39 protein-coding genes and 1 pseudogene (1 of these 40 cut by a window edge) are annotated in these 49,340 nt (G+C 70.2%); 21 read left to right on the top strand and 19 right to left on the bottom strand.

Translation table 11 applies throughout. The features are described 5' to 3' along the window. The 7 genes from AB7F93_RS08440 to AB7F93_RS08410 all read left to right on the top strand — a co-directional run. On the top strand, positions 1-678 hold a 678-nt coding region (locus AB7F93_RS08440), incomplete at its 5' end, for an AMP-binding enzyme (protein WP_428302458.1). Further along, positions 678-1,652: a pyruvate dehydrogenase (acetyl-transferring) E1 component subunit alpha gene (gene pdhA, locus AB7F93_RS08435; protein ID WP_428302457.1), complete on the top strand. Its 975-nt coding sequence runs from the start codon at positions 678-680 to the stop codon at positions 1,650-1,652. The genes AB7F93_RS08440 and pdhA, both read left to right, overlap by 1 nt. Further along, positions 1,649-2,632 carry an alpha-ketoacid dehydrogenase subunit beta gene (locus tag AB7F93_RS08430; RefSeq protein WP_428302456.1) on the top strand — a complete coding sequence of 328 codons (984 nt, stop codon included), beginning with the start codon at positions 1,649-1,651 and terminating at the stop codon, positions 2,630-2,632. Before pdhA ends, AB7F93_RS08430 begins: the two co-directional genes overlap by 4 nt. After that, entirely contained in the window at positions 2,625-3,980 is a 1,356-nt protein-coding gene (locus tag AB7F93_RS08425; protein WP_428302455.1) for a dihydrolipoamide acetyltransferase family protein, read from the top strand. Before AB7F93_RS08430 ends, AB7F93_RS08425 begins: the two co-directional genes overlap by 8 nt. Further along, on the top strand, positions 3,977-4,225 hold the full coding sequence (locus tag AB7F93_RS08420; protein ID WP_428302454.1) for an acyl carrier protein: 249 nt from the start codon (positions 3,977-3,979) through the stop codon (positions 4,223-4,225). Before AB7F93_RS08425 ends, AB7F93_RS08420 begins: the two co-directional genes overlap by 4 nt. Before the next feature lie 79 nt (positions 4,226-4,304). Next, complete coding sequence (locus AB7F93_RS08415) at positions 4,305-5,000, top strand: 2,3-bisphosphoglycerate-dependent phosphoglycerate mutase (RefSeq protein WP_428302453.1); 696 nt, start codon at positions 4,305-4,307, stop codon at positions 4,998-5,000. A 7-nt stretch (positions 5,001-5,007) separates the two neighbouring features. Continuing rightward, positions 5,008-6,177: an MFS transporter gene (locus AB7F93_RS08410; RefSeq protein ID WP_428302452.1), complete on the top strand. Its 1,170-nt coding sequence runs from the start codon at positions 5,008-5,010 to the stop codon at positions 6,175-6,177. 33 nt (positions 6,178-6,210) lie between these two features. On the opposite strand, the gene def is transcribed toward AB7F93_RS08410, so the two are convergent. Further along, entirely contained in the window at positions 6,211-6,750 is a 540-nt protein-coding gene (gene def, locus AB7F93_RS08405; RefSeq protein ID WP_428302451.1) for a peptide deformylase, read from the bottom strand. A gap of 126 nt (positions 6,751-6,876) precedes the next feature. Between def and AB7F93_RS08400 the strand changes: the two genes are divergently transcribed. The 6 genes from AB7F93_RS08400 to AB7F93_RS08375 all read left to right on the top strand — a co-directional run bounded on the left by AB7F93_RS08400 (position 6,877) and on the right by AB7F93_RS08375 (position 12,978). Further along, positions 6,877-7,788, top strand: coding sequence for a DMT family transporter (locus tag AB7F93_RS08400; protein WP_428302450.1), 912 nt, complete (start codon positions 6,877-6,879; stop codon positions 7,786-7,788). A gap of 52 nt (positions 7,789-7,840) precedes the next feature. After that, positions 7,841-9,184: a 23S rRNA (uracil(1939)-C(5))-methyltransferase RlmD gene (rlmD, locus tag AB7F93_RS08395; protein ID WP_428302449.1), complete on the top strand. Its 1,344-nt coding sequence runs from the start codon at positions 7,841-7,843 to the stop codon at positions 9,182-9,184. 3 nt (positions 9,185-9,187) lie between these two features. Then, positions 9,188-9,520, top strand: a complete 333-nt coding sequence (locus AB7F93_RS08390) for a 4a-hydroxytetrahydrobiopterin dehydratase (protein ID WP_428302448.1) — start codon at positions 9,188-9,190, stop codon at positions 9,518-9,520. Next, positions 9,517-10,461 carry an L-threonylcarbamoyladenylate synthase gene (locus AB7F93_RS08385; protein ID WP_428302447.1) on the top strand — a complete coding sequence of 315 codons (945 nt, stop codon included), beginning with the start codon at positions 9,517-9,519 and terminating at the stop codon, positions 10,459-10,461. The genes AB7F93_RS08390 and AB7F93_RS08385 overlap by 4 nt, the downstream gene beginning before the upstream one ends. A 342-nt stretch (positions 10,462-10,803) precedes the next feature. Continuing rightward, positions 10,804-11,610: a PEP-CTERM sorting domain-containing protein gene (locus AB7F93_RS08380; protein WP_428302446.1), complete on the top strand. Its 807-nt coding sequence runs from the start codon at positions 10,804-10,806 to the stop codon at positions 11,608-11,610. A gap of 90 nt (positions 11,611-11,700) precedes the next feature. Further along, positions 11,701-12,978, top strand: a complete 1,278-nt coding sequence (locus AB7F93_RS08375; protein ID WP_428302445.1) for a tetratricopeptide repeat protein — start codon at positions 11,701-11,703, stop codon at positions 12,976-12,978. Positions 12,979-13,017: 39 nt separating this feature from the next. On the opposite strand, the gene rmuC is transcribed toward AB7F93_RS08375, so the two are convergent. After that, positions 13,018-14,433, bottom strand: coding sequence for a DNA recombination protein RmuC (gene rmuC, locus AB7F93_RS08370; protein ID WP_428302444.1), 1,416 nt, complete (start codon positions 14,431-14,433; stop codon positions 13,018-13,020). Positions 14,434-14,568: 135 nt separating this feature from the next. Between rmuC and ald the strand changes: the two are divergent. From ald to AB7F93_RS08345, 5 genes and pseudogenes are all read left to right on the top strand, one after another. Beyond that, positions 14,569-15,685: pseudogene (gene ald, locus AB7F93_RS08365) on the top strand (alanine dehydrogenase). 227 nt (positions 15,686-15,912) lie between these two features. Beyond that, entirely contained in the window at positions 15,913-17,580 is a 1,668-nt protein-coding gene (locus AB7F93_RS08360) for a FecR domain-containing protein (RefSeq protein WP_428302443.1), read from the top strand. Positions 17,581-17,653: 73 nt separating this feature from the next. Continuing rightward, positions 17,654-20,428, top strand: coding sequence for an EAL domain-containing protein (locus AB7F93_RS08355; RefSeq protein ID WP_428302442.1), 2,775 nt, complete (start codon positions 17,654-17,656; stop codon positions 20,426-20,428). A 76-nt stretch (positions 20,429-20,504) separates the two neighbouring features. Continuing rightward, on the top strand, positions 20,505-21,701 hold the full coding sequence (locus AB7F93_RS08350) for a class I SAM-dependent rRNA methyltransferase (RefSeq protein ID WP_428302441.1): 1,197 nt from the start codon (positions 20,505-20,507) through the stop codon (positions 21,699-21,701). Between the two features lie 12 nt (positions 21,702-21,713). Next, positions 21,714-22,595 carry a CHAD domain-containing protein gene (locus AB7F93_RS08345; RefSeq protein ID WP_428302440.1) on the top strand — a complete coding sequence of 294 codons (882 nt, stop codon included), beginning with the start codon at positions 21,714-21,716 and terminating at the stop codon, positions 22,593-22,595. 9 nt (positions 22,596-22,604) lie between these two features. Here AB7F93_RS08345 and AB7F93_RS08340 read toward each other — a convergent pair whose 3' ends face one another. From AB7F93_RS08340 to gltB, 10 genes are all read right to left on the bottom strand, one after another. Next, positions 22,605-23,234, bottom strand: a complete 630-nt coding sequence (locus AB7F93_RS08340; RefSeq protein WP_428302439.1) for a phosphoribosyltransferase — start codon at positions 23,232-23,234, stop codon at positions 22,605-22,607. Between the two features lie 109 nt (positions 23,235-23,343). Next, entirely contained in the window at positions 23,344-26,010 is a 2,667-nt protein-coding gene (locus tag AB7F93_RS08335; RefSeq protein WP_428302438.1) for a molybdopterin-dependent oxidoreductase, read from the bottom strand. Further along, on the bottom strand, positions 26,007-26,366 hold the full coding sequence (nirD, locus tag AB7F93_RS08330) for a nitrite reductase small subunit NirD (protein ID WP_428302437.1): 360 nt from the start codon (positions 26,364-26,366) through the stop codon (positions 26,007-26,009). Before nirD ends, AB7F93_RS08335 begins: the two co-directional genes overlap by 4 nt. Next, positions 26,359-30,189: a nitrite reductase large subunit NirB gene (gene nirB / locus AB7F93_RS08325; RefSeq protein WP_428302436.1), complete on the bottom strand. Its 3,831-nt coding sequence runs from the start codon at positions 30,187-30,189 to the stop codon at positions 26,359-26,361. The genes nirD and nirB overlap by 8 nt, the downstream gene beginning before the upstream one ends. Before the next feature lie 209 nt (positions 30,190-30,398). Then, positions 30,399-31,625, bottom strand: a complete 1,227-nt coding sequence (locus tag AB7F93_RS08320) for a CmpA/NrtA family ABC transporter substrate-binding protein (RefSeq protein ID WP_428302435.1) — start codon at positions 31,623-31,625, stop codon at positions 30,399-30,401. Next, the gene (locus AB7F93_RS08315; protein WP_428302434.1) at positions 31,622-32,209 is read right to left on the bottom strand and encodes an ANTAR domain-containing response regulator; all 588 of its coding nucleotides are present in this window, start codon (positions 32,207-32,209) and stop codon (positions 31,622-31,624) included. Before AB7F93_RS08315 ends, AB7F93_RS08320 begins: the two co-directional genes overlap by 4 nt. A gap of 85 nt (positions 32,210-32,294) precedes the next feature. After that, complete coding sequence (locus AB7F93_RS08310; protein ID WP_428302433.1) at positions 32,295-34,478, bottom strand: primosomal protein N'; 2,184 nt, start codon at positions 34,476-34,478, stop codon at positions 32,295-32,297. A 10-nt stretch (positions 34,479-34,488) separates the two neighbouring features. Next, positions 34,489-35,553 (bottom strand): uroporphyrinogen decarboxylase, encoded by a 1,065-nt coding sequence (gene hemE / locus AB7F93_RS08305; protein WP_428302464.1) that lies wholly within the window; start codon positions 35,551-35,553, stop codon positions 34,489-34,491. Between the two features lie 13 nt (positions 35,554-35,566). Further along, entirely contained in the window at positions 35,567-36,997 is a 1,431-nt protein-coding gene (locus AB7F93_RS08300) for an FAD-dependent oxidoreductase (protein ID WP_428302432.1), read from the bottom strand. Between the two features lie 43 nt (positions 36,998-37,040). Further along, a complete protein-coding gene (gene gltB, locus AB7F93_RS08295; RefSeq protein WP_428302431.1) occupies positions 37,041-41,501 on the bottom strand; it encodes a glutamate synthase large subunit in 4,461 nt (1,486 codons plus the stop codon). 344 nt (positions 41,502-41,845) lie between these two features. Here gltB and AB7F93_RS08290 point away from each other — a divergent pair, with 344 nt between their 5' ends. The 3 genes from AB7F93_RS08290 (at position 41,846) to AB7F93_RS08280 (ending at position 44,031) form a co-directional block, all read left to right on the top strand. Then, the gene (locus AB7F93_RS08290; RefSeq protein WP_428302430.1) at positions 41,846-42,424 is read left to right on the top strand and encodes a superoxide dismutase; all 579 of its coding nucleotides are present in this window, start codon (positions 41,846-41,848) and stop codon (positions 42,422-42,424) included. Between the two features lie 82 nt (positions 42,425-42,506). Further along, complete coding sequence (locus AB7F93_RS08285) at positions 42,507-43,001, top strand: disulfide bond formation protein B (protein ID WP_428302429.1); 495 nt, start codon at positions 42,507-42,509, stop codon at positions 42,999-43,001. A 37-nt stretch (positions 43,002-43,038) separates the two neighbouring features. Beyond that, positions 43,039-44,031 carry an amidohydrolase family protein gene (locus AB7F93_RS08280; protein WP_428302428.1) on the top strand — a complete coding sequence of 331 codons (993 nt, stop codon included), beginning with the start codon at positions 43,039-43,041 and terminating at the stop codon, positions 44,029-44,031. A 45-nt stretch (positions 44,032-44,076) separates the two neighbouring features. On the opposite strand, the gene AB7F93_RS08275 is transcribed toward AB7F93_RS08280, so the two are convergent. From AB7F93_RS08275 to AB7F93_RS08245, 7 genes are all read right to left on the bottom strand, one after another. After that, positions 44,077-45,213, bottom strand: a complete 1,137-nt coding sequence (locus AB7F93_RS08275) for an amidohydrolase family protein (protein ID WP_428302427.1) — start codon at positions 45,211-45,213, stop codon at positions 44,077-44,079. A 30-nt stretch (positions 45,214-45,243) separates the two neighbouring features. After that, positions 45,244-46,113, bottom strand: a complete 870-nt coding sequence (locus AB7F93_RS08270) for an SDR family oxidoreductase (RefSeq protein WP_428302426.1) — start codon at positions 46,111-46,113, stop codon at positions 45,244-45,246. A 130-nt stretch (positions 46,114-46,243) separates the two neighbouring features. After that, entirely contained in the window at positions 46,244-46,858 is a 615-nt protein-coding gene (locus AB7F93_RS08265) for a glutathione S-transferase family protein (RefSeq protein WP_428302425.1), read from the bottom strand. Next, positions 46,855-47,298 carry a universal stress protein gene (locus tag AB7F93_RS08260; RefSeq protein ID WP_428302424.1) on the bottom strand — a complete coding sequence of 148 codons (444 nt, stop codon included), beginning with the start codon at positions 47,296-47,298 and terminating at the stop codon, positions 46,855-46,857. Before AB7F93_RS08260 ends, AB7F93_RS08265 begins: the two co-directional genes overlap by 4 nt. Before the next feature lie 35 nt (positions 47,299-47,333). Next, entirely contained in the window at positions 47,334-48,128 is a 795-nt protein-coding gene (locus AB7F93_RS08255) for an SDR family NAD(P)-dependent oxidoreductase (RefSeq protein ID WP_428302423.1), read from the bottom strand. An 88-nt stretch (positions 48,129-48,216) separates the two neighbouring features. Beyond that, positions 48,217-48,834, bottom strand: coding sequence for a DUF502 domain-containing protein (locus AB7F93_RS08250; protein ID WP_428302422.1), 618 nt, complete (start codon positions 48,832-48,834; stop codon positions 48,217-48,219). A gap of 10 nt (positions 48,835-48,844) precedes the next feature. Further along, positions 48,845-49,340, bottom strand: the 3' portion of a protein-coding gene (locus tag AB7F93_RS08245; RefSeq protein ID WP_428302421.1) for a hypothetical protein. The gene runs 101 nt beyond the window's last position; only the last 496 of its 597 coding nucleotides appear in the window; its start codon lies beyond the right edge, outside the window; it ends in the stop codon at positions 48,845-48,847.

The following is a 49,340-nucleotide window of genomic DNA, read 5'->3' as shown; positions in this document are numbered from 1 at the left end:
CACGACAACTGGTGGCAGACCGAGACCGGCGGCATCATGATCGCCAACTTCGCCGCCATGGACATCAAGCCGGGCTCGATGGGCAGGCCGCTGCCGGGCATCGAGGCGGCCATCGCCAACCCGACCCGCGACGGCCGCCTGGAGTTTGTCGACACCCCCGACGAGCAGGGCCAGCTGGTGCTCAAGGCCGGCTGGCCGTCCATGTTCCGCGGGTATCTGGGCGAGGAGGAGCGCTACCGCAAGTGCTTCGTCGGCGACTGGTACCTGTCGGGCGATCTGGCCCGGCGCGACGCGGACGGTTATTACTGGTTCGTTGGCCGCGCCGACGACGTGATCAAGACCTCCGGCCACCTGATCGGCCCGTTCGAGGTCGAGGACGTGTTCATGCAGCACCCGGCGGTGGCCGAGTGCGGCGTGATCGGCAAGCCGGACCCGGTGGCGGGCGAGATCGTCAAGGCCTTCGTGGCGCTGAAGCCCGGCTTCGAGGCCGGTGAGGCGCTGCACGACGAGCTGATGGCGCACGCCAGAAAGCGCCTCGGCGCCGTGGTGGCGCCCAAGGAGCTCGAATTCGCGCCGAGCCTGCCCAAGACGCGCAGCGGCAAGATCATGCGCCGGCTGCTCAAGGCGCGGGAACTCGGTCTGCCGGAAGGCGACACCTCCACGCTGGAGAACGCCTGATGACGCTGCCGGACGCCGACACCGCGCGCGGCCTGCTGCGGCACATGCTGCGCATCCGCGCCTTCGAGGACGCCTGCGCCGAGCTGTACAGCGCCAGCAAAATCCGCGGCTTCATGCACCTGTACAACGGCGAGGAGGCGATCGCCGCCGGCATCGTGCCGCTGCTGGCACCGGCCGACGCCATCGTCGCCACCTACCGCGAGCACGGCCACGCGCTGGTGCGCGGCGTCGACATGGGCGCCGTGATGGCCGAGATGGTTGGCAAGCAGGAAGGCTGCAGCCGCGGCCGCGGCGGCTCCATGCATTTGTTCGACGCCACCGCGCGCCTGTACGGCGGCAACGCCATCGTCGCCGGCGGGCTGCCGCTGGCGGTGGGTCTCGCGCTGGCCGATGCCCTTCAGCAGCGCGCGCAGGTGAGCGCGTGCTTTTTCGGCGAGGGCGCGGCGGCCGAGGGCGCGTTTCACGAGTCGCTGAATCTGGCCTCCCTGTGGCGATTGCCGGTGCTGTTCGTGTGCGAGAACAACCTGTACGCCATGGGCACGGCGCTGGCGCGCTCGCAGGCCGAGACCGACGTGCACCTCAGGGCCCGCAGCTACGGCCTGGCATCGACCGCCGTGGACGGCATGGACCTGCTGGCCGTGCGCGAGGCGGCGCAGGTGGCCATCGACCACGTGCGCGGCGGCCACGGGCCGTACCTGCTCGAATGCCACACCTACCGCTTTCGGGCGCATTCCATGTTCGACAGCCAGCTGTACCGCGACAAGGCGGAGGTCGAGCGCTGGCGGGCGCGCGATCCGATCGACCTGTTCGAGCGCGAGGCCGTCAACCTTGGCCTGCTGGACGCGGACACGCGCGTGGCCGTGCAGGCGCAGGTGGATGCCGAGGTGCGGGCGGCGATCGACTTCGCCGAGGCCGGCACCTGGGAGCCCGTGGAGCAGCTCACGCGCGACGTGACCACGGACAGCCCGGCATGAGCGCGGCGACCTGCACCTACCGCGAGGCCATGCGGGACGCGCTGCGCGCGGCGCTCGCCGCCGACCCGCGCGTGTTCCTGATGGGCGAGGACGTCGGCCGCTACGGCGGCTGCTATGCTGTCAGCAAGGGCTTGCTGGCGGAGTTCGGCGAGGCGCGCATCCGCGACACGCCGCTGTCGGAATCGGCCTTCACCGGCGCCGGCATCGGCGCGGCACTCGGGGGTCTGCGGCCGATCGTCGAGATCATGACCGTCAACTTCAGCCTGCTGGCGCTGGACCAGATCCTGAACAACGCCGCCACGCTGCGCCACATGTCCGGTGGGCAGGTGTCGGTGCCGCTGGTGATCCGCATGGCGACCGGCGCCGGCCGGCAGCTCGCCGCGCAGCACTCGCACAGCCTGGAGAACGTCTACGCCCACATCCCGGGCCTGAAGGTCATCGCGCCGGCCACCGTCACCGACGCCCGGCACATGCTGGCCGCCGCCCTGGCCGACCCGGACCCGGTGATCGTGTTCGAGCACGTGATGCTCTACAACCTGGAAGGCTCGCTGGAGGCGGTGGATTCGGTGCCGCTCACCGGCGCCGCCGTGCGCCGGCCGGGTCGGGACGTGACGCTCATCACCTACGGCGGCAGCCTGCCGAAAACGCTCGCCGCCGCGCAGCAACTGGCCGGTGACGGCATCGAGGCGGAGGTCATCGACCTTCGCTGCCTGCGCCCGCTCGACGACGCCACCGTCATGGCCTCGGTGCGCAAGACGCGGCGGGCGGTGATCGTGGACGAGGGCTGGCGCAGCGGCAGTCTTGCCGCCGAGATCAGCGCCCGCATCGTGGAGCAGGTGTTTTACGAACTCGACGCCCCGCCGGCGCGGGTGTGCAGCGCCGAGGTGCCGATTCCGTACCCGAAGCACCTGGAGGACGCCGCCCTGCCGCAGGTGGACGGCATCGCCGCCGCCGCGCGCGGGGTGCTCGGCCGTGGCTGAGTTCTGCATGCCGTCGCTCGGCAGCGACATGGAAAGCGGCACGCTGGTCGAGTGGCGCATCAGGCCCGGCGAGCGGGTGCGCCGCGGCGACATCGTGGCGGTGGTGGAAACCCAAAAGGGCGCCATCGACGTCGAGATTTTCGACAGCGGCGTGGTGGACCAATTGGTGGTGCAGCCGGGCACCGAGGTGCCGGTCGGCACCGTGCTGGCCACGCTGCGCAGCGAGGGTGAGGCAGCCGCCGAACCGGCCGCGCCGACACTGGCACCGACACTGGCCGCCGAACCCGCCGCGCCACCGCCGGCGGCCGGGGCTGTGCTCGGCCCCGCACCCACCGTGGCGGAAGCCGCCGCCCCGCCCTGCCCGCCCATATCGGCCGTTGAAACAGTGCGCGCCTCGCCCGCCGCCCGAAAGCGCGCCGCGGAACTCGGCATCGATCTGTCCACGCTCGCCGGCAGCGGCCCCGGCGGCGCCATCACGCTGGCCGACCTGCCGCTCACCGCACCGGCGCCCACCAAGGCGCCGCGCGCCGCGCCCAGCGTGCGCCAGCGGGCGCTCGAACTCGGTGTCGATCTTTCCAGGCTCACCGGCAGCGGCGCTAAGGGCGCGATCACGCTCCAGGACGTGGAACGCGCCGCCGCACTGCCCGTGGCGCCGCCCGCCCCGGCCACCAGGGCGCCGTTCGACCCGGACGCCATGCGCCGCGCCATCGCCGCCGCCATGACCCGCGCCAAGCGCGAGATTCCGCACTACTACCTCGCCACCACGGCCGATTTCGAGCCGGCGCTGCGCTTCGTCGAGGCCATCAACGCCGACCGCGACCCCGACCGGCGCCTGCTGTACGCGGTGCTGCTGCTGAAGGCCACGGCGCTCGCACTGCGCGAGGTGCCGGAGCTGAACGGCGCCTGGCGCGAGGACCGCTTCGAGCCGTCGACGGCGGTGCACATCGGCGTCGCCGTGTCGCTGCGTCGGCGGGGTCTGATCGCCCCGGCCATTCACGACGTGGCGGACAAGGACCTCGATACCCTGATGGGCGAGCTGAAGGACCTGGTGCAGCGCGCTCGCGCCGGCGGCCTGCGCAGCTCGGAACTGACCGACCCCACCATCACGCTGTCCAGCCTTGGCGACAACGGCGTCGAGCGCGTCTACCCCATCATCACCCCGCCGCAGGTGGCGGTGGTGGGCGCGGGCAGCGTGGTGCGCCGGCCGTGGGTGGTCGGCGAGGGCCTCGCCGTGCGGCGCACCCTCACGCTGACACTGGCCGGCGATCACCGCGTCAGCGACGGCCACCGCGGCGCGCTGTTCCTGGCGGCGCTCGACCGCCTGCTGCAAACCCCGGAGGCGTTATGACCGAAGCCGAACTGCGCGCGCGCCTGCTCGCCATCCTGGGCGCCATCGCCCCGGAAGCACGCGACACCGACCTCGACCCCGTCGCGCCGCTGCGCGACCAGATCGACATCGATTCGATGGATTTCCTGAACTTCGTCACCGCCGTGCACAAGCAGTTCGGCGTGCCGATCCCGGAGCTCGACTACCCGCGCCTGAGCAGCCTGGACGGCGCGGTTCATTACGTCATGACGAAGCTCGCGGGCTGACACGGCAATCCGCGGGACGCGGCCGGCGGGACGTTTCCCTAAACTACGCGCCCCCGCCCTAGCCAACCCGGTACCCGCAATGACCGCCACCCTGATCCTGATCCGCCACGGCCGCTCGCTGTGGAACGAGCAGAACCGCTTCACCGGCTGGGTGGACGTGCCGCTCATGGAGCGCGGCTGGCAGGAGGCCGAGGCGGCCGGGCAGGCGCTGGCTGATTACCGTTTCGACGCCGCCTACACCTCGCACCTGCAGCGCGCCATCTGCACCATGCAGGTGGTGCTGCGGGCCAATCGCGGCGGGCGCACGCCGATCTTCATCCCCGCCCCGGACACGGTGCCGCGCGAGAGCTACCAGCCGAACGACAGCGAGTTTCCGGCCTATCTGCACGTGACGGCGCTGGCCGAACGCCACTACGGCGACCTGCAGGGACTGAACAAGGACCAGGTGCTGGCCCAGTACGGCGAGGAGCAGTTCGTGAAGTGGCGCCGCGGCTACGACACGCCGCCGCCGAACGGCGAGAGCCTCAAGGACACCGTGGCGCGTGCCCTGCCCTACTTCAACACCGAAATCCGCCCGCGCCTGTCGCGCGGGCAGACCGTGCTGATTTCCGCCCACGGCAACTCGCTGCGCGCGCTGACCAAGGAACTGGAAGGCATTTCCGACCAGGACATCATCAAGCTGGAGATCCCGACCGGCGTGCCGATCGTGTACCGCCTGGATGTGGACGGCGATCGCCTGCGCATCGTCGACAAGCAGGTGCTTGGCGCCGCCTGAGCCCGCCATGACGCGCCCACGCCTGCCACGCACGGTGTGGGTGCTGGGCCTCGCCTCGCTGCTGAACGACACCGCCAGCGAGATGATCATGCCGCTGCTGCCGGTGTTCCTGACCGCCACGCTCGGTGCCGCGCCGGCGGCCATCGGCCTGATCGAGGGCCTGGCCACGGCGGCGTCGAGCGTGCTGCAGCTCGTGTCGGGGCGCCTCGCGGATCGGGGCATCAGCACGCGCCGGCTGGTGCTCGGCGGCTACGGCACCTCGAACCTGGTGCGCCCGTTGATCGCGCTCGCCTGGGCCTGGCCGGTGGTGCTGCTGCTGCGGTTTGCCGACCGCATCGGCAAGGGCCTGCGCACCGCGCCGCGCGATGCGCTGCTGGCGGCGTCGGTGGCCGAGCAACACCGCGGCGCCGTGTTCGGTTTTCACCGTGCCATGGATCACGGCGGCGCCATGCTGGGGCCGCTGCTGGCCTTCGGCCTGCTGCAGTGGGGTTTCAGCACGCCGCACGTGTTCGCCGCCTCGGTGGTGCCGGGTGTGCTGGTGCTGCTGTGTCTGGGGTTTGGCCTGCGTGAGCCGCAGCCGACACCACCGCAGGCCCCTGCCCCGCTGCGCTGGCGGACGCTCGATAAATCGGTGCGTGGCCTCATCGGCGCCGCGGGCCTGCTCGCGCTCGCCAACGTGCCGGATGCGTTCCTGGTGCTGTGGGCGTTCCAGGGCGGCATCGAGGTCGCCTGGCTACCGCTGCTGTGGGCCGCGGCGCACGCGGTGCGTTCGGCCGTGTCGGTGCCGGCCGGTTGGTTGTCCGACGTGCTCGGCCGCCAGCCGGTCATGACCGGCGGCTGGCTGATCCGCGCCGCGTTGCTCGCGAGCATGGGCGCTGTGGCCAAAGACGGTCCCGTGTTGTGGATTCTGTTCCTGGCCTATGCCGGTGCGACCGCCTGCACCGAGGGTGCCGAGCGGGCCCTTATCGGCGACCACGCGCCGGCGGCGCAAAAGGGCACCGCGTTCGGCGTCTACCACCTGGTGTCCGGTCTGCTTGTTCTGCCGGGCGCGGTGCTGTTCGGTGCCATCTGGCAGACGCTCGGCCAGGGCAGCGCGTTTGTCGCAGCCGCCGCGCTGACGGCGCTGGGTGCAGGAATCTTTACCTGGCGGGTCCGGCGGCCGGGGTTCTCTCGCTGATTCAACGCGGGCGAGTCACCGCCGCGCGCCGCTTCACGCCGCCGGCTGCCCCGCCAGCATGGCGTGATGAATTTCCGGCTCGAAGCCGAACTGGCGCAGGTCGCGCATGCGCTGCGGGTACAGAACGCCGTCCAGGTGATCGCATTCGTGCTGCACCACGCGGGCGTGAAAACCACCCACTTCGCGCTCGATGAGGTGCCCGCGCTCGTCGAAGCCGTGGTAGCGGATGGCGCGCGGCCGCGGCACCAGCCCACGCAGGCCGGGCACGCTAAGACACCCCTCCCAGCCGTCCTCGGGCGTCGGGTCCAGCACCTCGATCACCGGATTGATCAGCACCGTGCGCGGCACCGCCTCGGCCTGCGGATAGCGCGGGTTGTGCGTCACGCCGAACACCACCACGCGCACCGACACGCCGATCTGCGGCGCCGCCAGGCCGGCGCCACTGCACGCGGCCATGGTGTCGAACATGTCCTCCAGCAGCATCGCCACGGCGGGCTCGCGCACATCGGCCACCGGCTGCGCCACCTGCGCGAGCACCGGGTGCCCCATACGTAATACGGTTCGAATTGCCATCGACGTGTCCCCTGCGTCAGGTCCGGATGCTCGCGATTATCGTGTCATCCCGCGGCGCAGTCCGACCAGCGCAAGGCGCCCGCCCCAGGCAATTACACTGCGTAGTCCATACCGATCAGGCACCCCATGCCGCCCTCCAACACCCCACTCGCCGGCACCGTCTACGCGCTGCTGGCGGCGCTCGGCTTCTCGCTGAAGGCCATCTTCGTGAAGCTGGCCTACGCCTGGTACGCGGTGGATGCCATCACGCTGCTGGCGCTGCGCATGCTGTTCGCGCTGCCGTTTTTTCTGGCACTGGCCTGGCACGCACAGTCGGGCAGTGCGCGCCTGACGGCGGGCGACTGGCTGCGCGTCGGCTGGCTTGGCCTGACGGGCTATTACCTCGCCAGCGTTCTCGATTTCTGGGGGCTCGCCCACATCAGCGCCGGGCTCGAACGGCTGATCCTGTTCACCTACCCGACGCTGGTGGTGGTGATCGGCGCCTGGCTCGGCCGGCGCCGGATTGCCCGCCGGGAGGGCGTGGCGCTTGCGCTGTGCTACGCCGGCATTGCGCTCGCTTTCGCGAGCGACCTGCGCCTGGCCAGTGATCGCGGTGCACTGTTGCTGGGCAGCGCGCTGGTGTTCGGGTCGGCGGTGGCGTATGCGCTGTACCTGCTGGCGAGCGGGCGCACCATCGCGCGGCTCGGCACGCGGCGCACGGCGGCCTACGCCATGCTGGTGTCGACCGGTCTCGTGCTGCTGCATTTTCTTGCCGCGCAGCCGGTGTCGGACCTGCGCCAACCCGCGTCGATCTATGGCCTTGCACTGGCGATGGCGGTGTTCTCGACCGTGCTGCCGTCGGTGCTGCTGGCGGAGGCCATCAAGCGCAGCGGCGCCGGGCGCGTGGCGCTGATCGGCTCGGCCGGGCCGATCATCACGATATATCTTGGCGTGGTCGCGCTCGGCGAACCGGCCACCGCCGTGCAGCTTGCCGGGGCGGCGCTGGTGCTGGGCGGCGTGTTTCTGGTGAGCCGCCCGGCGCGGGCGGCGCCTGCGTGAACCGCCAGAGCTCTCCGATAATGCCGCCCCGCTCAGTGCCCCACCCCGCGCCATGAACCGCAGCAACCGTCGCGTCAAACCGCCCGTCGCCCAGCCGCTCGCCGAGCCGCTGCTGATCGAGCGCATGGCCGACAACGGCCACGGCGTGGCGCACGTGGATGGCAAGCTCACGTTCGTGGCGGGCGCGCTGCCCGGCGAGCGCGTGCTGGCCGCGCGCGTGAAGCGGCACGCCAACTACGACGAGGCGACCGCGACCGACATCCAGGCGCCGGCCGCCGAGCGCGTGCGCGCGCCCTGCCCGGCGTACGAGCGCTGCGGCGGCTGCGCCCTGCAGCACCAGGAGCACGCCGCCCAGGTGCGCGACAAGCAGATGCACCTGGCCGACAAGCTGGCCCGCATCGGCGGCGTGCAGCCGGATGCCTGGCTGGCGCCCGTGCTGGGTCCGGCCTGGGCCTACCGGCGCCGGGCGCGCCTTGGCGCACGGCTGGTGCCCCGCAAGGGCACGGTGCTGGTCGGCTTTCGCGAGCGCCAGTCGTCGTTTCTCACCGACATGACCGAATGCCCGGTGCTGGACGCGCGCCTGTCGGCGCTGATCGCGCCGTTGCGGACCCTGCTGGCGGGCCTGTCGGCGCCGGATCAACTGCCGCAGATCGAGGCCACCGCCACGGATGAGGACCTGGCGCTGGTGCTGCGCCACCTCACGCCGCTCACCGACGCGGACCGCGCGGCGCTCACCTCCTTCGCCAGCCAGCACGGCGTGCGCTGGTTCCTTCAGCCGGGTGGCCCGGCGTCGGTGTACCCGCTCACGCCGGGCGACGACCGGGCGCTGAGCTACCGCCTCGATGCGTTCGATCTTCACATCGAATTCGGCCCGCTCGACTTCACGCAGGTCAACTTCGCCATCAACCAACAACTGGTGCCGCTGGCGGTGGACCTGCTGGCGCCGCAGTCCGGCGAACAGGTGGCCGATCTTTTCTGCGGCGTGGGCAATTTCAGCCTGGCGCTCGCCCGGCGCGGTGCCCGCGTGCTGGGCCTGGAGGGCGACGACGCGCTGGTGGCGCGCGCCCGTCACAACGCCCGCCGGGCGGGTCTTGCCGGGCAGTGCAGCTTCGAGCGCGCCAACCTGTACGACGACGCGCCGACCGTGCTGCCGCGGCTTGCCGGCTGCGCCGCCTGGCTGCTGGACCCGCCGCGCTCGGGCGCGCAGGCGCTGTGCAGCGCGGTGCCCAAGACCGGCCCGGCGCGCATCGTGTACGTGTCGTGCAACCCCGCCACGCTGGCGCGCGACGCCGGCCTGCTGGCGGGGCAGGGTTACCGGCTCGCCAGCGCCGGCATCGTGGACATGTTTCCGCACACCGCGCACGTGGAGTCCATCGCCGTGTTCGAGCGGGCCTGAGCCATGCCGACGCTGGTCGATGAGCATTGCGCGCCGCTACCGGCGGGCACGCCCTGCCTGGCTGAGGCGCAGTGGCAGGTGCTGCTCGGACAGCTCGACCCGGCCTGGCGCGTGATGGACGGCCACCACCTCGAACGCCGCTGGCGTCTGGCGGACTTCGCCAGCGGCCTGGCGCTGGTGAACCGCATCGGCGCCCTGGCCGAGGCACACGATCACCACCCGGACCTGCTGCTAGGCTGGGGCCGGGTCGAGATCACGCTGTGGACGCATTCGGTCGGCGGCCTGAGCCGCAACGACTTCATCCTCGCCGCGCACATCGACCGGCTGACGCCATGACCGACGCCGGCATCGCCAAAGCCGTCGAGCTGCTGCGCGCCGGCGAGCTGGTGGCGCTGCCCACGGAAACCGTCTACGGACTCGGCGCGGACGCGCTGAACCCGGCCGCCGTGGCGCGCATCTTTGCCCTCAAGGGCCGCCCGACCGACCACCCGCTGATCATCCACCTGCCGCCGGAGGCCCGGCTCGACGACTGGGCCGCCGAGGTTCCGCCCGCCGCGCGCGACCTCGCCGCCGCCTTCTGGCCGGGGCCGCTCACGCTCATCCTCGCCCGCGGGCCGCGGGTGCCGACCGCCGTCACCGGCGGCCAGGACACCATGGCGCTGCGCGTGCCGGACCACCCGCTCGCGCTGGCCCTGCTGCGCGCGTTCGGCAGCGGCATCGCGGCGCCGTCCGCCAATCGCTACGGCCACATCAGCCCGACCACCGCCGCCCACGTGCAGGCCGAATTCGGCGATGCCGTGCCGCTGATCCTGGACGGCGGACCCTGCCGCGTCGGCATCGAATCCACCATCGTCGACCTCAGCCGCGGCGCGCCGGTGGTGCTGCGCCCCGGCGCCATCACCGAGCGCGACCTGCGCCGCGTGCTCGGCGACACCGGCGAGCGGCCGGCCGACGGCGCAGCGCCGCGGGCGCCGGGTCTGGTCAAGCGCCACTACGCCCCGCGCACCCCGGCCGAACTGGTCGACAGCGCCGCCCTGCCCGCCCGGCTGGCCGAGCTGACGCGGGGCGGACGCCGCGTCGGCCTGCTCGTGCTCGGCACCGCGCCGCCCACGCACGGCATTGCCCTGCCCGCCGATCCCGCCGCCTACGGCCGCGGCCTGTACGCGGCCCTGCGCGAGCTCGACCGGCGCGGCTACGCGGTGCTGCTGATCGAAACTCCGCCCGGGGACGCGGCCTGGCGTGCCATTACCGACCGCCTGCGGCGGGCAGTGGCCTGAGGCGGGCTATCACGCAGACGGGGCGGGCTGCGAATCTGCCCCATCGCGAGAGCAACAAAGTCCTGTCAGTTTTTTTTACGATTCCAGAGTTGAAAACAATTAATTGTTTTTAAGAGAGTTTTGTTAAAAAAAGGGGGCGGGACGCGAATGCTGAGTAGCGGAACGGCACAGTATTCACCCGTACTGTCAGGTTTTTTTACACTTCTGTGGCGTTTGGCGGCTCGCTGACATCTTTATCTATATGTTTTTAAATAAATTATTCTATCTGGCATCGCGATTGCAATCGGATAGGCTAGGCGCACCTATCTCGACGCCTCGCCCATGTAAACCTGGAGACAATCGATGAAGCACAAACTCAAGACTCTTGCCTCGGCGCTGGTCCTCTCCGCGCTCGGCAGCACGGCAGCGCAGGCCGGTGTTGTTACCGTCTGGGGTGAGGCACTGTCCGGCTTCAGCCTGAGCACGATCAACAATTTTTATAACGGCTTGCCAGGCCACTCCTCGTCGATCGCGGCCGGTACCTTGGATACCGTCAATCTGTCAGGCGTGAATCTTCTATGGGCCACCCAACCTGCGGATGCCTACACAGCCGCCGAGCTGACGACCATGGCGAACTTCCTGGGCGGCGGCGGCCGCATAGCCTTCATGGGCGAGCACGGAACTTTCGCCCCTGCACAGAACACGCGTATTAACGCGGCCCTTGTCGCATTGGGCAGCACGATCAGTATCAACAACGTCATTCTCGACTCGGGATTTCGAAGCGCCAGCGTGGTGGATGGTCAGATTTTGAGTCACCCGCTGACTACGGGGGTGAGCACGTATGAATACGCGGCTTTCGCTCCGCTGACCGTGAGTGGCACGGCCCAGACGCTGATGCTTGGCGAAGACCTCTTCGGCGGTAATCCGAGCGTCATGATGGCCTACCAGAACATCGGGCCGGGCAGCATCTTCCTGATCACCGACCAGAACGTGTGGGACAACAGCCCGACCTGGGGTTCTTTCGACAACGAGCGTATGTTCGAGAACCTGCTGAGCGGCAACACGGGCGCGCCGCCGGTCGGTGGCACTGTCCCGGCGCCCGCCACGCTAGGCCTGCTCGGCGCGGGTCTGGTCGGCCTGTCGGCGCTGCGGCGACGCGAAAAGGCCTGATCGCCGTGACGGCGCGCCGCTGATCGCGGGTGGCACAATCAAACCCCTGTCGGGTGACCGGCAGGGGTTTTTTGTTGGTCCGGAGCTGCCATGAATCGACTGCTTTTCGCGTCTCTCGTGCTGTGTCTGTCTGGCGCGCAGGCGGCCTTCCTGTTCCCGAGCCAGCCTGAACCGGCCGCGACCTCGGCCGCCGATCCCGGCATGCAGAGCTACGCCGAGGGCGTGCAGGCGCTGGGTAACAACCACCTCCTGACCGCCGAGGACGCCTTCAAGGCGGCGCTCAAGGTCAACCCGCGCATGGTCCGGGCGCTGATCGGCCTTGCCGACGTGGCGCTGCGGCGCGACGATCGCGAGCAGGCCAAGGCGTCCCTGGACAAGGCCGTCGAGATCGCCCCGAACGATGATACCGTGCAGCACGCGCTCGGTTTGTTTGCGGCCTCCGGCAGGGACTATCCCGCGGCCGAGGCGGCGCTGAGGAAAGCCATCGAGGTCAATCCCGCCAACCTTGCCGCGCGAAATGCGCTGGGTGGTCTGTACGCTGGCGCCATGCAGCGCCCGGCCGACGCGGTTGGCGTCTACCGGGCGGCGATCGAGGTCGACTCCAAGCAGCTCGAAGCCCGCCTGGGGCTGGCACAGGCGCTGGCCGCGACTGGCCAGTTCGGCGCGGCCGAAACGGAACTCACCGCGGCCACCAAGGCGCATCCGGATTCGCCGTTTCCACCGCACCTGCTAGGCCGCATGCAGCTGGCGCGCGGCAACACCGCGGCGGCCGCGGCGGCGACGGATGCGGCGCTCAAGATCGCGCCCGATTTTGTGCCGGCCCTGCTCGACAAGGGCGATGTGCTGCTCGGCGCGGGCAAGGTCGAGGAAGCGCTGGCGCTTTATGACCGCGCCATCGCCACGGACAACCGCAACGCCACCGCCCAATTCAAGCGCGGCGTGCTGCTCCAGCAGCAGCGGCGCGACGCGCAGGCGCGGCAGGCCTACCTCAACGTGATCAACATCGCCCCGGACTTTGCGCCCGCCTACAACAATCTGGCCTGGATGCAGGCCGAGTCGGGCCAGCAGCTGGACCAGGCCGGCCAGTGGGCGGCCACGGCCGTCAAGCTGGAGCCGAACAACCCGGCGTTTCGCGACACGCAGGGCTGGGTGTACCGCGCCCAGCGCCAGTTCGCGGAGGCCGAAACGGTGCTCGAAAAGGCGGCCACCATGCCGCCGCCCATCGCGGACGTGCACTACCACCTGGGCGTGGTGTACGTGGACCAGAAAAAGACCGACCCGGCGCGGCGGGCGTTCAAGGACGCCCTGGCCATCGACCCCAAGCACGCCGCTGCGGCGGCGTCGCTCGAAAAGCTCGGTAGCCAGTAACAACGGCCTTCCCCACCGGTCATCGCCGGCGGGGTGGGTTCAAAAGCCGTCGTTGGCGGGTGCTGGCAGCTCCGCCTTGCCTTGATCGATCAGTTCCGCGGGCAGCGATTTGGACGCCTCGATGCCGAGCGCCTTCAGCTCCTCCGCGCGCTTGACCACGTTGCCACGGCCGGCGATGAGCTTGTTGCGGGCGCCATCGAAGGCCGTCTGAGTGCTTTTGAGGCGACTGCCGACCAGCTCCAGGTCCTGCACGAAGCCGACGAACTTGTCGTACAGATCCCCGGCGCGGCGGGCGATTTCCTGCGCATTGCGGCTCTGGTGCTCGAAGCGCCACACGTTCTGCACCATGCGCAGCGTGGTCAGCAACGTGGTCGGGTTCACGAGGCCGATGTTGCGGTCGAGGGCGTCCGTGAACAGCCCGGGCTCTGCCCGCAGCGCCTCCATGTAGGCCGGCTCCACCGGCACGAACAACAGCACGAAGTCCAGCGAGCGCACGCCGGCGAGCTGGTGGTAGGCCTTGTCGCCGAGCTGGCGGATGTGGGTGCGCAGCGAGGCGACGTGCTCGCGCAGCGCCTGCGCGCGGGTGGCGTCGTCCTCGGCGCTCGCGTAGCGCTCGTAGGCGATCAGCGACACCTTGGCGTCGATCACCACGTCCTTGCCGTCCGGCAGGTGCACGATGGCGTCCGGGCGCTGGCGGCCGTCCTCGCCGCTGATGCTGACCTGAAGCTCATACTCGCGGCCCTTCGCTAGACCCGACTGTTCCAGCACGCGTTCCAGCACCAGCTCGCCCCAGGCGCCCTGCGTGCGGGTGCTGCCCTTGAGCGCCCGGGTGAGGTTCACGGCGTCCTCGGCCACGCGCTGATTGAGATCCCGCAGCGTGTGGATTTCCTTCAAAAGCGACACCCGGTCGCGCGATTCCTTGTCGTAAACGTCCTCCACGCGCTTCTGAAAGCCGCCGATCTGCTCGCGCAGCGGGTTCAACAGCGCCTCCAGGTTGGTCTTGTTCTGCTCGGTAAAGCGCTTGGACTTGTCCTCCAGGATGTCCTGCGCCAGCGTCTTGAACTGCTCGGCAAGCCGCGCGCGGGCGTCTTCGAGCAGGGCGAGCTTCTCCTCGCTGCGGCGGCGCTCCTCGGCCAGCTCCGTGCTGGCGCGCTCCAGGCGTACGGCAAGCGCCTGCACCTCGTCGGCCCGGGCGCGCAGCGCGAGCTCGCGCTCGGCGAGCGTCGCCTCCAGCGCGGGCAAGCGTGCGCACTCGGCGTCCAGACGCGCGCGCGACTCCGCGAGTGTCCGGTGTTCCCCTTGCAGCGCGGCGAGCTGGTCGGCCAGCGCCGCCACCTGCCGTTGCGCCGCCTCAAGGCGCCCGCGCGTCTGGGCGAGAAAAATAGCCAGCGTGACGGCCAGCAGCCCGGCCACCCCGGCAAGCAGCGCGACCACGGCGAGAGCGGAAAACTCCATGTCGAAGCGGGGTCAAAGTGTCTGGTACAAGGCTTGCACGATAACCGATCAAACCGATGGGCTGGCTCGCGCGCGCCGCGCGAACGGCCCACACCCCGCGGAGACACTGGTTTGGATACTGGTTTGGGTACTGGCATGGACATCGGCATCCCCACCGAGATCAAGGACAACGAAAGCCGCGTGGCGCTCACACCCGCCGGCGCGGCGGCGCTGGTGGCGCAAGGCCACCGCGTGCACGTGCAGCGCGGCGCCGGCGTGGGCTCGGGCTTCACCGACGCGGAATACGCGCGCGCCGGCGCCACGCTGACCGACGCTGCCGGCGCCTGGGACCGAGCACTGGTGGTCAAGGTCAAGGAGCCGCTACCCACCGAGTACGCGTTCTTGCGGGGCCAGATGCTGTTCACGTATCTGCACCTCGCCGGTGTGGACCGGACGCTCACCGACGCGTTGCTCGCGACCCGCACCACCGGCATTGGCTACGAGACCGTTCGCGACGACACCGGCCACCTGCCATTGCTGGCGCCGATGAGCGCCATCGCCGGCAACATGGCGATCGCCGTCGGCGCCTGGTACCTGGCACGGCCGCACGGCGGCATCGGCGTGCAGCTCGGCCGCGTGCTCGGCGAAGCCCACGGCCGGGTGCTGGTGATCGGCGACGGTGTGGTGGGGTCGCACGCCGCGGCCAGTGCGGCCGCGCTCGGCGCGGACGTGGTCGTGCTTGGCATCGATCCGGCGCGCGGCGCGGCGCTGCGGGCGGACATCCCCGGTATCGACTGGCGGCAGTCAACGCCGGACGCGATCACGGCCGAACTGCCACATGCGGATCTGCTGATCGGCGCCGTCCTGCTGCCGGGCGCGCGCGCCGCATCTGGTCAGCGCCGGCATGGTCCGCCGCATGCGCGCGGGCACCGTCATCGTGGACGTCAGCATCGACCAGGGCGGGTGCATCGAAACCGCCCGACCGACTCGCCACTCGGACCCCATCTACACGGTGGACGGCGTCATCCATTACTGCGTCACCAACATGCCGGGCGCCTACCCGCGCACCGCCACGCTGTCGCTGACGCAGGCCACCCTGCCCTACCTGCAGCAGCTGGCCGCGGGCGGCCACGAGGCGCTGCGAGCCAATCCGGCGCTGGCCGCCGGCGTCAACACGCTGGATGGCCACCTCACCCACCGCGCGTGCGCCGAAGACTTGGGCCTGACAGCGCGCTTTCGTCCTCTTGAGCAGGTGCTCGCCAATCACCCGTGATGCGCCACGCGCCCGCCTGTGGGCACCCAGCGGCATCCCGGAACTGTGTCTTTGTACCGTCTTTGGGCACGGTGGCGCGCGCATACTCGGCCGCCGTAACCCCTACCGTCGCGCGGGCGGCCGGGGAGTGGCGCCTGGCAACAGTCTTGTGTTGGGCGCGCACTCGGCAGGCTCCGCGCGCAATGCGGTAGGGCCCCACAGGCAAGACAGTCACGGTCAAACCCGCCATGGCCAAGCCTCACCTCGGCGCTGTACCGCGCCAGCCGGGCCGCTCTCGCCGCCGGCGTGGCGTGCTGGCCGCGTTGCTCGGCAGCGTTCTCGCCTGTTGCGCCGCGGTGAATGCAGACGAGTGGATCTACGTGGTGCGGCCGGGTGACACCCTGTGGACACTGACCGAACGCCACCTGAAGCACTTCGGTTACGTGACGCGCCTGCAGGCGGCGAACGGCGTAGACAACCCCTACGCGCTGCCACCGGGCATGCGCCTGCGGATACCGCTCGACTGGTCCCGGCGGCGGCCTGGCGTGGCGCGCGTGGTCGGTCACGGCGGGACTTGCACTCTGGCCCGCGATGGCGGGGCGGCGCCGGTCGGGATCGCCATGGGCGCGGAGCTGTCCGTCGGCGACGAAGTCACCTGTGCCGCCAACAGCTACGTCACGCTGGAGTTCGAGGACGGGTCCCAGCTGCGTGTGCAGCCCGACAGTCAGATACACCTCGACGCCGCGTGGGTGTATGGCGACGCTGGGTATTTCGTGCACGACGTCGCCCTGCAGCGGGGGCGCACCGAGAGCAGCGTTCCGCAGCAGCAGCCGGCGGCAACGCGGCTGCGCATCGTGACCCCGGCATCGACCACCTCGGTCCGCGGAACGCGGTTTCGTGTGGCAGCCGACGAATCGGATGCGGCCTCGCGCAGTGAGGTGGAACACGGGCGGGTAAGCGTGGACGCCCAGCGGCGTTCAGTGTCGGTCGATGCCGGGTTTGGCAGCGTCACGCGTGCGGGCGCCGCACCGTCTCCGCCCGTGCCGCTCTTGCCGGCACCGGACCTCAGTGACGTGCCTGCGGTGCTGGAGCGGGTTCCGTTGCGTTTTTCGCTGGCCGGGCTGCCCGGGGCAACCGGCTATCGCGGCGGGGTTGCCGCGGACGCCAAGTTCACCCGGCTCATCGCCGAGTTCAGCTCGGACTCGACCACCCTGCGTGGCCCGGACATCCCGGATGGCGACTACTGGCTGCGCGTGCGCGGGCGCGACGCCGAGGGCCTGGAGGGCCGGCACGCGGTGCGGCGCTTTACGCTCAACGCGCGCCCGGAGCCACCGTTCGTGTTGCAGCCGCAGGCTGGCGGCAATGCCGGGGTCACCCCCGAATTCGCCTGGACAGCGCACCCGCAAGCGGACCACTACGAGATCGAGGTGGCCGGCACGGGCGGCTTCGAAGCGCCGCTGATTGCCGAGCGCGACCTGCGCGACACCCGGTTTCGGGCACCCGCTGCGATGCCGCCTGGCCAGTACACCTGGCGCATCGCGACCGTGTCGTCCACCGAGGGCCGCGGGCCGAACAGCGACGCCATGCCGTTTCGCGTGCCGTACCCGGGGCCGAGCGCCGATCCGCCAGCGCTGTCGCGCGACCGCCTGGTCATTCAATGGGCCCGGCCTGCCCCCGGGCAGACGTTCTGGTTTCAACTCGCCAGCGACGCGGAGTTCAAGAAGCTGCGCGTCGATCAGGCGGTCGCGCAGCCGCGTGTCGACCTGCCGCGGCCCGGCGGCGGGCGTTACTTCCTGCGCATTCGCACGATCGAGGCCGACGGCTTCGCCGGTCCGTTCGGCGAGCCGCAGCAGATCACCGTGCCGCACTCGCGCTGGTGGCTGCTTATCCTGGCGCCGCTGGCGCTGCTCGCATGAGCCGGTCACGCCGGGCCCACGATTCGTTCTCCGGTCCGGCGACCCGGTGGAGCCTGCGCGACCTGGTCGGGATTTGCGTCCTGGTGGCCGTGTTGATCGGCGGTCTGATGTTGTCGGGCGTGCCGCGGCGGATAGATGCGGCCGTTTACGACTTGTTGGCGCAGACACTCAAGCCCCCCCGGACCCCCGGATTCTCATCGTCACCATCGACGAGAAGAGTCTGCAGTCGATCGGCCGCTGGCCGTGGTCGCGACGCACCCACGCCGCCTTTCTCGACCGGCTGGCTGCCGCCGGCAATACCACGGTCGCGCTAGACCTGCTGCTGGTTGAGCGCGACCCGGATGCCGCCGCCGACGCGGCGCTGGCCGATTCCATCCGCAACCACGGGCGGGTGATCCTGCCGGTGGTACCGGCGTCGCTGGTCGACGCGCCTGGCCTGACCGCCGCTACCAGCCTGCCGCCGATTACCCAGCCAGCCGTACTGGCCCACGCGGATGTCGACCCTGATGCCGACGGCGTGGTGCGGCGCATTCATCTGCGCGCGGGGCTCGGCGCGCCCAGCCTGCCGACGCTGGGGCTTGCCCTGATACAGGCGCGCGCAGGGGTGGCAGACGAACAGAACGCACCCTCGGGTCCGGCCGACGCCCAGGCGTGGATCCGCGCCGACGAGGTGCTGATTCCGTTTGCCGGGCCGGCCGGCACGTATGCGCGTGTCTCGTACATCGACGTGCTCGACGGGCGGGTACCCAGCGCGCAGCTGCGCGGCAAGTACATCATCGCGGGCGCCACGGCGGCGGGCCTTGGCGCCCGCTTTGCCACGCCCACGACCCTCGCGAGCCGCCTGCCGCTAACCGGCGCCGAGCTGCACGCCAACGTGTTGCAAACCTTGCTCGACGGCCGCGCCATCACGGCCGTGGCGACGCCCTGGGCGTTGGCAGCGGCCATGCTGTGGCTTGTTGCCGGGGTTGCCCTGCTGCGCCGGCCGCGCGCCCACCAGGTGCTGACCGGCAGCGTCATCCTGCTTGGCCTGCTGGGACTATGCACCTGGCTTGGGGCGCAGTTTGGCCACATCTGGGTGGCGCCAGCGCCGGCGCTTCTTGCCCTGTCGGCGGTTTATCCCATCTGGTCCTGGCGGCAGCTGAGCTGGCACATGGGCGCGCTCTTTCGGGAGCGCGGGCAGTCCCAGGCCACGCTCGAACTGGTACACGACGGCATCATCACGCTGGACGGCGCCGGCCGCGCCCGCTACCTCAACAGCGCGGCGGAGGCCATCACCGGACGCCCGCTGGCGCAGGCCCTGGGTCGGCCACTCGATGAAATCACCGGCCTCAAGCCGGTCGATGCCGGCAACACGTTGCCGCAATCGTCCGACGGCGACCTGTTGCAGATCGCCACCCACACGCTGACCGCACCTGACGGCACCGAACGGGCCGTGCGCATCGCGCGCCATCCCTTGCCGCAGGACGGCGGCTCGGTGGTCGCGATCACCGACGTCACGGCCAACCTCACGCTCACGCGGCAGATCCGCTTCCAGGCCACGCACGACAGCCTCACCGGCCTGCCCAACCGGGCCATTCTCGCCGACCGCCTGGGGCAGACGCTCGCCGCCGCGCGCCGCCGCAGGCAGTCCGCCGCGGTGCTGTTCATCGATCTTGACGGCTTCAAGAAGGTCAACGACGCGCTCGGGCACCGCGCCGGTGACCTCATGCTGCGCGAGGTTGGCAAACGTCTTGAATCGCGCATTCGCGCCGAAGACACCGCCGCGCGCTGGGGCGGCGACGAGTTTGTGCTGGTGCTGAGCCAACTCGACGACGAGCACGCGGCCATCGGCCTCGCCGACGGCGTGGTCGAACTGCTGGAGCAACCGTTCGACCTGGACGGCCAGCCGGCCTTCATCTCGGCCAGCATCGGGATCAGCCTGTTCCCGCGCGACGGCGACGATGGCGACGCGCTGCTGCTGCGCGCCGACACGGCCATGTATCGCGCAAAGCGAAATGGCGGCCGGGGCGTTGGGGTGTTCTCGCACGAGGTGGGCGCCTGGAACAAGGCGCGCCTGAACCTCGAAAACGACCTGCGCGCCACCCTGCAACGCGGCCCACTGGATGTCTGGTACCAGCCGATTGTCGACCTGCATCAGGGGCGTCTCGCGCACATCGAGGCACTGATCCGGTGGCAACACCCGCAAAACGGCATGCAGACGCCGGCCCAGTTCCTGGCACTGGCCGAAAGCAGCGGCCTCATCCACGACATCGGCACCGCGACGCTATTCACCGCGTGCGCCGATGCGCAGCAGTTGGCGCGCCAGGGCTTCCCGGTGGGCGTATCGGTCAACGTCTCGCCGCAGCAGTTGAGTCGCGGCGAACTGCCGACCCGGCTCGAAGAGGCGCTCGCGGCATCCGGCCTGCCGGCCGACCGACTGACGCTTGAAGTAACCGAGAACGGCATCGTCAGCGACTCCGAGCGCGCCGCGCAGTGCATCGCGACGCTGCGCGGCCTGGGCGTGCGGATCGCGCTCGACGATTTCGGCACGGGTTACTCGTCGCTCAGCCTGCTGCGCGATTTCCCGATCGACATCCTGAAGATCGACCGCTCCTTCGTGCCCAATCCGCAGCACCGCGCGGGTGACCTCACCATCGCGCACGCCATCATCGGCATGGCGCGCAACCTCGACAAGACGGTCATCGCCGAGGGCGTCGAGACGGCCTGGCAAAGCCGCGCCCTGCTGATTGGCGGCTGTCATTTGCAACAGGGCTTTCTGCACAGCCCGCCGGTCCCCGTGGGTGACATCCCGGCCATTGCCCGGCGGGTTGCCCTCGCTGGCGCCCCGACGCTCATCGCAGGCTACTGACGCGCGCCCCTGCATCCGGTGCCGTTGCGGCGGCAGACCCGGATAATGCGCGCCCCGCCCCGGCCTGGATGTCCCCGTGAGCCTGCCCCCGCTGCGCCTGAAACGAAACGAAGAACGCCGCCTGCGTGCCGGGCACCTGTGGGTGTTCAGCAACGAGGTGGACATCGCCGCCACGCCGCTGACGGCCTGCACGCCGGGCCAGCTGGTGGTGATCGAAAACGCCCGCGGTGGCCCGCTCGGTACGGCGTATGTCAACCCGCGTTCGTTGATCTGCGCCCGCCTGCTGTCGCGGCGGGTGCTGCACGACGAGGCCGCCGTCACCGGCCTGCTACACCGCCGCCTCGCCGACGCGCTCGCGCTGCGCGAGCACCTGTACCCGACGCCGCACTACCGGCTGGTGCATTCCGAGGGCGACGGCCTGCCGGGCCTGGTGGTGGATCGCTACGGCGAGCATCTGGTGATGCAGGTGAGCACCGCCGGCATGGAAGCCCGGCGCGACGCCATCGTCGCCGCGCTGGTGGAATTGCTCCGGCCAGCCGGCATCCTGGCCCACAACGACGGCTTTGGTCGCGAGCTGGAGGGCCTGCCCGTCGGGGAGGCCGAGGTCGTGCACGGCGACGTGCCCGAGTTCGGGGAGGTGCGGGAAGGCGGGCTCGATTTTCGGGTGCCGCTGCACGGCGGGCAGAAATCCGGCTGGTACTTCGACCAGCGGCCAAACCGCGAGCGGTTGCGCGCCTACGTGCGTGGCGGGCGGGTGCTGGACGCCTTCAGCTACGTCGGCGCCTGGGGCCTGCAGGCTGCCGCGGCCGGTGCGGCTGAGGTGCTGTGCGTGGACGCGTCCGCGCCGGCGCTGGCGGTGCTCACCGAAAACGCGCAGCGCGCCGGCTTCGGCGACGTGGTCGACACCCGCCAGGGCGACGCCTTCGACGTGCTGGCCGCGCTGCTGGATGCCGGCGAGCGCTTCGACGTGGTCGCCATCGACCCACCCGCGTTCATCAAGCGCAAGCGCGACGCCGAGGCCGGCATGGAGGCGTATCTGCGCCTGAATCGCCTGGCCATGCAGCTGGTGGCGCCGGGCGGTTATCTCGTGAGCGCCTCGTGCTCGCACCATCTTGCCGAGGCGGATTTCCGCGACCTGCTGCGCCGCGCCGTGCTGCCGCTGAACCGCCGCCTGCAACTGCTCGAACGCGGCCACCAGGGCGCCGACCACCCGCAGGCGCCGGCCATGGCGGAGGCGGATTACCTCAAGGTCGCGTTCTGCCGCGTGCTTTAGTACGCCAACGGCATGGCCTTCGAGCTCGACCTCCAGACCCCGCCGGCGCAGGACGTGCCGCGCCTGCTGGACGAGCAGATCGCCGCCGCCGAAAACGCTTTGCAGGGCACGCCAGACGCTGACGCCACCCACGCCGCCCGCCGGCACCTGAAGCGCGCCCGGGCCATGCTGCGCCTGCTGGATGCGGACCTCGGCGGCCGCGCGGCGACCGTGGACGCGGCTCTGCGCACCGCCGGTCGGCACTTGTCGGAAAGCCGCGACGCCACGGTGCTGGTCGCCACCATCGACGCGCTGCTTGATCTTCGCCCGCGGCCGGCGACCGCCAAGGCACTGCGGTCGTGGCAAGCGGCGCTGCGCAGCGCGGGCGAGACCGTCGTCGAGCCAGACGCACTCGCGGCGGCTCGCGACGCCCTGCAACAGGCTCGGCAGGCAGCGACCGGACTCGGCGCCAACGGCGATACCGCCGTCTGGACAGGCTTCGAGGCCAGCTACCGCGAGGGCCGTCGCGCGCTGCGCCGCGCCCAGGCGAAGCCGACCGCCCGGCGCCTGCACACGCTGCGCAAGGCGCTCAAGCACCACGTCTATCAACTGCGCGTGCTGCGCCCGCTGTGGCCGGCGGTGCTGGGCGCGGTGCACGACGAGGCCGACCGCGCCGCCGAGCTGCTCGGCCTGCACCACGACTGCGAGGTACTGCGCGAGCGGCTCGCCGGCAGCGGCCTCAGCGCCGCACGGCAAACCCGCGTCGACGCGCTCGCCGCCGTGCGGCAAGGCACGCTTGCCGAAGGCGCGCTCGCCCGCTGCGCGTTGCTGTACGCCGAACGCGGCGGCCGTTACGCCCGGCGGATCGCGGCCTGGGCCGCGCATCCGCTGACCGCGTCCGAACACGGCCGCTGACGCGCGCCCTCAGCCCGGTTTCGCCTGCCAGTCGGCCAGCAGCGCGGTGACCTCGTCGTCGCTGACCTGCCCGAAGTCCCGGAAAAACTGCCCGACCGAGCCGAAATCGCGCGCCACGCGCAGGCACACCACCTCGTCCGCGTGCGCCCGCAGGCGCGCGACGGCATCCGGCGGCGCCACCGCCACGGCGGCGATGAGCCGCGCGGGGCGGCTCGCGCGCAACGCATCGAGCGCGGCGATCAAGGTGGCGCCGGTGGCCACGCCATCGTCGACCACCACCACCGTGCGTCCGGCGGGGTCGACACGCCGGGCGCCATACAGCGCCCGGCGGCGGCGCAGCACCTCGCGCTGGCGGGCGACTTCGGCCGCGACATAGGCTTCATCTACATAGGCCTCCGCGCCGGGGTTGAGGCTGACTTGGCCGCCCTCATCCACGGCGCCGACGGCAAACTCTGGATTCCCGGGCGAGCCGAGCTTGCGCACCAGCACCAGGTCGAGATCGCCGCCGAGCGCCTGCGCCAGGATCACGCCCATCGGCACCGCGCCGCGCGGCACGGCCAGAATCAACGGATGCTTGTCTTGCAAATGGGCGAGCCGGTCCGCCAACTGGCGGGCGGCATCCGCGCGATCGTCGAACATGCTGACCTCCGGCCGTGGCGCCCGGTGCGCCGGCAGCCTCATGCTGCCGCTAGCGGCGCCATCGGTCAGGCAATGGTCCGGACGAGGCGCCCCGCCGCCATGACTGCCGTCACGCCGCCTGCCCTGCCGCCGCCAGAATCTGCCGCAATTCCGGCACGCAGGAGCCGCAGTTGGTGCCGGCCTTGAGCGCGGCGCCGATGGCGTGCGGGCTGTCGAGACCCTGCTCGGCGATGGCCCGCACGAGGGTGTTGATACCCACCTGAAAACACGCGCACACGGTGCGCCCGGGGTCGGCGCCCGCCACGCCCGGCACGCCCGCCAGCAGCGCGCGCCGCGCGGCGGCGTCGAGCGGCGCATCGAAGCGCGCCGTCAGCCAGTCGTCAGCCAGCCAGTCGAGGTCGTCGCCCGCGAACAGCGCGACCTGCGCCCGCTCGCCCGTCACCGCCAGCACGCGCTGCTCGCCGGTCGGGTCGGCATAGTCGAGCCATTGCCAATCCCCGGCTGGCGTGCCGACCAGGGCACTTAGCCAGGCCGCCGCATCGGCCGGCGCTTGCCGGGCGGCGATGCGATACCGCCAGCCACCCGCGATGCGGGCGCGGGCGTAGTAGTCGACTCCGGTCGGCGCCAACACGACGCGCGATAACAACAGCGCCCGCCAGGGCAGCGCGGCCGGCGCCACACGGACCGGCGTCAGCTTGAACTGCGGCTGGCCGGACACCGGATCGCGAACGGAATCCACCAGCGCGTCGGCCGGCCCGGTGCTGGCGAACGCCCGCCCCCAGTGCATGGGCAGGAACACCTCGCCCACGCGCAGCCCCGCATCCACCGCCACGCGGGTGACGAGACGGCCGTGCCGGCTCTCGACGTCGGCAAAACCGCCATCGCCCAGGCCAAGACGGGCCGCATCGGTCGGGTGTACGTCGAGCCGCGGCTCGGCAATGTGCCCGGACAGGCGCGCCGATTTGCCGGTACGCGTCAGCGTGTGCCAGTGGTCGCGCACGCGGCCGGTGTTGAGAATCAGCGGGTAGTCGGCGTCCGGCGCGGTGCCCGGCAGGCGGCTGGCGCAGGCCAGCATGCGGGCGCGCCCGCTCGGCGTGTAAAACCGCCCGTCGCCGAACACACGTGCCGTGCCCGCGCCCGTCGCCGGCACCGGCCACTGAACGGGTTCGAGCGCGTCGTAGCCCGTGCGGCCGAGCCCGGCAAGACCGCCGATGTCGAAGTCCCGCCCGGCCGCACCGGCCAGCGCCGACAGCCGTGCGTACTCGTCGAATACATCGGCCTCGCTGGCGTACTCGAAGCCGCTGAAACCGAGGCGCTGCGCCACGCTGGCCAGCGCCCACCAGTCGGCGCGCGCCCTGCCGGGCGGCGGCAGAAACGGGCGCTGGCGCGAAATGCGCCGCTCGCTGTTGGTGACGGTGCCGGATTTCTCGCCCCAGGCCAGCGCCGGCAGCAGGATGTGCGCGAACGCCGTGGTGTCCGTGTCGCGCACGCAGTCGCTGACGATCACCCGCTGGCACTTCGCCAGCGCGGCGCGGAAGCGGTCCGCCTGCGGCAGGCTGACCAGCGGGTTGGTGCCCATGATCCACAGCCAGCGCACCTGGCCGGCCTCGATGGCTTCGAACAGGTCGACCGCCTTCAGGCCCGGCAAGGCGCTGATCGGCCCACCGCCCCAGAAGTCCTGCACCAGGGCGCGGTGCCCGGCGTCGGCGTAGTCGAGGTGGCAGGCCAGCGTCGAGGCGAGGCCGCCGACCTCGCGCCCGCCCATGGCGTTCGGCTGGCCGGTAAACGATAGCGGCCCCATGCCCGGCCGGCCGATCCGGCCGGTTGCGAGATGGCAGTTGATCAGCGCGTTCACCTTGTCGGTGCCGGCGGCGGACTGGTTCACGCCCTGCGAGAACACCGTGACCACGCGCTCGGTACTGGCGAACCAGTCGTAGAGCCGGGCCACGTCGTCCACCGGCAGATCGCAGGCCGCCACCACGGCCGCGGCGTCCGGCGCCTGCGCGCGTGCCTGCGCCAGCGCGGCGTCGAAGCCCTCCACGTGCGCCGCGACGTAAGCCTTGTCCACCACGCCGCGATCGGCAAGCGCCGCCAGCAGGCCGTTGAACAGCGCCACGTCGCTGCCCGGTGCGAGCGGCAGATGCAGATCCGCGATGTCGCAGGTCGGCGTGCGGCGCGGGTCGATCACCACCACGCGCAGCCCGGGCCGCGCCTGTTTGGCGGCGCGGATGCGCTGGAACAGCACCGGGTGGCACCAGGCGGTGTTGCTGCCGACCAGCAGCAGGAGGTCGGCGAGTTCGAGGTCCTCGTAGCAGCCCGGCACCGTGTCCGCACCGAAGGCCCGCACGTGGCCGGCCACGGTGGAGGCCATGCACAGGCGCGAGTTGGTGTCGATGTTGTTGGCGCCGATGAAACCCTTCATCAGCTTGTTGGCGACGTAGTAGTCCTCGTTCAGCAACTGTCCGGACACGTAGAACGCCACCGCCTGCGGGCCGTGTTGCGCAAGGGTGCTGTGCAGGCTGTCCGCCACGGCATCCAGCGCGGCATCCCAGCCGACCGGCGCGCCGTCGATCAGCGGCTCCAGCAATCGACCGTCGAGGTCGAGCGTCTCGCCGAGCGCCGCGCCCTTGGAGCACAGCCGCCCGAGGTTGGCCGGGTGCCCTGCATCACCGGCGATGGCCGCCCCGCCCTGCCCGTCCGGCGTCGCCAGCACGCCGCAGCCGACGCCGCAGTAAGGGCAGGTGGTGCGCACCGCCGCCTGCACCAAGGCAGTCACGGCACGGCCACCCACACGCGATCGCCCTGCACACGCACCGGGTAGGCCGCCACCTGCACGGCGGGGTCCTCGAGACACTGGCCGTCGGTCAAGCGAAAGTGCTGCTTGTACAGCGGCGAGGCCACCACCAGGGCGCCGCCCAGATCGCCGACGATGCCGCGCGCCAGCACCGCCGCCTCGCCGAGCGGGTCCCAGTTGTCGAGCGCGTACACGGCCGGCGTCTCGGCCGGCAGGTGAAACAGCGCCACCTGCCGGCCGCTGACGCGCGCCGCGACGCCGGCATTGGCGGGCAGATCGGCCAGGCCGCAGACCTCGATCCAGTTCTCGTCACTCATCGCAAGGGCCGCCTCAGGCATGTTCCGTCACCGCGGTGGGCAGATCGTCCGCGCGCACGGGCCGTGGCTGGCCGCGCTCGCGCACGAAGTGGATGGTCTCGTCCGGCGCGTCGCTGTTTACGAAGGGCCGGAAGCGGCGCAGGCGCTCGGGGTCGTCGAGTGTCGTCTTCCACTCGCACTGGTAGGTGTCGATGACGTGGCCCATCTGGGCTTCGAGTTCCGCGCCGATGCCGAGGCGGTCGTCGGTGATCACTTCGCGCAGGTAGTCGATGCCGCCGTCGAGGCCATCCAGCCACACGGACGTGCGCTGCAGGCGGTCTGCGGTCTTGATGTAGAACATCAGGAAGCGGTCCACGTAGCGCACCAGCGTGGACGTGTCGAGGCCGGTGGCGAACAGGTCCGCGTGGCGCGGCTTCATGCCGCCGTTGCCGGCCAGGTACAGGTTCCAGCCGTGCTCGGTGGCGATCACGCCGACGTCCTTGCCCTGCGCCTCGGCGCACTCACGCGTGCAGCCGGACACGGCGAACTTCAGCTTGTGCGGCGAGCGCAGGCCCTTGTAGCGCTCCTCCAGCAGGATGGCGAGGCCGACGCTGTCGTCCACGCCGTAGCGGCACCAGGTGCTGCCGACGCAGGATTTCACCGTGCGCAGCGCCTTGGCATACGCGTGGCCGGACTCGAAACCGGCGTCGACCAGCCGCTTCCAGATGGCGGGCAGCTGTTCGAGCCGCGCACCCAGAAGATCGATGCGCTGACCGCCGGTGATCTTGGTGTAGAGATCGAACTCCTTGGCGACCTCGGCAATCACCAGCAGCTTGTCCGGCGTGATCTCGCCGGCCGGAATGCGCGGGATCACCGAGTAGGTGCCGTCCTTCTGGATGTTGGCGAGGAAGCGATCGTTACTGTCCTGCAGGCCCTCGTGGGCGGGCTTGAGCACGTAGTCGTTCCAGCAGGCGGCCAGTATCGACGCCACGGTCGGCTTGCAGATGTCGCAGCCGCGCCCGCGGCCGTGCTTTTCGAGCAACTCGTCGAAGCTGCGCAGCTGCCCCACGCGCACCAGTTGATACAGGTCCTGGCGCGTGTAAGGGAAGTGCTCGCACAGATCCGTGTTGACGGCGAGGCCACGCTTCTTGAGTTCCACCTCAAGCAGCGACTTCACCAGCGGCACGCAGCCGCCGCAGCCGGTGCCGGCCTTGGTGCAGGTCTTCAGATCACCCACCGTGGTGCACCCGTCGTCGATGGCGGCGACCAGCGCGCCCTTGCTCACGTCATGACACGAACAAATCTGCGCCGTGGCGGGCAGCTTGTCCGGCCCGAGCGCCGGCTTGCCGCCGGCGCTGTCCGGCAGGATCAGTGCCTGCGGCTGCGGCGGCAGGGTGATGTCGTTCAGGCAGTACTGAAGCAGCGCGCCGTAGTCCGCCGCATCGCCCACCAGCACCGCGCCCAGCAGGCGCCGGCCGTCGGCGTCGACGACGATCTTCTTGTACACGCCGGCCAGATCGTCCTGGTAGGTGTAGCACAGCGCGCCGGGGGTTCTCGCGTGCGCGTCGCCGATGCTGCCGACGTCCACGCCCAGCAGTTTGAGCTTGGTGCTCATGTCGGCGCCGGTGAAGGCGCCGTCCGTGCCGGACAGATCGGCCGCCGCCGCCTTGGCCATGGCGTAGCCCGGCGCCACGAGGCCATAGATGCGCCCGCCCCACAGCGCGCACTCGCCGATGGCGTAGATGTCCGGATCGCTGGTGCGGCACTGGTCGTCGACCACGATGCCGCCGCGCTCGCCGACGTCGAGCCCGCAGGCGCGCGCCAGCTCGTCGCGCGGGCGGATGCCGGCCGAGAACACGATCAGATCGGCTTCGAGATGCCCGCCGTCGGCGAACTGCATGCGGTGGCGGCAGGTTTCGCCGTCCACGATCTCGCGCGTGTTGCGCCCGGTGTGCACGCCGACGCCGAGCGCCTCGATCTTGCGCCGCAGCAGCGCGCCGCCGCCGGCGTCGAGCTGCACCGCCATCAGCTGCGGGGCAAATTCCACCACATGCGCTTCGAGGCCGAGGGACTTCAGCGCGTTGGCGGCTTCGAGCCCGAGCAGACCGCCGCCCACCACCACGCCGACGCGCGCGCCCTGCGCCGCGTCCCGGATAGCGTCCAGATCATCCAGCGTGCGGTACACGAAGCAGCCCGGCCGCTCGCGCCCCGGCACCGGCGGCACGAACGGCGTCGAGCCGCTCGCGATCACCAGCTTGTCGTAGGGCAGCGTGTCGCCGGTGGCGGTCTTCACCGTGCGGGCGGCGCGGTCGATGGCGGTCACGGGCGTCGCGGTGCGCAGCTCGAAACCGTGCCTGGCATAAAAGGCCGGCGTGGTGAGCGCCAGATCGTCCGCCGTCTTGTCGCCGAAGTACTCGGACAGGTGCACGCGGTCGTAGGCCGGGCGCGTTTCCTCGCCGCACACGGTGAGCGCAAAGCGGTCGGGGGCGGTCTCGGCCAGCACGTCGACCAGGTGCTGGCCGACCATGCCGTTGCCGATCACGAGCACGCGGGTCTTGTCCATGGTGCAGTCCTCACAGGAAGAATCGGGAATGCCGGCCGCCAGCAGCGGCTCGGGCGGTTTGCTGCCGGCCGCCAGCAGCGGCTCGGCGAGGGCGCGGCCGAACGCGAGCGCGCGCCGCGCGGCGGTGACGTCGGTGCGGTCGTCGATGAGTTGCTTGAACCAGGCGCCGTCGGCGACGTCGCCAACCAGCACGGCGCCGGTGACGCGCCCCTGGTCGAGATTCAGGCGCCGGTACACGCCGGCCGCGGGGTCGCGCAGCACCAGCGCGTCGCCGTCGGCGGGTGCGACTTCGCCGGCCGAGAGCACGTCGATGCCGCTCACCTTGAGCTGCGCCGACACCGGCGAGCCGGCGTACACGGCGCCGGCCTCGCCGGCCATGTGCCGCGCCCACACGGCGGCTTGCTCGTACAGCGGCGCGACGATGCCGTAGGTGACACCGCGGTGCTCGGCGCACTCGCCGAGCGCGTCGATCAGCGGGTCTGACGTCGCGAGCGCGTCGTCCACCAGCACGCCGCGGTTGCAGGCGAGGCCGGCTTCCTGCGCCAGTTCCACGCGCGGGCGAATGCCGATGGCGAACACGACAAGACGCGCCGCGATGCTGCGGCCGTCTTCCAGCTCGACCGCCGCCACGTGCTGCGCGCCGCGCAGCGCGGCGCTGCGGGCGGCCAGCTCGAAGCGGATGCCGCGGGCTTCGAGATCGCGCTGCACGACCGCGGCGGCCTCGGCATCAAGCTGGCGGTTCAGCAGGTGAGTCGCGGCGTGCAGCACGGTCACGTCCAGGCCCTGGCGGGCGAGGCCGACGGCGGTTTCAAGTCCCAGCAGTCCGCCGCCCACCACCACCGCCGGGCCACCGGCGGGACCCTGCGCCAGGAGGTGGTTCAAGTGCGCGAGCGTACGAAATGCGATCACGCCCGGCAGGTGCACGCCTGGCAGCTCCGGGCGTACCGCGCGGGCGCCGGTGGCGATCAGCAGGCGGTCGTAGGTCAGCGTGTGGCCGTCGCCAAGGCGCACGCTGCGCGCGGCGCGGTCGATGGCCGTCACCGGCTGGCCGGTGAGCGTCTCCACGCCGCACGCGGCAAGATCGTGCGCCGACGGCAGCGCCAATGCGTCGGCGGGCACGTCGCCCGCCAGCGCGGCAGACAGCAGCACGCGGTTGTAGGCCGGCGCCGCCTCCGCGCCCAGCACGGTGATGCGGTAGCGGCGCGGCGCGCGCGTCAGCAGCTCGTCCACGGCGCGCCGCGCGGCCATGCCGTTGCCGATCACGATCAGATGCGGTTGTTCGTCCATGCTCGTCGGGGTCACGCTCGCAACACACCCGGCTGTCCACCGGGATCCTGTTTGCGCTCACCCACGCTGGCGAACACGCACCGCTGCGTCGTTGCAGCGGCGTTTTGCGGCCGGCCGGCCCGCGAGGGCGCCGGTCAACCGCGAGAAATCAGTCCATGCAGCGGCGTCGCACGCGACGCCACGGATCAGGAATGAGGCTCAACCCATCCCCTCCCTCGGAAAATCTATTTAGCAAGATCAGCGCCAAGGCTGGTCGGGTCGAACACCGCCCCGTCGATGAACCGGTCCGGACCCAGCGTCACGCTGGCCTTGCCCTCGCCGAGCTTCCATTCGGCGCGGTGCCCGCCTTCCGCCTTCACGTCCACCGCCGGCACGGGCTCGCCAAGGCGCGCCACGGCCAGGCGATAGATGTCCGGCCGGTAGACGGCATGGGCGGTGGCGAGCAGATCGACCGCCGGCGCGACCTGGCCCCAGCGCTGCATCTGGCGCAGCATCCACAGCGCATGCGAACGCCACGGGAAGGTGGCCGCGTAACGGTGGAACACGTGGAAGCCGGGCAGCGCGCGCCGGGCGCCGCGCGGATCGAGCGTGAGTTCCCCGACCAGCGACGCCGTCACCACGTCCAGCGGCAGGTCCAGATAGGCGCTGCCGGCCAGCAGGCGCGCCGCCTCGCGGCGGTTATCGATGCCGTCGTCCAGCCAGCGGCCGGCGTCGACCAGGGCCGCGATCAGCGCCGCGTGCGTGCCGGGATACCGCTGCGCCCAGGTGGCGGACACGGCAAGGACCTTTTCCGGCGCGTTGTTCCAGATGTCGTGGCCGGTGGCGACGATGCAACCGATGCCCTCATGCACGGCGAGCGTGTTCCACGGCTCGCCGACACAGTAGCCAAAGATGTCGCCCTGGCGCAGCCGCTGCACCATCTGCGGCGGCGGCACCACCACGAGGCGAATGTCGCGGTCGGGGTCGATGCCGCCCGCGGCCAGCCAGTAGCGCAGCAGGTAGGTGTGGTTGGATGTCGGGTAGACGGTGGCGAACGTGAGCGGATCGGCGCCCGCCGCGCGCCGCCGCGCGATGACCTGCGCCAGCGCCTGCACGCTCACCGGCTGACCGGCCGACGCGGACTGCATGTCCCGGTAAAGGTTGTCGGCCACCGTGACGGCGTTGCCGCCGAGCCCCAGGCTCAGCGCCGCAATCAACCGCTGCGGCACACCCTCCACGCCCAGCGTGCAGGCCAGAGCCATCGGCGCCAGCAAATGCGCGCCATCGAGGTGCCCGACCGCCAGCTTGTCGCGCAGCGTTGCCCACGACGGCTGGCGCGCCAGTGTCACGTCGAGTCCATAGCGGGCAAAGTGGCCGCGTTCCAGTGCCACCACCAGCGGCGCGGCGTCGGTGAGTGGGATGTACCCAAGGTGGACGCGAGACAGCTCGGGCGGTGGCGGCGTTGGGCTCATTTGAACAGTTCGGCGGTATCGATCACGCCCTGCGCGATCTCGGCGATGGTCTTGTTCTGATCCATGGCCAGTTTGCGAAGCGCGTGGTAAGCATCGTTTTCGCTGCGACCACCGCGCGTCATGAGGATGCCCTTGGCGCGCTCGACCAGCTTGCGCTGCGCAAGACTGGTGCGTGCCTGCGCCAGTTCGCTCTGTAACGAGGCGTACTGCCGAAAACGCGCAATGGCCACCTCGACCACCGACCGCACCCGACCCGGACTCAGGCCGTCCACCACGTAGGCACTGACGCCCGCCTCGATGGCTTCGCGGATGGTGTCGGCGTCCGAGTTGCTGGCGAACATCACCACCGGATGCGGGTTGTCGCGCGACAGGCAGCGCATGTGTTCGAGGATGTCGCGGTCGGGCGATTCGAGGTCGATGATGACGACGTCCGGCGCGCAGGACGCCACTGCGCGAATCAGGCCGTCGGCCGTGGCCAGCTCGGCCACCACCGCCAGACCCGCCCCCGCCAGCGCACCCGCAACGAGCGCGCGGCGCTCGGGGTCATCGTCGACCAGCATGACGCGCAGGGGGGACTGGGACATAGGCATCGCAGGTGGGTGTAGGCCGCTTGCTAAGCAGATGCCGTGCCAGGGTAAGGACACACGCCGAGGGGCGACTGCGAACCCGTCAGTAGGTATCGACCGGGTCCACGTCCAGCGACCAGCGCACCTGCCGCGCCGCCGGCAACTGGGCGAGAGCGGGCAGCCAACGGCGCAGCAGATTGTGCAGCGGCGCGCGGCGGCTCGCCTGTAACAACAGCTGTGCGCGGTAGCGGCCGGCGCGCTTGGGGCTGGGCGCCGGCACCGGGCCCAGCAGCTCGACACCAGCCTGACCGAATTCCGCCGCCAGCGACAGCGTCTCGCCGAGGAACCACAGCGCCTCCTGCGCGCCGGCGGCCTCGGCGCGCAGCAGCGCGAGGTGACTGTATGGTGGCCATCCGGCGGCCTCGCGCTCGGCCAGCAGGCCGCGTGCGAACACGCCATAGCCGCCGCCGAGCAGCGCCTGCCACAGCGGGTGCTGCGGCTGGTGGGTCTGGATAAGCACCCGGCCGGCGAGATCGCCGCGCCCACTGCGCCCGGCCACCTGGTGGATGGTCTGCGCAAGGCGCTCGGTGGCGCGAAAGTCCGCCGCGAACAGGCCCTGGTCGGCATCGAGGATGCCGACCAGCGTCACGGCCGGAAAATGATGGCCCTTGGCCAGCATCTGGGTGCCGATCAGGATGTCTGCTCGGCCGTCGCGCGCGGCGGCCAGATGCGCGTCGAGCGCGCCGCGCCGGCGCGTGCTGTCGCGGTCCACGCGCAGAACCGCGTGGTCCGGGAACAGCGTCGCCAGATCCGCCTCGATGCGCTCGGTACCGACGCCGAGCGGCAGCAGTTCGCCACTCGCGCACTCCCCGCACGCGGTCGGCGCCGGCCGCTCGCTGCCGCAGTGATGGCACACCAGCAGGCGCCGCGCCCGGTGCAGCGTGTAATGCGCATCGCAGCGCGTGCACTTGGGCACCCAGCCGCAGGCGTGGCACAGCAGCACCGGCGCGTAGCCGCGGCGGTTCAGGAACAGCATCACCTGCCGCCCGGCGGCCAGTTCGTCCCGCATGACGGCGGCGAGCGCGGGCGACACGAGACCCGTCATGCGCTGGTGGCGCACGTCGAGCAGGTGAAGCTGCGGCAGGCGCGCGCTGCCGGCCCGTTCGTGCAGGTGCAGCGGCCGGTACTGGCCGCTCGCCGCATGCTCCAGGCTTTCCAGCGACGGTGTGGCGCTGCCGAGCAGCACCGGCACGCTTTCGAGCCGCGCGCGCAGCACCGCCATGTCGCGGGCGTGGTAGCGAAAGCCGTCCTGCTGTTTGTAGGACGTGTCGTGCTCCTCGTCGACCACGATCAATCCCAGCCGCGGCAGCGGCGCGAATACCGCCGAGCGGGTGCCGATCAGCACACCAACACGTCCGTCGCGCGCGGCGAGCCAGGCGGCGAGGCGCTCGCCGTCGGTGAGGCCGGAATGCAGCACGGCGACGGCAGCGCCAAAGCGCGCCCGAAAGCGCGCCTCGGTCTGCGGCGCGAGACCAATCTCCGGCACCAGTACCAGCGCCAGCCGGCCGGCAGCGAGCGCTGACTCGATGGCGGCGAGGTACACCTCGGTCTTGCCACTGCCGGTGACGCCGTCGAGCAGAAAGGCATGGAAGCCACTGGCGCCCGTGATGGCGTCTACCGCCGCCTGCTGTGCCGCGCTCAGCGTTGGCGCAGCCGGCGGCGCGCCGGTCGGCGCCGGTTCCGGCGCACGCTCGGCGCGCTCGACCCAGCCCTTGCTCGCCAGCGTGCGGGCCGTCACACGCCAGCCCTCCAGTTCGGCGTCGAGATCGTCTTCCGTGCGCGGGCCGGCGGCGAGCGCCCGCAGCAGCGCCGCCTGACGCGGCGCGCGACCGACGCTGTCCGGCGCAGGCGCAGTGTTGGTCAAACGCCACTCGAAGGGCGGCGCGAGCTGCGCCGGCCGGCCCGTTCTCAGCAGCGCCGGCAGCGTGCCGACGACCACCTCGCCGGGCGGCGCGTGGTAGTAGTCAGCGGCGCGGTGCAGCAGGTCGAGCAGCGGCGCGGTGAGCAGCGGCTCGGCGTCGATGGCCTCGTGGATGTGCCTGAGCTGCGCGTCGGCTACCTCGGCGTGCGGCGCGTGTGCAACCACCAGCCCCACCCGCGAACGGCGTCCGAACGGCACGCGCACCCGGCATCCGACGGCCGGCGGCGGCACGTTGAACAGCGGCAGGTAATCGAACAGATGCCGCAGCGGCGCGTCGATGGCGACCTTCAGGATCAGCCGCGACATGGGCGTGCGCTCAGACGTGGTAAGCCGCGCTCAGCTCATGCACCGCGTCAACCAGCACGCGCACGTGCTCCGGGTCGGTCTGCTGCAGCACGCCGTGACCCAGGTTGAACACGTGCCCCGGCCCACGGCCGTAGCTGTCGAGCACGCGCGCGACTTCTGCGCGGATACGCTGCGGCGGCGCGAACAGCGCGATCGGGTCGAGGTTGCCCTGTAGCGCCACCCGCCCGCCGGTCGCCGCGCGCACGGCGCCAAGTTCCTGCGTCCAGTCGACGCCGAGCGCCGCCGCACCGATGCCGGCCTGCTCGGGCAACCACTGCCCGCCGCCCTTGGTGAAGGCGATCAGCGGCAGCTCGCGGGCGGCCGCACTGGCCGCAAGGCGCGCGACCACACGCGCCTGATACGCCAGCGAGAACTCGCGATACGCGGCGGTGCTGAGCACGCCACCCCAGGTGTCGAACAGCATCAGCGCCTGCGCACCGGCGGCGGCCTGCGCTTCGAGGTAATCGCCCACCGCCTCCGCCAGCAGGGCGAGCAGGCGATGCAGCGCCGCGGGGTCGGTGTAGGCGAGGCTCTTGATGAGGCGGAAATCGTCGCTGCCGCCGCCTTCCACCATGTAGCAGGCGAGCGTCCACGGGCTGCCGGAGAAGCCGATCAGCGGCACCCGGCCGGCGAGCTCGCGACGCAGCATGCGTACGGTGTCGAACACGTAGGGCAGCGCGCGTTCCACATCCGGCAGGCGCAGCGCGTCGATGTCGGCGGCGCTGCGCACAGGGCGCTCGAAGCGTGGCCCCTCGCCCTCCACAAAGTGCAGACCAAGCCCCAGCGCGTCCGGGATGGTGAGGATGTCCGAGAACAGGATGGCGGCGTCAAGATCGAAGCGCGCCAGCGGCTGCAGGGTGACTTCCGTCGCCAGCTCCGGGCTGCGCATCAGGTTCAGGAAACTGCCGGCGCGCGCGCGGGTGGCGCGGTACTCCGGCAGGTAGCGCCCGGCCTGGCGCATGATCCACACCGGCGTGCGGTCCACCGCCTCCCGGCGCAGCGCGCGCAGCAGGCGGTCGTTTCGCAGCGGCGGCAGGCTCGCCACCGCCTCAGACGCCGAGGTACTGCAGGATGCCTTCCGCAGCCTGGCGGCCGTCGTAGACGGCAGTCACCACCAGATCCGCGCCGCGCACCATGTCGCCGCCGGCGAATACCTTGGGGTTGCTGGTCTGGTGCGCGTGGGCTGCCTTGGCCGGCGCGTGCACGCGCCCACCGGCGTCGGTGGCGATACCGGCGGTCTCGAACCAGGCCGGCGGGTTCGGCCGGAAACCGAAGGCGATGACCACCGCGTCCGCCGGCACCACTTCCTCGCTGCCGGGGATGGGCTGCGGCTGGCGGCGGCCCTTGGCGTCCGGCGGGCCGAGCTCGGTGCTGACCATCTTCACGCCGCAGGCACGGCCGTCGGGGCCGGCGACGATTTCGAGCGGCTGGCGGTTCCACAGGAACTGCACGCCTTCGTCCTTCGCGTTGCCTACCTCGGTGCGTGAGCCCGGCATGTTGCGCTCGTCGCGCCGGTAGGCGCAGGTGACCGAGGCCGCGCCCTGGCGGATGGCGGTACGGTTGCAGTCCATGGCGGTGTCGCCGCCGCCCAGCACCACCACGCGCTGGCCGGCTAGGTCGACAAAGTCGGCGGGATTGCGCTCGAAGCCGAGCTGGCGGTTGGCGTTGGCCACCAGATACGGCAGCGCCGCGGTGACGCCGGGCAGGTTCTCGCCCGGGAAACCGCCCTCGACGAATTTGTACGTGCCCATGCCGAGGAACACAGCGTCGTAATCCGCGAGCAGGCTCTCGAACGTGATGTCACGCCCGATCTCGACGCCCAGCCGGAACTCGATGCCCATGCCCTCGAAGATGCCGCGCCGACGCTGCACGACCTCTTTTTCGAGCTTGAAGCCGGGGATGCCGAACGTGAGCAGGCCGCCGATTTCCGGATAACGGTCGAAGACCACCGCCTTGACGCCTGCCCGCGCCAGCACGTCCGCGCAGCCCAGGCCGGCAGGGCCTGCGCCGACCACCGCCACGCGCTTGCCGGTCGGCACCACGCGCGACAGATCCGGCTTCCAGCCGAGCTTGAACGCTTCTTCCGAGATGAACTTCTCGATGGCGCCGATGGTGACGGCACCGAGGCCGTCGTTCATGGTGCAGGCGCCCTCGCACAGGCGGTCCTGCGGGCAGATGCGGCCGCAGATTTCCGGCAGCGAGTTGGTCTGGTTGGACAGCTCGGCCGCTTCGAGGATCTTGCCGTCCTGCACCAGCTTCAGCCAGTCCGGGATGAAGTTGTGCACCGGGCACTGCCACTCGCAGTACGGGTTGCCGCAGTCGACGCAGCGCGCCGCCTGACGGGCGGCGTGGGCGGCATCGAATGGCACGTAGATTTCATTGAAGTGCTGGATGCGCTGCGGCGCCGGCTGCTTGTCGAGCTGGCGCGGCACGTCGAGGAACTGCAGCGGATTCTTGCGGGACTTGGGGGCAGCGGCCATGAACGCGGAGTGCTCGGGTGGAGGATGAGGAGGGCGCAGCCGCTCAGCGCGACCCGCGCACGGCGTCGAGCAGCACGGTCAGTTCGCGCGCCTGCGGCTTCACCAGCCAGAATTTGCCGCGCAGCTCCGGCAGGTTGTCCAGAATCTGCCGGCCCCAGTCGCTTTGCGTCTCCTCGACGTACTCGCGAATCAGGTTGCGCAGGAAACCGACAGCGATGGCGGTGTCCTCGGTGTTGATGCGTTGCAGCTCCACCAGTTCCGGGTTGTAGCGCTCGGGCAGGTGATTGTCCGGGTCGTAGACGAAGGCAAGACCGCCGGTCATGCCGGCGCCGAAGTTGACGCCGGTCGGCCCGAGGACCACGACCACGCCGCCGGTCATGTACTCGCAGCCATGGTCGCCCACGCCTTCCACCACCGCGACGGCGCCGGAGTTGCGGACCGCGAAGCGCTCGCCCACCTGGCCGGCCGCGAACAGCTTGCCGCCGGTGGCACCGTACAGGCAGGTGTTGCCCATGACGGTGGTCAGGTGGGTTTGCAGGCGACTGGCGCGCGGCGGGCTCAGCACGATCTTGCCGCCCGCCATGCCCTTGCCGACGTAGTCGTTGGCGTCGCCTTCCAGCAGCAGGTGCAGGCCGCCCGCGTTCCACACGCCAAGGCTCTGCCCGGCGTGGCCGCGCAGCTTGACGGTGATCGGCGCGTGGTCCATGCCGTGGTTGCCCCAGCGGCGGGCGATCTCGCCCGACAGGCGCGCGCCGATCGAGCGGTGGGTGTTGCGGATGTCGTAATGGAAGATGCCGCCGCGCGCGTGCTCGATGGCGTCGAGCGTGTCCGCCACCATCTGCTCGGCGAGCTCGCCCTTGTCGTAGGGCTCGTTGCAGGCGGCGGTGCAGTACTGCTTGCCCTCGACAGCCAGGCCCTTGCCGCCGAGCAGCGGTGCGAGGTCCAGGTGCTGCTGCTTGGCGGTGCCGCCGGCGCGCGGCTGCATCAGATCGGTGCGGCCGATCAGCTCCTCGATGCTGCGCACGCCGAGCGCAGCCAGCCACTCGCGCGTTTCCTGCGCCACGAAGCGCAGGTAGTTCTCGACCATGTCCGGCAGGCCGGTGAAGTGCTCGCGGCGCAGGGTTTCGTTCTGCGTGGCGACACCGGTGGCGCAGTTGTTCAGGTGACAGATGCGCAAATACTTGCAGCCGAGCGCGATCATTGGCGCGGTGCCGAAGCCGAAGCTCTCGGCGCCCAGCATGGCGGCCTTGATCACGTCGAGACCGGTCTTGAGGCCGCCGTCGGCCTGCACGCGCACCTTCTCGCGCAGCCTGTTAGCCAGCAGCGCCTGATGCGTTTCCGCGAGACCGATCTCGAACGGAATGCCGGCGTATTTCACGGACGTCAGCGGGCTCGCGCCGGTGCCGCCGTCGTAGCCGGAAATGGTGATCAGGTCCGCGTACGCCTTGGCGACGCCGGCCGCCACCGTGCCGACGCCAGCCTGCGCCACCAGCTTGACCGACACCAGCGCCTGCGGGTTGACCTGCTTGAGGTCAAAGATCAGCTGCGCCAGATCCTCGATCGAATAAATATCGTGGTGCGGCGGCGGCGAGATCAGCGGCACACCCGGCATGGTGCAGCGCAGGCGGGCGATCAGCTCGTCCACCTTGTTGGCCGGCAGCTGGCCGCCCTCGCCGGGCTTGGCGCCCTGCGCGATCTTGATCTGCAGCACCTCGGCGTTGACCAGGTAGTGCGGCGTCACGCCGAAGCGGCCGGACGCCACCTGCTTGATCTTGGACGTGCGCTCGGTGCCGTAACGGGCCGGATCCTCGCCGCCCTCGCCGGAGTTGGAGCGTCCGCCCAGGCGGTTCATGGCGATCGCCAGCGCCTCGTGCGCCTCCGGCGACAGGGCGCCCAAGGACATGCCGGCGCAGTCGAAACGCTTGGTGATGGCCTCGATCGGCTCCACCTCGTCGAGCGGGATCGCCGCGCCGGGCTTCACGTCGAGCAGGTCGCGAATGGTCGCCACCGGGCGCTCGTTGACCAGCCGCGAGAACAGCTTGTAGTCCTCGTAATCGCCGCTGCGCGCGCAGGCGATCAGCGCCCGCACCACGTCCGGGTTGTAGGCGTGGTACTCGCCGCCGTGCACGTAGTTCAGCAGCCCGCCCTGCGCCAGCGGCTTGCGGGTGGTGGCCGCGGCGTCCGCGAGCGACAGCAGGTCCGCTTCGATGTCCTCGAAGGTGGCGCCCTGCAGACGGCTCACGACGCCCTCGAAGCACAGACCGATCACCTCGTCGTGCAGGCCGATGGCCTCGAACAGCTGCGCGCCGCGGTAGCTCGGCAAGATCGAGATGCCCATCTTGGACATGATCTTGAGCAAGCCCTTGTTGATGCCGGCGGCGAACGCGGCGCAGCCGCGCTCGGCACCGTCTTCGCCCAGCATGTCGGCGATGCTGGCGTAGGCCAGATACGGGTAGATCGCCGTCGCGCCCAGCCCCAGCAGCACGGCGAAGTGGTGCGGGTCGCGCGCGCTCGCGGTCTCGACCACGAGGTTGGCATCCGAGCGCAGTTCGAGCCGCGTCAGGTGGTGGTGCACGGCGCCGGTCGCCATCGGCGCCGGCACCGCCAGACGCTGCGGCGAGGCGGCGCGGTCGCTCAGCACGATGATGACCTTGCCTTGCCGCACGGCCATCTCGGCTTCGGTACAGATGCGCTCGACCGCGGCCTTGAGAGCGCTTTGCCCGGCCGGCGGTCGCGCGTAGCACAGGTCGATCCTGACGTGCGGATAGTCGCGCTCACCCTCCGCCAGCAGGCGCTCGAAGGTGTCGCGGCTCAGCACCGGGCTCGCCGTGGTCAGGCGGCGGGTGTGGTCCGGTGTTTCCTCGAACACGTTGTGGTTGCGCCCGAAGCTGGTGCTGAGCGACATCACGATGGTTTCGCGCAGCGGGTCGATCGGCGGGTTCGTGACCTGCGCGAACGACTGCCGGAAGTAGTCGTACAGCGAGCGCGCCTGGCCGGACAGCACCGCCATCGGCGCGTCGTCGCCCATGGAGCCGACCGCCTCCTGGCCGTCCACGGCCAGCACGCGCAGCACCCGCTCACGCTCCTCGTAGCTCAAGCCAAACAGCTTCTGCTGGGCCTTTAAATCGTCCCCCGACAGCGCCTCGGCCTTGAAGCCGCCGTTCTCGACGTCGTCCAGACGCCGCACGTGGCGCTGCAGCCAGCGCCGGTAGGGCTGGCGGCGCTTCAGGCGCTCGTCGATGTCGGCCGGCAACAGCAGCTCGCCGGTTTCGGTGTCGGCGGCGATCATCTGGCCGGGCATGAGGCGGCCGCTCGCCACCACATCCTCGGGTGCGTAGTCACGCACACCGATCTCGGACGCGAGCGTGATGATGCGGTCGCGCGTCACCACCCAGCGCGCCGGGCGCAGGCCGTTGCGGTCCATGGTGCAGGCAGCGTAGCGACCGTCGGTCAGCACGATGCCGGCCGGCCCGTCCCACGGCTCCATGATCATGCCGTGGTACTCGTAGAACGCCCGCAGGTCCGCGTCCATGCCCGGCACATGCTGCCAGGCCGGCGGAATCATCAGGCGCATGGCGCGGAACACGTCCATGCCGCCGGACAACAGCACATCCAGCATGTTGTCCAGGCTCATCGAGTCCGAACCCCAGGTCGACACCAGCGGCAGGATGTCCTCGACGTCCGGAAACAGCGGGCTCGCAAACTTGTGCCCGCGGGCGATCGCCCAGTAGCGGTTGCCTTCGAGCGTGTTGATCTCGCCGTTGTGGGCCAGGTACCGGAACGGCTGGGCGAGCTGCCAGCGCGGCCAGGTGTTGGTCGAGAAGCGCTGGTGGTACACGCACACGCTGGACGCGAAGCGCGGGTCGCCGAGGTCCGGGTAGAACTGCGGCAGCCGGTCCGGCATCACCAGTCCCTTGTAGACGATGACGTGGCACGACAGGCTGGTGACGTAGAACTCGGGGTCCGCGGGCTCGATGCGCTTCTCGGCGCGCCGGCGCGCGAAGTACAGGCGCCGGTTGAAGTCCTCGTCGGTGATCGTGTGCGGCGCGGTCACGAACACGTGCTCGATGCGCGGCAGCATGGCGAGCGCCTGCTCGCCGCAGGCCGCCGGGTCCACCGGCACCTGCCGCCAGCCGGCCACGCCGAGGCCCTCGCAGGCCAGCTCGGCGGCCAGGATGGAGCGCGCATTGTTCGCCAGCTCTGCGTCCGGATTCAGAAACACCGCGCCCACGGCATAGTTCTCGCCGATGCCCATGCCGGCCGAGGCCGCCACCGCTCGCAGAAACGCATCGGGCTTGCGGATGAGCAGCCCGCAGCCGTCACCGGTCTTGCCGTCGGCCGCGATGGCGCCACGGTGCGTCATGCGCGCCAGCGAATTGATGGCCGTGGTCACCAGCTCGTGCGAAGCCTCGCCATCCATGTGCGCTATCAGGCCGAAACCGCAGTTATCGCGCTCGAAGCGGTCGCGGTACAGCGTGTTGGAAAGGTCGGGTTTCGTGCTCACTGAATCTGACGTCTCTGTCTAACGGCACCGAGAAGATGCTGGGCGCGCGCAGGGGGAGCAGCCGCGCCGACTGGCCCCGCCCGTGAACGAACCGGCGATTCTAACCGCCGACGTTATGCCCCACAAATGTGCAAATGCTCGGTCGCCACGCAACCTGCGCACCCGTGATTGCCATGACCCATCAGGCTCACGCCGCGCCGCGGCAGCAGCGGCATGTCAACCTGCTAGACTGCCAACGCCCTGCACGTGAAGCCGTTGCAAGGGCCGTGCCGGCCGCGCGTCGGCCCGAATCCCGACCCCGGACTGGCCCGTCGCCACGTCCCCCAGCGCAACGAGGAGCCCCCATGACCCACGAGCTGCCCCCCCTGCCCTACGCCATCGACGCCCTGGCGCCGCACATTTCCAAAGAGACGCTGGAATACCACCACGGCAAGCACCACAAGACCTACGTCGACAACCTGAACAAGCTGATTCCGGGCACCGAGTTCGAAAACCTGTCGCTCGAGGACATCGTGCGCAAGTCGACCGGCGGCGTGTTCAACAACGCGGCGCAGATCTGGAACCACACCTTCTACTGGAACTGCCTGGCCCCGAACGCCGGCGGCAAACCGGCCGGCGCGCTGGCAGCCGCCATCGACCAGGCGTTCGGCTCGTTCGACGCCTTCAAGGAAAAATTCAGCCAGACCACCATCGGCACCTTCGGTTCCGGCTGGGGCTGGCTGGTCAAGAACGCCGCCGGCGGCCTTGAGGTCGTCAGCACCAGCAACGCCGGCTGTCCGCTGACCGCCGGCCAGACGCCGCTGCTGACCTGCGACGTCTGGGAGCACGCCTACTACATCGACTACCGGAACCTGCGCGCCAAGTACGTCGAGACGTTCTGGAATCTCGTGAACTGGGACTTCGTGGCCCGAAACTTCGGCTGAGCCTGCGGGCACCGACCGACGCGGATCGACACGGGGTGCTGCGGCGCCCTGTGTTTTGTCCGCCTCCCGCTCAAGCCTGCCGATGCACCCGCTCTCGCCTCGCCAGTGGTTCGCGCTTGCCGCTGCGACCTGCGCCGGCCTGCTGGGCTTCGGTTATTACCTGCAATTCGCGCAGGGACTCGAACCGTGCCCGCTGTGCGTGCTGCAACGCCTGGCGTTCATGGCCTTCGGGGTGATCGCCCTGGTCGGCGTGTTCCTGGCCCGCGGGCGCCTCGCCACGCGCGTGCTGGCCGCGCTCGGGCTCATCGCGGCCGGTCTTGGCGCCGGCGTCGCCGGCCGTCAGGTCTGGCTGCAGTCGCTACCGGCGGACCAGGTGCCGGCCTGCGGACCGGGCCTCGATTACATGGTCCAGAACTTTCCGCTGCTGAAAACGCTGTCCATGGTGCTGCGCGGCTCCGGCGAGTGCGCCGAGAACGCCTGGCAGTTCCTTGGGCTTGGCATCGCCGCGTGGGCGCTGGTGTGGTTTGCGCTGCTGGCAGCGCTGTCGGTTTACCTTGTGTGGCGCCCCGCGCGCTGACATCGCGTTCGATAAACAAATCCGAGGAGAACGACCCATGAAGATCGACTGCTTCACGCACGTGATGCCGAAGCCCTACATCGCGCGCTTCAGCGCCGCGGTGAAGGACTTCTACCTCGGCGACCTGCCGAAGAAGATTCCGGAGATGGTCGACATCCAGCCGCGGCTCGACATGATGGATCGGCTCGGCATCGACCAGCAGGTGTTCACGATTGCGACTCCGCCCATCGAGGAAGTGGTGGCGGACCCCAATCTCGCGGCCGAACTCGCCACCGTCGCCAACGACGCCATCGCCGAGATGGCCGCCCAGCGCCCGGACCGGTTCCTGGCGGTGGGCACCATTGCCATGAACAACATGGACGCCGCCGTGCGCGAGGCCGAGCGGGCCGTGAAGCAGCTCGGCATGAAGGGCATTCTCATCTACAGCAACTGCCAGGGCCGCGCCATCGACGCGCCGGAGTTCATGCCGTTCTACGCCCTGATGGCGGAACTCGACCTGCCGATCTGGCTGCACCCGGCGCGCACGCCGATGCGCCCGGACTACGTGGACGAGGACCGCTCGCAGTACGCCATGTGGCAAATCTTCGGCTGGCCGTTCGAGACCAGCATGGCGATGACGCGGCTGATCTTCGCCGGCGTGCTGGACCGCCACCCGAACCTGAAGATCATCACCCACCACGCCGGGGCGATGATTCCGTACTTCGACAAGCGCATCGAGTACGTGTACCCGCTGTTCGAGTCACTCGGCCAGATGGGTGACGCAATGACGCGCCTGCAAAAGCCGCTCATCGAGTACTACCGCATGTTCTACAACGACACGGCGGTGATGGGCTCGGTCGGCGGCATGCACGCGGCGTACGCGTTCTTTGGCGCCGATAAGCTGGTGTTCGGCACCGACACGCCGTTCGATACCAAGGGCGGCGCGCTGTTCACGTCGGACACGATCTTCAGCATCGACGCGCTGCCGATTCCGCCGGCCGAGAAGGCGGCGATCTACGCCGGCAACCTCAAGCGGCTGCTGAAGCTGTAGTTGCTTGTCGCGCCCGGCAGGCTCGGCCTGCCGGGCGCGTTCGGATCACGCCGCCAGCGGGAATCCGAATACCTTGGCGACGTTCTCGTACACCATCTTGCGCGTTTCGTCCGCCGGGCAACCGACGAAATCGCGCCCGACCTGCCGGCGCGAGAACGGCCACACGCCCTCGGTGTGCGGGTAGTCCGAGCCCCACATGATGTTCTCGACGCCAATGATGTCGCGCGTGCGCACGCCGGCGCGGTCGTCCTCGAAGGTGGCGAAGAAATTGCGCCGGAAGTAAGTGCTGGGCGCTTCTTCCAGGCGCGGCTTCATCCAGCCCTTGTGGTCGTGCCACCAGTGGTCCATGAGATCCAGCACGGCGGCGATCCAGCCGATGCCGCCCTCGACCAGCGACCACTTCATGCGCGGAAAGCGCATCGGCGCGCCGCCCCAGATCACGAGGTTCAGGGGCTCGGCGAGCTGCTGGAACTTGCCGCCGCACACCAGCGCGCCGCTGGCCCCCGGCCCGCGGATATGCGCCGGGAAGCTGGTGCCGCCGAGATGAAACGTGCACACCACGCCCATGTCCTGCAACCGCGCCCACAGGCCGTCCCACACCGGCTGGTTGTAGGGCTGCGCGGTATTGGTCGCCGGCAGCATTACAGCCGCCAGACCCAGCTTGCCGATGGCACGCTCGGCCTCGGCGATGATGGTCTCGATCGGCCCCTTGCCCGGCAGCAGCGCGGCGCCCTTCAGCCGCGTCGGATGCGCGGCGCAGAACTCGGCCAGCCAGTCGTTGTAAGTCCTGCAGACGGCCGTCTCGTACTCGGCGTCCGGCGTTTCGCACACGAACAGGCCAACACCGGGGTAGATCACCTCCCCGCTCACGCCGTCGAGGTCCTGGTCCTTCATGCGCGCGTCCGGGTCCCAGCCGCCCGGGCGCGTGTCCTCGTAGCGGAAATCGGTGATCTTCGGGATCTCCACGCCGCGGGCCTTGAACTCGATCATCGGCCCCTCGAAGGCCAGCGGCCGCGGCTTGAGGCCCTGAACGATCATGCTGTCGCCGAGCCCTTCAATCGCCTCGATGCGCGGCGCGCTGTCGCGCCACTTCGCATCCATGCGCGTCAGCCACAGGTCACGCGGTTCGACCACGTGCGAGTCAGCGGACAGCAAGGGTCCCTGGTAAGGGGTGTCGGTCATGGCGGCTTCTCCTCGGTTGGAATCGCAGTGTCAATAAGGATCAAAGTGTTCCGGCCGCTGCGACAGCCAGGTTTCGCCCCAGTAGCGTCCGCCGCCGTCCACCACCAGCGTCTCGCCGGTAACGAACTTGGCGGCTGGGCTTGCCAGGTACGCGCAGGCTTCGGCGACGTCGTGGACATCGCCCAGCATGCGCATGGGGTTCGAGTTGTAAAACTGGTTCAAGCGCTCGCGCGGGTACTGCGCAAAGCCGCTGCTCTCGATGGCGCCGGGCGCGACGCAGTTGACGCGTATGCGGTGCGGTGCCCACTCCACGGCCAGCGTGCGGGCGAGATTCATCACCGCCGCGCGCGACGCGCTTGAATGCGCAATGCTCGGCATGCCGCGAAAGTTGTCGAGCACGATGCTGACCACATTGCCGGCGTGGCCCTGCTCCCGCCAGGCGCGGGCCGCGGCCTGCGTCACGTACCAGGTGCCGTTGAGATTGGTGTCGATCACCGCGTTCCAGCCGCGTGGACTCATGTCGAGCGCCGGCTGCGCAAACTGCCCGCCGGCGTTGTTGATCAGCGTGTCGAGCCGCCCAAAGCGCTCCCACGTGTGCACGATCAGCGCCTGCACCTGCTCCGGATCGCGGATGGTCATGGGCATCGCGTCGGCGTCGGCGCCGAGCTCGCGCAGCAAGGCCAATGTTTCTTCGAGCGGCTCGGGGCGGCGCCCGCAGATCATCACCGCGGCGCCAAGGCGTGCAAACAACACCGCAATCGCCTTGCCGATGCCCGTGCCGGCACCCGTGACGAGCACGGTCTGGCCTTCGAACAGATCGGTGCGGAACACCGTTGGGCGGGTCCGCAGCGCGTCGTCGTCCAGACCAAAGGACGTGCGGGCGGACAGGTCGTCGAACAAGCAAGGCCTCCTCGGAGCGCAGCGGCCTGTCCCTGGCCTGGCGGCGCCGCCGGCTTTGAGCCGGGAGCCGCATTTTCTGAACGTTCGTTCGGCTATTTTATGCGCAAGCGCCAGTCAGGCGCCAAGGTCCTCAGGCCTTGGCGCTGGGACGGGCCGATACCGACGTATGCCAACGCAGCAGATGCGGGCGTTCGTCGCCCACGCGGATGCCGCTCACGCGGCCAAAATCGATGCCGCACAGCGCGGTAATGTCGGCCACCGTGAAGCGCTCGCCGGCGATGAACGGCCGCCCGTCGGCGAGTTCGGCATCGAGCCAGTCGAGATTCTTCAGCGCCCGTGCGCGGGACACCTCGCCAAATTCGGCCACCTGCGCGTGCTTGCCCTTGAAGAACGGGTGGATGTGCCGGAACACGTTGGCGATCGGCCAGAAAATCTCGAACTCAATGCGCCGGTTCCACATCTCGACCCGCGCGGCGTCGAGGCCGGGCTCTCCAAAAAGCTTCGGTTCCGGCTGCAAGTGCTCGAAATAACGACAGATAGCCATGGAGTCGCTGAGGTGACTGCCATCGTCAAGCTCAAGCACTGGCACCTGCGCCAGCGGGTTTCGGCGCAGGAACTCCGGCGTCAGGATGCCGCCGTCGGCGATGCCGACCGGCACGACCTCGATGCCCGTAATGCCCTTTTCGGCCAGGAACACCCGCACGCGGCGGGGGTTTGGCGCGACCCGATCTTCGTACAGCTTCATGCCTTGTCCTCCGGTAGCACCAGCACGGCGCACGGCGCATGCTGCACCACCCACGCCGAGGCCGACGGGACGAATACGCGCTCCAGCAGCGAGCGCGGGCGGGTTTCGAACACGATCAGGTCTACGTCGTGCTCGCGCGCCAGCGCCACCACGCCTTCGCCGACGTCGTCGACGCGCGCCACCGCGTCGTGCGGAACGTCGCCCAGCTCCTCGGCGATGATGGCGCCGAGCGCGCCTTCCAACCGGTTGCGAATCTGGTCGATGCTTTCAAGGCGAAACCCTACCTGCTCCATGTGCCCCGGCTCCGGGGACACATAGGCGAGGATCAGCCGGCTGCCAAGCTCGCGGGCCATCTGCCCCGCTGCCCGCAGTGCAAGGCGCGCCGGGCGGTCGGCGGTCAGCGGCACCAGAATAGTCTTCGGAGCGAGTGACTTGTGCATGGCCGTGTCCTCTTCTTTGTTGCAAAACGGACCCATCAGCCGGCCATCGAGTAGCCGCCGCTCACGGACAGCACTTGTCCCGTGACGTGGCCGGCGACCCGATCGGAAGCCAGAAACAGCACCGCGTTGGCAATGTCCTGCGGCTTGCCGATTTTCTTGAGGGGCAATGCCTTGGCGACTTTTTCCAGCTGCTCGTCCGTGAACATGGCGCCTTTGTTGGCCCACATGCTGCGTGCGCCGACCTCGGCCGGGTCGTCCGGAATGGTGACGCCGGGGCAGACCACGTTGCAGCGCACGCCGAAGCGGCCGTTTTCCCTGGCGATGGTCTTCATGAAGCTGTTGATGGCCGCCTTCACGCCGCCGTACACCGCCTCGCGCGGCTCGCCCTGGCGGCTGGCGTCGGAGCTGATCGACACGATGGCGCCGCCGCCGGACTTCAGCATCGTGTCGAGCGCGGCGCGCGTGCAGTTCAGCACGCCGACGTAGTTGATGCGGATGATCTTGTCCCAGAACTCGGGCGTGGTCTCGGTGAAGAACATCAGCTGATCCCAGCCGACGGCGTTGACCAGCACCTTGACCGGGCCGTGCGCCGACTCGGCCGCCGCGAACAGGCGTTGCACCTGGGCAAGGTCGGTCACATCGGTGGCCACGGCCTGCGCCTGGCCGCCACGGGCGCGTGCTTCGTCGGCCACCCGGCCGGCCTGCTCGACATCGATGTCGCCAATCGTCACTCGCGCGCCCTCGGCCGCAAAACCGAGCGCGATGGCGCGGCCGATGTTGGAGGCAGCGCCGGTGACGATGACACTCAGTCCCGCATAACCCAGATCCACGCGTGTTCTCCTTTTCGTTGTTGATACGCCGCTTGCAGTGTCTTGCAACGCGCGATGTCCAGCAAGCGAGACGCAGAACGCCCCGGCGCTAGCCCGAAGACTCCCGGCCGCGCCGCGGCGGCGCGCTCACCCCGGCGGTCAGCACCAGCCGCATCGCCTCCTGCGCGGGCAGGTCGAGCGGCGTGATGCGATCGCGCGGCACCAGCAGCGTGTAGCCGCCAATCTGGTAGCTCATCGGCAGGTACACAGCCACCCGGCCGTCGCGTTGGTCCGGCGGCGCGAGGCTGCCCACCTCGTCGCGGGTGATGAAACCGACCGCACCGATGTCCGGCGTCAGCGCCACGTGCACCACGCGCGCGAGACGCTCCTGCCCGCCTCCGGTCAGGAACGCCGACAGATCGCGCACGCCGCCGAATACGGTCTTGACGATCGGGATGCGTTCCAGGGCGCGCTCGGCGAGGCGCACCACGCTGCCGAACAGCCACGCGTCGGTCATCAGCCCGGCCACAAAAATCAGCACCACCGCCGCCGCGAGGCCCATGCCCGGCCGATACACCCCCGCCGGCAACACCGCCCGCAGCGCGGCACCCAGCAGGCTCTCGCCCGTCGTGGCGAGCCACCACAACAGATACAGCGTGACCACCACCGGCAGCACCGTGGCCAGGCCCTTGAGCAGGATGTTTCGCAGCACGCGCATGATGGTCATGTCCTCCGGCTCAGGGGTCGGGCCGCTCGCCCGGCGGCACATTGCCTTGCAGGTTCCGGCGCAGGATGGGCAGTTCGCGTCGGTAGCCTTCGGCATCGCCGTACGGCACGAACTGCCCGTACTGGCGATGCGGCGCGTTTACCCGCGCGGCGTGGCGCACCGGGCACCAGTACTGCTCGGTGCGCCCGGCAATCTCGCGTGCATAGGCGAGCAGGCCGTTCGCGTAGGCGCAGTAATCGCAGTTCAGCTTCTCGATGACGTTGAGGTAGCCAAGGCGGTGGCGGTCGAAAGCGAAGAACGCGCCGCGCCGCACCCGCCCGATGCCCCAGGCACGGAAACAGACGTGTTGAAACACGGTCAGCGCCAGGTCCAGCAGCGCCAGCGGCACGACCAGGCCGTAGATCACCGGCGCCGTCAGCAGGTGCGCGGGACGGGCGCCGAGCAGGTACGGCAACAGACGTGTGCGCACGGCGCGGTGGCTGGCACGCAGACGTTCGCTGCCTTCG

The sequence above is a fragment of the Immundisolibacter sp. genome (assembly GCF_050250495.1).
Taxonomy (GTDB): Bacteria; Pseudomonadota; Gammaproteobacteria; order Immundisolibacterales; family Immundisolibacteraceae; genus Immundisolibacter.
Note: the sequence above shows the minus strand (reverse complement) of the source record. Positions and strands in the feature narration are given on the sequence as shown.

Coding starts and splice junctions, on each gene's coding strand:
- rlmD (WP_428302449.1), top strand. CDS start 7,841: ATGAACCGCAGCAACCGTCGCGTCAAACCGCCCGTCGCCCAGCCGCTC.
- AB7F93_RS08265 (WP_428302425.1), bottom strand. CDS start 46,858: ATGAAGCTGTACGAAGATCGGGTCGCGCCAAACCCCCGCCGCGTGCGG.
- AB7F93_RS08410 (WP_428302452.1), top strand. CDS start 5,008: ATGACGCGCCCACGCCTGCCACGCACGGTGTGGGTGCTGGGCCTCGCC.
- pdhA (WP_428302457.1), top strand. CDS start 678: ATGACGCTGCCGGACGCCGACACCGCGCGCGGCCTGCTGCGGCACATG.
- AB7F93_RS08285 (WP_428302429.1), top strand. CDS start 42,507: ATGCACCCGCTCTCGCCTCGCCAGTGGTTCGCGCTTGCCGCTGCGACC.
- AB7F93_RS08375 (WP_428302445.1), top strand. CDS start 11,701: ATGAATCGACTGCTTTTCGCGTCTCTCGTGCTGTGTCTGTCTGGCGCG.
- AB7F93_RS08315 (WP_428302434.1), bottom strand. CDS start 32,209: ATGTCCCAGTCCCCCCTGCGCGTCATGCTGGTCGACGATGACCCCGAG.
- AB7F93_RS08310 (WP_428302433.1), bottom strand. CDS start 34,478: ATGTCGCGGCTGATCCTGAAGGTCGCCATCGACGCGCCGCTGCGGCAT.
- AB7F93_RS08400 (WP_428302450.1), top strand. CDS start 6,877: ATGCCGCCCTCCAACACCCCACTCGCCGGCACCGTCTACGCGCTGCTG.
- AB7F93_RS08280 (WP_428302428.1), top strand. CDS start 43,039: ATGAAGATCGACTGCTTCACGCACGTGATGCCGAAGCCCTACATCGCG.
- AB7F93_RS08415 (WP_428302453.1), top strand. CDS start 4,305: ATGACCGCCACCCTGATCCTGATCCGCCACGGCCGCTCGCTGTGGAAC.
- AB7F93_RS08320 (WP_428302435.1), bottom strand. CDS start 31,625: ATGAGCCCAACGCCGCCACCGCCCGAGCTGTCTCGCGTCCACCTTGGG.
- AB7F93_RS08380 (WP_428302446.1), top strand. CDS start 10,804: ATGAAGCACAAACTCAAGACTCTTGCCTCGGCGCTGGTCCTCTCCGCG.
- AB7F93_RS08275 (WP_428302427.1), bottom strand. CDS start 45,213: ATGACCGACACCCCTTACCAGGGACCCTTGCTGTCCGCTGACTCGCAC.
- AB7F93_RS08300 (WP_428302432.1), bottom strand. CDS start 36,997: ATGGCCGCTGCCCCCAAGTCCCGCAAGAATCCGCTGCAGTTCCTCGAC.
- AB7F93_RS08345 (WP_428302440.1), top strand. CDS start 21,714: ATGGCCTTCGAGCTCGACCTCCAGACCCCGCCGGCGCAGGACGTGCCG.
- AB7F93_RS08260 (WP_428302424.1), bottom strand. CDS start 47,298: ATGCACAAGTCACTCGCTCCGAAGACTATTCTGGTGCCGCTGACCGCC.
- def (WP_428302451.1), bottom strand. CDS start 6,750: ATGGCAATTCGAACCGTATTACGTATGGGGCACCCGGTGCTCGCGCAG.
- AB7F93_RS08250 (WP_428302422.1), bottom strand. CDS start 48,834: ATGACCATCATGCGCGTGCTGCGAAACATCCTGCTCAAGGGCCTGGCC.
- AB7F93_RS08430 (WP_428302456.1), top strand. CDS start 1,649: ATGAGCGCGGCGACCTGCACCTACCGCGAGGCCATGCGGGACGCGCTG.
- nirD (WP_428302437.1), bottom strand. CDS start 26,366: ATGCCTGAGGCGGCCCTTGCGATGAGTGACGAGAACTGGATCGAGGTC.
- AB7F93_RS08290 (WP_428302430.1), top strand. CDS start 41,846: ATGACCCACGAGCTGCCCCCCCTGCCCTACGCCATCGACGCCCTGGCG.
- rmuC (WP_428302444.1), bottom strand. CDS start 14,433: ATGGAGTTTTCCGCTCTCGCCGTGGTCGCGCTGCTTGCCGGGGTGGCC.
- AB7F93_RS08420 (WP_428302454.1), top strand. CDS start 3,977: ATGACCGAAGCCGAACTGCGCGCGCGCCTGCTCGCCATCCTGGGCGCC.
- AB7F93_RS08390 (WP_428302448.1), top strand. CDS start 9,188: ATGCCGACGCTGGTCGATGAGCATTGCGCGCCGCTACCGGCGGGCACG.
- AB7F93_RS08340 (WP_428302439.1), bottom strand. CDS start 23,234: ATGTTCGACGATCGCGCGGATGCCGCCCGCCAGTTGGCGGACCGGCTC.
- AB7F93_RS08360 (WP_428302443.1), top strand. CDS start 15,913: ATGGCCAAGCCTCACCTCGGCGCTGTACCGCGCCAGCCGGGCCGCTCT.
- AB7F93_RS08385 (WP_428302447.1), top strand. CDS start 9,517: ATGACCGACGCCGGCATCGCCAAAGCCGTCGAGCTGCTGCGCGCCGGC.